The following is a 49,282-nucleotide window of genomic DNA, read 5'->3' as shown; positions in this document are numbered from 1 at the left end:
GGGTCAGTTCTCAGTGGCAATCAACAGTGCGCTCTATACGGCAGCCGATGGCCGAGCTGAACCGCAAAGGGCAGCACCCGCGATAGCGGAGGCTGCACGTGATCGCGGTGCCCACGTCATGACCGAATGCGCTGTGCGAGGCATCGACACCGCCGGTGGCAAAATCTGCGGCGCTGTTACTGAACGCGGCTACATCAAGTGTCAGGCCGTTGTTCTTGCCGGCGGCGCTTGGTCCAATCTTTTCCTTGGCAACAAAGGCATCAGCCTGCCGCAGCTCAAAGTCATGAATTCGGTCCTGCGCACCAAGCCGATCGAAGGTGGACCCGAGCAAGCCATCTGGTCCAGCCACTTTGCGTTACGCAAACGCCAGGACGGAGGCTACACCATTGCTTCGGGCCATGAAAACGTCGTTCCCATCGTGCCAAAATCCTTTCGATACGCTTTGGATTTTCTTCCGGCACTCAAGAAGGAATGGCGCTCGCTCAATCTTCGCCTCGGTTACCGGTTCCTCGACGAGGCGCGGCTCTCCAATAAATGGGCTTTGGATGAGCCAAGTCCGTTCGAATACAATCGCGTGCTCGATCCAAAACCCAATCAGCGCCTTTCAGACAATGCGCTGTCCCACGTCAACCCGGCCGACGCGGCGCCAAGCACTGATGATGCTGGGTGCAGCGGGACTGGCGACAGTTGCGACCCCCGGCCTCTTTGGTAGCAAAGCGCTGGCGCAAGAAGCCCGAAAAGGACAGGTAGTCGTCGGGTTTTCTCAAGAGCCAACGGTCTTCAATCCACATCTTCTTCATGTGGAAGTAGATGAAGGTTTGCATTTTGCAGTCTTTGACGCTCTTTTCGACGTAGACGCCGAGGGCAAATTTTACCCGCTTCTGGCGAAGGAAGTTCCGACCGTTGAAAACGGCGGCATTTCAGCTGATGGCCTGAACTGGAAAGTCACGCTTCGTGATGACGTCAAATGGCACGATGGCAAGCCATTTACAGCAGAAGATGTGAAGTTCACCCTCGAACTTTTGACGGATAAGGATTTCCGCAGCTGGCGCCGTACAGGACACGAACTGATCCGTGATCTTACCGTTGTATCGCCAACCGAAATTACCTGGCGCATGGAGAAGCCTCTCGCACCCTATGCAGCAATTCTGGCATCGACCTTCATCGTTCCCAAGCATGCGTTTGACGGGGTCGCGGATAAGAACACCGCTCCATTTAACAACGCTCCCATCGGCACGGGCGCATTCAAATGGAAAAACCGCGTTGCTGGCGACAATATCGAATTGGAAGCCAATGTCGACTATTTTGGTGATGGTCCATATTTGGAACGAGTCATCATCAAGTATATTCCCGACCTGACCGTTCTGTATACTCAGTTCAAGACCGGAGATATCGACGTTGCAGGACTACAGTGGATCACACCCGATCATTATGCAGAAGCAAAAGATCTGCCGGGTAAAAATGTCGAAATATTCGGAACAGCTGTCATCGAGTCGCTGACCCTCAACATGGATCGGCCATTCTTCAAAGATGCCGCCGTTCGCGAGGCCATGTATTTCGCGCTCGACAAGGCATCCATCATCGATGCGCTTTATTACGGTTTGCCGCAGGTCACCGAGTCCTACATGCCTAAGGAATCCTATTACTACAATAGCGATCTCCCGGCGCATGAATACAATGTAGACAAAGCCAAGGAATTGCTCGACCAGGCCGGTTGGAAGCCAGGTGCGGACGGTATCCGCGAAAAAGACGGAGTACGCTTGGCATTCAGCAATTCGACCACATCCGGCAATCATCTCCGTGAGCAGGCTCAGCAGTTTATTCAGCAATCGTTCCGGGAAATCGGCATTGATATGAGCATCAGCAATCTGCCCCCAGCTGTCATGTGGGGCGAATACTGGATGATGTCGAAATTCGATTCCGTGCTGGTGGGACTAACACCACTAACTGGGCCAGATCCGGACTGCTCCGACTTTTTCCGATCCACAGCCTCGCCAGCAAAAGGCGGTACGGGTCAGAACACCTGGGTCTATTCCAACAGCGAAGTTGACGCCTTGCTCGATAAAGGCGGGCAACTGTTTGTCCCTGAAGAGCGCCGTGCGGTCTATCTCAAGATCCAGGAACTGATCCGCAAGGACCTCCCGATGCTGCCGATGTTCCAATATGCAACCGTTCGCGGACGTAAAGCTGGCATGGAAGGTTTCCAGGGCAACATCAATAATCGCATCGACACCTGGAACATCCGCAGCTGGCGCTGGGCCTGATCCTTCTCACCGCGCCTTCATTGCTTCGGAGCATGAACACACCGTTTGTTCATGCTCCAGCAAGAGTAACACCAAGCGACCCGGCCCGCCCTCCGACCTATTAGTCGACGTGCCGGATAATTCGCCCGCTTCCGGCGGAGGTATCTATGTTTTTTTACACTCTACGACGACTCTGGCAGAGCTTGATACTGCTCGTCATCGTTTCTGTCATCGGCTTTATGGTGCTTAATCTCGCACCCGGTGGTCCCCTGTCACAATACACACTGACACCCGGCATGACCAAGGAGGCTCTAGACAGAATTGCAGAACAGATGGGGCTCAACCGCCCTCTTCCCGTTCAGTACCTGGACTGGCTGTGGAGACTTTTGCAGGGTGATTGGGGCAGTTCTTATCGCGATGGACGCCCCGTGCTTCAGATCATAACCGAACACCTTTGGGCAACTTTGCTGCTGATGGGTGGATCGACTCTCCTATCCATTCTGATAGGAACATGGCTGGGCGTTCACACGGCACTCAAACGCGGCTCGGTCTTTGACTACATCGCAACCATTGCGGCGATGATTGCCTTGTCGATTCCGACTTTCTGGTTCGGTCTTGTGGCGATTTATATTTTCTCGCTGAAATTGCAATGGCTGCCGGCCGGCAACATGTTCACTATCGGTGATGGATCGTTTCTTGACTACGTCAAGCATCTGATCTTGCCCAGTTTGGTATTGGCGCTCGTCAATGTGGCGATTTGGAGCCGCTATATGCGCAGCGCCACGCTGGATGTCATCCACCAGGACTTCATTCGTACCGCGAAAGCCAAGGGCCTGACGTCCCGACGCATCTTGATCAAACATGTACTCGGTAATGCCATGGTTCCCATGATCACCCTTGCTGGCGTTCAGTTACCGACCATTCTGGGCGGCGCACTGGTCACCGAAACCGTGTTCACATGGCCGGGTATGGGGCGTCTATTCCTCGATAGCCTTGGATACAACGACTACCCGGTCGTGATGGGCTTGCTGATGTCTTCAGCCGTTCTCGTTCTGATCGGCAACTTCGTCGCTGATCTGCTCGTGGCCTTTGTCGACCCGCGCGTCAGACTTGATTGAGGGAACACAATGAACACATCAGTACAAGCCATTCCCAACCTCGATCATCCTCGCTGGTGGAAAAGCCGCGTGGTTCGGCGCTTTATGAAGAACAGATTGGCACTCGTGGGCCTAGGCATGATCTTACTGCTCACGCTTGCCTGTATCATCGGGCCTTATCTGTTACCGTTCGACGAACTTTACATTGACTTGAGAGCGCGCTTCGCTCCTCCTGGTACAGGTGCGCATATTTTCGGAACAGACCCTCTGGGGCGAGATATAGCTGCACGACTATTCCAGGCGGGAAGAATATCATTGCTCGTCGGCTTTTCGGCAATGGTACTCTCAACCTGTATCGGAGCCGTGGTCGGGGTCGTTTCGGGCTATTATGGACGGTTTTTGGGAACGGCATTAATGCGCGTCGTCGATGCCTTCCTGTCCTTCCCTTCCATATTTCTACTGCTGGCTCTCGCTGCGTTCATCAAGCCGAGCCCACTGATGATTACCGTCATCATCGCAGTAACCAGCTGGATGGAAGTTGCACGTATTGTGGAAGCGGAAACGCGCTCCCTGCGTGATCGCGACTTCATCCTCGCGGCCAAAATGCTGGGGTTGCGTGGACGCTGGATCATGTTTCGGGAAATTCTGCCCAATATCGTCGGGCCGATCATCGTAGCCGCAACACTTACCATTGCGCGGGCCATCCTTCTGGAAGCTTATATCAGTTTCTTGGGTTATGGCATTCAGCCGCCCCTTCCAAGCTGGGGCAACATGCTCAATGGCGCACAGCAATACCTTACCTCGGCGCCATGGCTCGCAATCGTGCCGGGTGTAGCCATCACTGTCGCCGTTGCCGGTTTCAACTTTGTCGGCGACGGGCTGCGAGACGCATTGGATGCGCGTTCGGACCAAGGCTGAGACACTTTAAACCACCAATCAACCAAAGGACTGGATTCATGAGCCTTACAATCTACCACACCGCCGATGATATCGATTTCAAACCGAGCCGCCCTGCGGAAGGTCGCGATAGCGGTTCCGATGCGCGTATGATTTGGGAAGACGATATCGAAAACGGCGCCAAGGTCGCCGTATGGAAGGCCGAACCCGGCCTTTACGCCTATCCGGCTCGTGATCTTGATGAAACTTTCGTCATCATCGAAGGCGAAGCCATGTGCAGCCTCGACGGTTCTGAACCGGTCAAGGTTTCAAAAGGCTCAATCGTGCGTATCGCCAAAGGTGTGGCCATAACGCTCGACGTACTCACTCCTCTGCGCAAGGTGGCAACCGTTGTTCCCAAGCCCTGACCTGTGAGTTTTAAGTCCCGGCAGACATGCAAAGGTCTACCGGGACTTAAAGCAGTGTCGCTTAAAACGACCAGGCAGAAGACTAATTCTCTGGAGGAGTTCAATCATGGCATCCAAACGATCTGTTTCCGCAAATTTTTCCTCGCAGCCTCTCGATTATCAAAACTATGTCGATGGTGCCTTTACTGGCATCGCCGACAATTACGTCGATGTGTTCAATCCCGCGACGGGCGACCTGCTGGGGCGCGTTCCGGACGCATCGGAAGCTGATATCGATCACGCTGTCAAAGCGGCCCGAAAGGCGCTTTCCTCCTGGGAGAAACGTCCCGCTATCGAACGCGCTCAATACCTGCGCCAGATTTCGGCGAAGATTCGGGAACACCGCATTGAGCTTGCCGATGTCATCATCAAGGAACAAGGCAAGACGGCTGGCCTCGCCCAGGTTGAAGTTGACTTTACCGCCGACTATATCGACTATATGGCAGAATGGGCACGCCGTCTCGAAGGCGAAATCCTGACCAGTGATCGCCCGAACGAGACAATGCTATTGCTGCGCAAGCCAATCGGCGTGGTCGCGGGTATCTTGCCCTGGAACTTTCCGTTCTTCCTCATCGCGCGCAAACTGGCCCCTGCACTCATTACGGGAAATACAATTGTCATCAAGCCCAGTGAAGAAACGCCCATCAACGCCTTCATCTTTGCGCAGCTCGTGGCCGAAACCGATCTGCCCGCGGGTGTGTTCAACTTGGTGGGCGGTCGCGGCGCATCCTCGGGCGAAGCGCTCGTCAATCACCCGGACGTGGATCTAATCACCTTTACTGGCAGCGTTGCGACCGGTTCGCACATCATGCAGGCCGCAGGAAAAAATCTGACACGCGTTAATCTCGAACTGGGTGGCAAAGCACCGGCGATTGTTCTGGCCGACGCCGATCTCGATCTCGCAGCCAAAGCCATCTACGCTTCACGCGTCATCAATACCGGACAGGTTTGCAACTGTGCCGAGCGGGTCTATGTGGAGCGTCCGGTTCACGACGCGCTGGTGGAAAGGCTCAAAGCTCTCTTTGAAGCCACTCGATATGGCGACCCATCACAAGAAACCGACCTAGAGATGGGTCCACTGATCAATCAGGCCGGTCTCGACAAGGTTTCCCGGGCCGTTGAAAAAGCGGTAACTGATGGCGCAAAAATTGTCACTGGCGGCAAGGTTGCAGACCGCCCGTCGGGCTTCCACTACGAACCGACACTGATCGTCAACGCACAGTCCCACATGGACATCATGCGAAAAGAGACGTTTGGCCCCGTGTTGCCAATCCAGATCGTCGATAGTCTCAATGAAGCAATCGCGCTTGCCAATGACTCCGACTATGGCCTGACTTCGTCCATCTACACATCCAATCTCAATGCCGCGATGAAGGCCAGCCGTGAACTCAAATTCGGTGAAACTTATATCAATCGCGAAAACTTTGAAGCGATGCAGGGCTTTCACGCAGGTCGCCGCAAATCCGGCATTGGTGGCGCCGACGGCAAGCATGGGCTGTATGAATTCACCGAAACCCATGTGGTCTATATTCAGGGCTGATAGCATTCACAACGCGAGGGCCGCAGATTTTGCGGCTCTCTCCAGGATGCAAAGCATCCCAACAAAAAGAGGCTTCCAAGCCCCTCACACTACAATTGATTTTCGGGAACAACGATGATGCAGAGCACAGTTTCAGCTACGGACAACAGCAAGTCGGTCAATGCTATTTTATCAGTGCGTAATTTAAGCATTGGGCTGCCCAAGGGAATGGACAGGCAATTCGCTGTTCGCGATATTTCCTTCGAGCTCCGGGCTGGTGAAATCCTGTGCATCATCGGCGAATCCGGTTCTGGAAAATCAGTCACCGCAAATACGATCATGGGGCTGCTACCATCCACCATGCAAATATCAGGAGGCGAAATCGACTTCAGGGGGTCGGACCTCCTCAAAATGCCTGAGCGTCAGCGCAGGCTTTTGCGTGGAAGATCTGTATCGATCATATTTCAAGATCCTTTGTCGTCCCTCAACCCATTGATGACTATTCGCGACCAGATCGAGGAGGTTCTTGTCGCCCATGATTATGGTGACGCTGCGAAACGCAAGGCCAAAATTGTGGAACTTCTGACCGAAGTTGGACTGCCTGACCCGGAAGTCATTCAACACCAATATCCGTTCCGACTGTCAGGTGGACAGCGTCAGCGTGTCATGATCGCTATGGCTTTGGCGCTCGACCCCGATGTCCTGATCGCTGACGAACCCACGACAGCACTCGATGTTACGACGCAAGCGCAGATTTTGGACCTCATACGCAAGATTCAAAAACGTAAAGGCATGAGTGTCATGTTTATCACGCACGACTTCGGCGTGGTTTCTGAAATCGCCGACAGCGTGATCGTGATGGAAAAGGGCAATCTGGTTGAACAAGGTTCTGCCGCAGACGTGCTCGTGAACCCGAAGCACCCTTACACCCAGCGCCTCATCGCAGCCGTTCCTCATATGCGCGAGGACGATAGAACAGTCGCCGGACAATCAGATATTATACTTGAAGCATCCAAACTGACGAAGACCTATCACGTTGGTTCAGGCATGTTTGGCCGAAAGCGTGTCGTACCGGCACTTCAAGAAGTAAGTTTCACTTTAAAGCGGGGACAAACTCTGGGTGTCGTTGGCGAAAGCGGCTCAGGAAAAAGCTCTCTCGGACGGGTTCTCATGAAACTGACGGACCTCGATTCTGGAAACATTTTCTTCGAGGAGAAAGATATTGCTCCACTATCGGAAGCCGAGTTTCGTCCGCTTCGCCCCCGCATCCAAATGGTATTTCAAGACCCCTTCGCTTCCCTCAATCCGCGTCATACAATCGGTATGTCCCTGATGGTGGGTCCTAGCGCCCATGGGCAAGAACCCAAAGGGGTTCGCAAGCGTGCACTGGAAACACTCGAACTGGTCGGTCTTGATCGCGGCGCCATGGAAAGATTTCCGCACGAGTTCTCAGGCGGGCAGAGACAACGCGTCGGCATTGCACGCGCCCTTATGCTCGACCCCGAAATTCTGATTGCCGACGAAGCGGTTTCTGCCCTCGACGTCTCGATACAGGCCCAGATACTTGAATTATTGCAAAAAGTGCAGAAGGACCGTGACCTTGCGATTATCTTCATCACGCACGACTTGCGGGTTGCCAGCCAAATTTGCGATGATGTTTTAGTCATGCATCGCGGTACAGTCGTGGAATCTGGTCCGCCGAGCCGAATTTTCGGCAATCCGGCCAATACCTACACTCGCAGTCTGGTTGCTGCGATTCCAGGACTTCACTAAGTCAGATGCTAGCCTACCCTCTCCTGTCAAAACCGGCATTGTTAGCGATGGCGTTAACTCGTGCTGCCATGGTCGGAAGATTTTGCAGAAGGAAGCCGCGGTCAAAGTTTTCGGACACACCCTATCCGTCAATCGATGAAGCTATTTTCGGTTCGCGGGGCTTGACCTTTACCTTCTTTAGACATGGTCTCTCTTCGAGCGGTTGACCGTTAGCGTTTTGGTTAATGATTTACAAATATAACACTGATTTTATTTATTTTTTGCCTCGAACTATGTTCATCCCCCATTCAGTTCGCCCCCGATATGTTGCGGACAACAAAGGAGAGCATTCATGTTCAAAAAAGCAGTCTTAGCCGCAATCGCAATGACCTTCGTTACTGCTCCAATGGCGCAGGCCCGTGATTACCACCACAGCAACCCTGCCCCGCATCGCTACGAGCCGCAGCGCCCACATCATGGCAAGGATTTCTACCGCCATGATCGCCGCGACCACGGACGCCACCAGTGGTCGAAGGGTCAGCGTTACAGCGATTGGCGTCGCCATCAGGAAATCCGCGACTACAAGCGCTATGGCCTCCGCCGCCCACGTCCGGGGCAGCATTGGGTCAAGGTCGATAATCAGTACCTTCTCATTGCCGGCGCCACCGGATTGATCGCAGGCATTCTTGCTGCTCAATAGGACAAGCACTTGAGAGGCGGGCGTTTGCCCGCCTTTTCTCTTTATGTTGCCCCCCACCCAGATGGTTATAATTCGCCGCTAACAGTATGCGCTCTGTTGTATTACCACGGGGCTCGCGAGCACCTAAGCCAAGCCGCGGCGCTCTGCTTCATCAAGAAGAGCCGACGTGCCGTTGACCTGCGAAAGACGTTCATCAAACGGCGCGCGCCGCGGATAGGCCTGATCTCGTGCGTTGATCTGCAAACCACCAAGCAGAAGATCGACCATCTGATTTGCTTACCGCTTCCAGTTTTTACTGGGCCTGACGTGTGCCAGGCCAGAAAGCGCGCGAAGCAAATCGTGCGGCTTGATGTCGTCACGAAACACGCCGGTCTCCACCCCACGCAAGATCAATCGATTGATTCGTGGCAACCAAGGGCGAACCGGGATTTTCCAGGACATTGTGTCTCGGAAGGGGATCGCATATTTAATGTCAGACCCAATTTAATCGAACGATGCCGCAGGAACTTTAGGGAGTTTTGAGGAATAAAGCTCGCGCCGTCGCGCAACAGGTTTGTCCTAGCTACGGCAACACAGTTGCTAGGCTGTTGCTAGGCAAAAAATGCAAACAACCGCACAATCTATTCGGTCAAAATTTACAAGCAATTTCAAGGAGATAAGTGGTGGGCGATGAGAGACTCGAACTCCCGACATCTTCGGTGTAAACGAAGCGCTCTACCAACTGAGCTAATCGCCCGACTGTTTCGCCAAGTGTCTGGCCAGTCGCTGTGAGAGCCGTTTAGGCAATTCGCGCGACAAGCGCAAGTGCAAAAATCAGCCTTCGACGTCTTTCTTGTGTTTTTCTATAGTCCCTTCCATGCTTCCCTCGATAGAGAAGCCAAGGTGAAGCTCGGCCACCCGAAAGGCGCTACAATATCGGCAAAGCGTACAAGTTTGACGCCGACATTTGCCGGAGAAGCAAGTTGTGGGAGCGGCGAACATTCAGCCGCCGCCTTGGATATTATCCAGCCAGTCGTTCGGGCGAGCGCAGAATGGATGCACCGCCGGCTGCCTGCACGGCAAGGCTTCCATATTCGATCCCGGCAGCAAGTGCTCGGTGAGAATCCTGCCCTTCGAGCCACGCATCGATGAAGCCGGCATTAAAAGCATCGCCTGCCCCGGTCGTATCGATAACTGGCACGTCCTTTGCCGCCATATGAAGGTCCGCATCGGCGGTACGCAGCCACGCCCCTTCTCCACCGCCCTTGAGAGCCACGATTGGAAAGTGCTTCGCAAGCGCATTGAGCGCCTTTGCCGGATCGTCGTGGCCAGTGATGGCCTGCGCTTCCTCGCGGTTGGGAAGGAATATATCGACGCCCTCACAGGCCGCGAGCAAACCCGGATCGTAGATCAGCGTTTCATCCCAGCTTGGGTCGAGCGAGACTGAAAGGCCTGCCGCCTTTGCCTGCTGTACGAGCTCGGGGATTTCGTGCAGCGTTGCGAATTCAGCAATGTGCAGATGCCCCGCATCCTTCCATTGCAACGCGGCTTCGAGCGTCGAAGGCAGCGCCGAACCGGCACGGCGCGAGAGGAATGCGCGGTCGTTGCCGATCACGCTTGCCACCGTCACCTGCGGTCCGGCATCGTCGGCACGTTCCAGAAAGCGCAGATCGACACCGTCGATCTTCAGGTCCGGTTCAAGCCCGCGTGACAGGCCGTCAAAGCCGAGACGTGCGACCAGCGCCACCGCCCTGCCCGCATGGGCAAGATGGGCAGCCGAAATGAAGGCCCCTCCACCTGCCGCCATCTTCATGTTTTCGGCAAAAACCTCTCGTCCGGGCTGCGGCAGTGATTGCAGCCCGGTGAAGATAAGGTCGCAGTAAATCCGCCCGATACTGAGGACAGCCGGAGACTTGAAATGCCGTTTGAATTGTTGCGGCATCATAGGCGGCCCAGACTTTTCTCGGTCTTGGCATCGAAGAGATACAGGCTTCCGGCAGGCGCGGACACGGAAAGCGTGCCGCCTGTTGCGGGAATGATCTTCCCCGGAGCAGTTGCAATCACCGAGACGCCGTTAACGTCCAAATGAACCAGCGTTTCGGCGCCGAGAGGCTCAACGGCCGTCACAGTGCCCGTGAGCGAAAGGGCATCGGGTGTGCCTTCCTCAACTTTCAGATCATGCGGGCGGACGCCGACCAGAATGTCGCCATCAGGTGCAAGTTCCACGCCTGATCCATTGCGGCGACCCGCAATCAGGTTCATCGACGGGCTGCCGATGAAGCGCGCCGTAAAAACATCGGTCGGATTTTCATAAAGCTCGGTCGGCGTTCCGGTCTGGAGAATGCGACCGTCACGCATGACAACGATACGGTCGGCCATGGTCATGGCTTCAACCTGGTCATGTGTCACGTAAACGGTCGTCGTCTTGAGACGCTGATGCAAGCGTTTGATTTCGATGCGCATCTGCGCGCGAAGCTGAGCGTCGAGGTTTGACAGCGGCTCATCGAAAAGAAAAGCAGACGGATTGCGCACCATGGCGCGACCGATAGCGACGCGCTGGCGCTGACCACCGGACAATGCTGCCGGTCGACGGTCGAGATAGGGTTCCAGCCCAAGCGCCTTGCCGGTTTCCTCGATGCGCTTGTCCTTCTCGGCCTTGGACAGTTTCGACGTGTAAAGCCCAAAACCGATGTTCTGACGCACGGTCATATGCGGATAAATCGCATAATTCTGGAACACCATGGCGATGTTGCGTTGCTTTGGATCGCGTTCATTAACGACCTCGCCACCGATCTTCAGGTGGCCGCCGGAAATATCCTCAAGCCCTGCGATCATGCGCAAAGTCGTGGACTTGCCACAGCCGGAGGGGCCGACAAAAACGACGAACTCGCCGTCCTTGATCTGGAGATCGATTGCCCGGACCGCCTCGACCTTGCCATAACGCTTGACCAGCTTTTCAAGTTCGATGGTTGCCATCAGCGTGCCTCCACAAGTGCACTGAATTTTTCATTGAGTTCGCGGGCAGCCTTTGCTTCAGCGGCTGCATGGTCAAAAGCGACTGCCTTGAAGCGATCAGCTTCCGCCTTATGCCGCGCAAGTGCTGCATTCATCGCTGTCGGTGCCGGACCGCCGAGACGATCACGCACAGCCACGAAATGTTGCGGGGAGACCAGTTCCTCAAACTTTTCGCGCCCGAAGGATGGCTCGCGCCCGGCGGACTCGCGGAAAGCGTCAAGGAAGGGTTCAAACCCATCCTTCTCCAGACCTCCGCCCATGGCCACGACAGCGCGCGCAACCCTGGCTGCGATTTCATGCGCCTGCCGGAACGAAAGACCTTCAATGCGCACCAGTGAATCCGCCAGTTCGGTAATCGTGATGCAGGAGCGACGGATATTTTCTGCCACACGGGCCGGATCGATACGGATCGCGCCGATGAATGCGGCCAGAAGATCAAGCACGCGACCAGCGGAGGCGAATGCCTCGTAGCCCATCTGCTGCGTCTCGCCCTCACTGTCATTCATGTCGGTGAACGGCGTATTGTGCATGACGTCCAGAACGGTGCGGGCACGGCCCATGGTCTGGCTCGCCAGATGGCGCATATGTTCGATCGGAACCGGATTGCGCTTCTGCGGCATGATTGATGAAATCTGCACGAAGGCATTCGGCACGTAAATCTGGCCGACCTCGAAACTGGTCCAGAACTGGAAGTCCTGGATGAGGCGTCCCAGATGCACGAACATCAGCTCCAACGCCGAATAGGTCGAGGTGATGTAATCCACCGCTGCAATGCAGCTGTAAGAATTCGGCAAGGGGGCAGCAAAGCCCAACAGGCTCGCCACTCGTGCGCGATCGATCGGGAAGCCTGAGGTGGTGATGGCCGCCGCCCCCATGGGTGACAGGTTGACGATGGCGCGCGCGGCTTCCATCCGTTCCATATCCCGGATGAGAACCTCGACTGCCGCCGAAAGATAGTGACCGAAGGTCGATGGCTGCGCAGGCTGACCATGCGTATAGGCGACGATCAGTGTCTCCTTTTCACGCTCGGCAGCAGCAATCATCGCATCAAGCACATTGCGCGCCTGCGTCATCAGCGTATCGATACGATCCTTCAGACCAAGCTTGAACAGCGTGTGGTCAATATCATTGCGTGAGCGCGCCGTGTGAAGACGACCGGCGGTGTCGGCACCAATGCGCGCCTTCAGCTCCTTCTCGATGAGGAAGAAAAAGTCTTCCACCTCACCCGTATAAGTGAGCTTCGAAGGATCGATTTCCTTGTCGATAGCTTCCAGCGCACCCGCAATGGCCGCTGCCTGCGCACGGTCGAGAATGCCGGTTTCGGTCAGCATAACGAGATGGGCGCGGTCGATGCGGCGGAAGCCGTCGACATGATGGGTCTTGGCGCCGTCAAAAAGCGGGCGAAGCACGGTTTCCTTGTAAACCGGATCGGGGAAGACGCTTTTATCGGACAGCCGTGGATCGAGATCGGACATGGTTCAACCCTTGAGGCCAGCAAGCATGACACCGCGCACGATGTAACGCTGGAGAAGAAGAAAGACGACGAGCGTGGGAAGCGTGGCGATTGCCGCGCCGGTCATGATCATTTCCCACTGGATGGATTGCTCGACGGCGAAGCTCGAAAGCCCGACCGGCAGCGTGTAAAGCTCCGGGCTGGTCGCAACGATCAGCGGCCAGAAGAATGCGGTCCAGTTGCCGAGGAAGGTGAAGATGGCGAGCGCCGAGAGTGCTGGCGTCACCAGCGGCATGGCAACTTTCCACCAGATCTGGAATTCGTTGAGGCCGTCGACGCGGGCAGCTTCCAGAAAGTCGTTGGGAACGCCTTCGAAGAATTGCTTCATGAGGAACGTGCCGAAGGCCGTCATCATGCCGGGAAACATGATGCCCCAATAGCTGTCCAGCCAGCCGAGCTTGCTCGACATCAGATACCATGGGATCACCAGCATTTCGGTGGGGATCATCAGCGTGGACAGGATGGCGAGGAAGATGAAATAGCGACCGCGGAACTGGAATTTCGCCAGCGTATAGCCGACGAGACTGTCGAAGAAGACGTTCGACAGCGTGACCACGACCGCAACGATCATGGAATTCAGGAACCAGCGCAGGAAGCGCCCATCGGCAAGGATAGTGACATAGTTCTGCAATGTCGGCTCTGCCGGGATCAGGCGCAGGTCGTAGACCTGACCTGCCGTCTTGAGCGAGGTGGAGAACATGAAGGCCAGTGGTGTGACCATGATGAGGCCGCCGATGAGCAGCAGCGTCCATGTCAGGATGCGGCCGGGCCGCAGATTCTGGAATGGTAGCGGTTTGTTTTGAGCGGACGCTGTCATTTCTTTTCCCTCAGGATCCAGAGCTGCAACAGCGAGACGCAAAGCAGGATGGTGAACAGAACGACGGTTTGCGCGGCCGCATAACCCATCGCATAGGAGGAGAAGGCCGTCTGATAGATCATCAGCACCAGCGGCTTGGTGGAGCCGAGCGGTCCGCCGGGATCGTTCGTGGTCATGTTGTAGACCTGATCGAAGATGCGCAGGAAACCGATGGACGAGAAGACGACGAGGAACACCGTGGTGGGCTTCAGAAGCGGGATCGTGATCTTGCGCAGGATCGCCCATTCGCCGAGGCCATCAATGCGTGCGGCTTCATAGAAGGTGTTGGGAACAGCGCGCAGGCCAGCCATGAAGATAATGATCTGGAAGCCAAGACCCGCCCAGATGGACGTCGCCATGATGGCATAGAGACCCTGATCGACCGAGCGCAGGAACCCCTGCTGCGGGAGCCCCACTGCACTCAGAATATTGTTGATGAAGCCGATGGGTGCGGGCTGATAGAACCAGCGCCAGACCCATGCCATGGCCGCTGCCGTGGTGAGATAAGGCAGGAAATAGAGTGCACGGATAAAGCCGTGCATGATGCGCACGCGATCCAGAAAATAGGCGATTGTAAACGCCACCACGAGGCTTATCGGCGTGCCGACCAGCAGATAGGTGAAAGTGTTCTTGAACACTTTCCAGAATTCCGGATCAGCGAAGAGCTTCTGGTAATTGGCGAAGCCGATGAACTTCGGTGGGTTCATCAGGTCCCAGTCGGTGAGAGAGAGCCAGAAAGCCTCTATCGTAGGGTAAAAGCGGATGACCGAATAGAACAGTATCGGGAGAGCCAGAAAGCTCCACACCCAGATCAACCGTCTTGTGCGCATGGAAAGACGGTCCGTCAGGCGGTTGCCCGAAGGCCCCTTCCCCGAGCCGCCTGTTTCAGCCGTCCCGGCTTCTACAGTGATTGTCATGTTTTAGTATCCTTCGGCTACAGATTAGAGCGCGGTTCGATCTGAATGAAGCAGATCGGCGCTCTAACTGTTTATTTTGGCGCGCATCTTATCCGAAAACCGTTTCACACTTTTCGGGATGCGCTCTAGCCGTGCCGTCAACAGGCAAGAGAAGATGAAGCAGCGGGAGCCGCTTCATCTTTCGCGTTTGCCTTACTTGGCTGCGTCGAGCACATCCTGCTCGGCCTTGGCTGCCTGATCGAGGGATTCCTTGACCGGCTGCTTTTCGAGAATAACGCGATTGGCCATATCGACAGCGATCTGGCGCTGCTTCAGCTCGTCCACGAACATGGTCGTGTGTGCATATTCCAGACCCTTCAGGAACGGGCCGTAGATCGGATCGGCAAGGTTCGTTTCCGTCAAGGCTGCCGAACGGCGCGCAGGCAGTTCGCCAACATCCTTCAACCAGATTTCCATGGCTTCCGGCGAGGAGATGTAGTTCAGGAACTTCTTGGCAGCTTCAAGTTTCTCGCCGCTTGCCTTGGTGCTAATGCCGTTGGCGAAGTAGCTCGCATAGTTGGAACGCACGCCTTCGGCATTGGCCGGAAGCTCGGTCACGCCCCATTCGAAGTCCTTGATGGTGCGGAACGAACCGAGACGGAAGGTGCCGTCGATGGTCATGGCCGCCATGCCAGCGCGGAAAGCAGCCTGCCCTTCATCCATGAACTTGACTTCGCCGACCTTATGTTCGGTCTGGAGGCCAGTATAGAAGGCAAGCGCCTTTTCACCGGCGGCGTCGTTGTAAGCAACCTTGCGGTCATTGTCGGTATAAGGCTGGCCGCCGAACTGGCGCACCAGAACCTCACGCCACCAATGCTGGTCCTGTCCCGGCATATCGAGTGTGATGCCTTCGGCCAGAAGATTGCCGGAAGCGTCGCGCTTCGTCGTCTTCTTGGCAGCTTCGACCATTTCATCCAGCGTCTTGGGCGGATTGTTCGGGTCGAGGCCAGCGTCGGTGAAGAGCTTCTTGTTGTAGAACAGGGCCAGCGAGCGCACAGCAGTCGGCAGACCGTAATACTCATCGCCGCGCTTCATCGCCGAAACAATCGGGAAGAATTCGCTCTCAATCTTGTCATGCGGGAACGTGTCCTGCGGCAGCGGCTGCAGAATGCCGCCAGCCACGAACTTGTCCAGCCAGCCGTAGAAAAGCTGCATCACGTCCGGGCTCTTGCCCGCCATCTTCGCTGCGATTACGCGCGTCTGATAGTCGTCGTACGGGAACGTGACCTGCTTGACCTTGATGTCCGGATTGGCCTTCTCGAAATTCTCGATCAGCTTGTCCATCGCCTTGACGCGTGTCTCGAAGACATACTGCCAATATTCGATTTCGACAGCCTGAGCGGCATTGATCGCAAAGGTGCTGAGCCCCGCAACCAAACCTGCCAATAACAGCTTACGCATTTAAACCTCCCTAATGCCCCGCCCACCGGTTCGAATGCGGTCGCCAGGCACGGCCGCGGCAGTGCTTCGCACAATCCGCATATTCCACCACATGCCGCGCAGATGATGCGCAGCGCCCATTTTTCCTCATGCAGGAACCCACTTCCCCGACATGAGCCAAGGCGGTTCTTCACCACCCTGCCTTTACGGTTCAATGTTGCGAGCGTTTTGTCAATAAGATAATTTAGTTGAATTAATATATTGCTGTTAAAAGCGGCTCGCGTTATCTCTTTTGACGGGAGACAGGAGGGACCATGACATCGAAATCAGATGGGCAATCCGAAGACGGGCGGGCCAATACGCCTGCCGCCGTACAAGGCGGGTCGCTTGCGGTCACTCTCGGCAAGAATCCCGAGCGAATTCGTGACCATAACCGACGTGTAGTGCTTGATGTCGTGCGCCGCCACGGTCCTCTCGGCCGAATGCATATCGCCCGCCTTACGCATCTGACCGCACAGGCCATCGCCAATATCGTCGATGAGCTGGTTTCAGAGAATCTGCTCATGCAGCTGGGGCGACTGAAAACGGGGCGCGGCCAGCCGCCGATCCAGTTTGCCGTCAATCCCGAAGGCGCGATGACCATCGGTGTCGAAATGGGTTCGACGCATATGGTGACGACGGTGCTTGATCTTTCCGGCAAGCCGCGCACGCAGCATGTGCGCCCCATTCAGGATGTCAGCCCCGACAGGCTCTCCACACAATTGCGAAAAGAAGTCGATGCGGTGAAGACTTCGTTTCCCGCGCGCCTGCTCGGCATAGGCGTCGTGATGCCGGGTCCGTTCGACATTGAAGGCATGAGTTCTGTCGGCCCGACCACGCTGCCCGGCTGGTCCGGGATCGATGCAGCGGCGGTTCTGAGCGAAGCCTGCGGCGAATCCGTTCTGGTCGAAAACGACGCGAATGCCGCCGCCGTCGGCGAACGCCTGTTCGGCGCCGGACACGCGATTTCCAATTTCGCCATGATCTATTTCGGTGCCGGTATCGGGCTTGGCATGATTCAGGACGGCGCACCGTTTCGCGGCGCTTTCGGCAATGCCGGTGAAATCGGTCATATCGTCATCACGCCTAATGGGCGCAGCTGCGCCTGCGGCCAGAAGGGCTGCCTCGAAACCTATGCCTCCCTTCATACCTTGCGGGAAAAGCTTCACGCAGCAGGGATTGAGGACACCGATTTCGACGCGCTGGAAAAGCTGCATGGAAACCGCAACCCAGTTCTGATGGGCTGGGTACAGGAAGCTGCCGATCATCTGGCTCCAATGATTGCCATGATCGAAAACATTCTCGATCCCGAGACGATCATTCTGGGTGGCATGTTGCCCGATGCGATCATCGACGACCTGATCTGGCATATGGGTGGTCTGCCGATTTCGGTTGCCAGCCGCCGCGCCCGTGCGTTGCCACGAGTCATTCGAGGGCAGACGGGACAGTTCACCGCCGCCCTGGGCGCTGCATCACTGCCGATGTTCGAGGCCATGACGCCGAAGCTTGATACCAATTCGGAAATCTGACCATGCTCACCGCCCTTCAGCGCATCGAGCGCCAGAAGTCGTCTCCTGCCCTCGTCCGTCTGCATCGCGCTCTAAGCAGGCTGCGCTCGACCGTCACGCTGATGCATACGGGTGCGCACCCTGACGATGAGCAGAGCGGCCTGATGGCCTATTTGCGGTTCGGACTTGGTATACGGGTGGTGATCGCCTGTTCGACACGCGGCGAAGGCGGGCAAAATGCGCTTGGCCCGGAACGTGGTGGTGCGCTCGGCATGATCCGCAGCCGCGAGATGGAAGAAGCAGCGCGCATTCTCGATTGCGACGTGCATTGGCTCGGCCATGGTCCAGACGATTCCGTCCACGACTTCGGTTTCTCCAAGGATGGTGACGGTACCTTTGCCCACTGGGGTGAGAAGAAAACCGTCGAGCGGCTCGTACGCGCCTATCGCACCGAGCGTCCGGATATCGTGCTGCCGACCTTTCTCGATGTTCCCGGCCAGCATGGCCACCACCGCGCGATGACACGGGCTGCGGAAACGGCCATACGGCTCGCCGCCGATCCCGATGCCTTTCCCGAACATTTTGCCGAGGGATTGATGCCGTGGCAGGTGGCAAAATTCTATCTCCCTGCCTGGTCGGGCGGCGGCGACACTTATGATGACGAGCTTCCTCCACCCGACACCACATTGACCGTTCACGCGGCGGGTCGCGACGCTGCAACCGGTGCCGATTACGACCGTATCGGTGAATGGTCGCGTGCCTGTCACGCCACGCAGGGCATGGGGCGCTGGCCGGAAACGCCCAAGAGCAAATGGCCGCTGCATCTGAAACTGCCGGAAAGCTGCGCTGAAACAACAATTCTTGAAGGTATTCCGGAATCTCTCGCAACACTGGCTGAGGTCGATGGACTGACATTTGAAACCCGGAAGCAGCTTCTTGACGCTCATTTGTCTGTCGAGCGGACTATTGCGGCTTTTCCTGAGCGCGAAACCATTGGCAAAAATCTTCTCGGTGCTGCAAAAAGCCTGAAAACTGTACTGACCGGCGCACCGCAAGGTTTCCTCGTGCAGCACGGGCACAGGCTGGAACGCAAGCAGTGGGAAATCGACGCCGCCTTGATCGAAGCAGCGTCTTTGTTCGAGCGGGCTTATCTGGAAGAAGCCATATTGCCTACAGGTGGAGAAACCCGCCTTGTTGTCGAATACGGCCCCGGAGCGATGGCCGTCGCAATAACAGCCGACCCCATATTGCCAGAAAGCTGTTCGACCGCTTGCGAGTACGTGACGCCCGAGAGGGAAATTCTGGCTGTGTCACTGGCAAAGGAGGCAGCACTTTCCCCGCTTTTTGAACCGGCTTGGCGGTCACTTGGCGGCAACGGACAGGCCTATATCCGATTAAAGGCGCAGTTTGACGATCACCTGGCTGCGTGCAGCTTCGATCTCGAAGAGCCGCTTGCCATTGTTCCATCTGCCTCGTTAAGGATTGATCCGCCAGCAGTCATCATATCGGGCAAGCAGTATCCCTCGCCGATCCGGCTTGTGGTCGATGGCGAGACCGGCCAAGTCACATTCACAGCGCAAAACGGTTGGAGCGTCGGCGTAATCGGGCAGGATGCTGTTCTACACGGGCCTTTCGATCCAGAGCCCGGCTTGACTGCGCTACAGGCCACGATCAACGGACGTCTTGCATGGCAGACGCAGGTAGCCAGCTACCCGCATATCGGTAAAACCGTCTGGCGTGAGCCTGCCGTGCTGCCTGTATTGGCACTCGACGTGAAATTGCCTGATGCGCGTATCGGCTATATCGGCGCTGGGGCAGACAATGTTGGTCTTTGGCTGAAACGCATGGGATTTGATGTCACCGATGTCGAAGCACGCCATCTTTCCGGTGATCTTTCGCAATTCACCACCATCGTGGTCGGTATATTCGCCTTCGACCTGCACGCTGATCTCGCCGCAGCAACGGACAATCTGCATCGATTCGTCGAGAATGGCGGACATCTGGTGACGCTCTATCATCGTCCATCCGATGGTTGGCATCCGGATCGGACACCACCGCGAAAATTAGCCATCGGTTCCCCGTCATTGCGCTGGCGCGTTACGAATCCCCATGCCGCAGTTACAGTTCTCGATCCAGAGCATCCCTTGCTCGTCGGCCCCAATATTATCAGCGAACGTGATTGGAATGGATGGCACAAGGAACGTGGGCTTTATTTCGCTTCCGCATGGGATGACGACTATCAGCCGCTGCTTTCCATGCATGATGAGGGAGAACAGCCGCTCTTCGGCGCGCTTGTTTCAGCCAGTATCGGTAAAGGCCGCCATACGCATACGAGCCTCGTCCTGCATCATCAGCTCGACAAGCTTGTGCCCGGTGCATTCCGGCTCATCGCCAATCTGGTACAACCTGTGAGATAATTTCGTGCATATCGCTATATTGAAATATTTATGACATTTATGTCGCTCTGGACAGAAACTATTTTCGTTATATTTCATTTCACTAATTAATTTTTCTTGAGTTCCCTTCGCCGGAAAATTCGCTCTATCTCAGCGTGTATTTGACTCATGGAGATGAATTATCATGCGCAATCTGGTACGTGTTTCTTTGACCGGTCTTTTCCTCGGTGCAAATCTTACGATGGCTTTTGCACAGGCAACGCCTGAACAGATGGAGATGGCCTATAACGCAGCTCGCAACCAGCTTGGCGTACTCCAGTACTGCCAGGAAAAGGGTTATACCGATGGCGGCGCCATCGAAATCCAGACAAAAATGATTGCGCTGATCCCCGCCCCATCCGACACCACCAAGGCCGACGCTGCCGAAGCAACCGGTAAGCAGGGTAAGGTCTCTGCGATGGGCATGGAACAGGATATTGCCACCAGCGCAAAAGCACAGAATGTCTCCGAGGAGAAGCTCTGCCAGACCATGGCTGATGCCGTTAAGCAGGCTGGCGCCCAGCTGCCGCAGTAAGGCAGATCGCAGCTTCCAAGAAAAAGAGAGCCTCGCGTAAGCGGGGCTTTTCCTTGCCTGAAGATTTATATTCGATATCGCTTAAATACAACGTACGACGCTATTGCAGTTTTCGTTTTTAATTCAGCACTTTATTAATCATATGCGATACTCACCTTCCGTTTACCATGCAACTTAAGAGGGTGCACATATTTGCCGGGTAGTTTGCTCTCAGGTCACAGAGACCACTAAACAAGCAAGAATGATCTCAGGAGCAACACATGACCAAGCTTATTGCACGCTTTCGTAAAAGCGAATCCGGCGCTACCGCCATCGAATACGGCCTCATCGCGGCTTTGATTGCTGTCGTCATCATCGGCGCAACGACGTCTCTCGGCACCACTATCCGCACCCAGTTCACTGCCATTGCGACCGCTATTGGTGGTGCTGGCGGCAGCTAATAGGCTCTGCAAACGCGACAATAATGCCACCGCCCTTCGGGGCGGTTTTGCTTTTTGCGGAGACGTTCTGCCTTCTCAACAGCAACTTTTGAAATCCCCACGCGTTTACTAAGTATGTGTGGAACATATTTCACGGCCTTATGCGGAGGTTTGATCACAGCTAACCAAGCTAACGCTCTGCAATCTTTATTGATTATGGGCTTCAGATAGAAACGCGCATAATCCCTCTAAATAGTGGTTCGCCGCGTGGTTATTGCGTATTCCAGCGCTAGCCCCGGCTTTTCGGGAGTAGCGAACATGTCATTGAAATCCATTTTACTGGCGCTCGGCATCGGCGCTGCCAGTCTGACGCTCAGCGGTTGTGTCTCCGAGGGTTATTACGGCTCAGGTTATAATGATCCGTACTATGTTCGCGGTGGATATGTCGGCACGGGAGTCGTTTACAATAGTGGCGGCTATTATCGGAACTACCCACGTTATCCACGCTACTATAGAGATTCACGCTACTATCGTGACCGTGATTATTATCGTTATCGCGACCGGGACCGTCCACGTCGTCCTGACACCAACAGACCGGATCGTCCGCGTCCACCGCGGCCGGACCGTCCGCCATCAGGCAACGATGGTGCAGGTCGTCCGAATCCGGGCAATCTGCCAGTTATCCAGCCGATCAGGCGTGGTCCGCATAACTGAAACAAAAACACCCGCCGAAATCCGGCGGGTGTTTTGCATAGAAGGAACCAATGTCAGAGCTTGATGACATATTCCTTGCGGGTGGTCTCGATGACTTCCCAGCTTCCCTTGAAACCCGGTCGGATGACAAAACTGTCGCCTGCAACGACTTCGCGGCTTTCGCCGCCCTCTTCGCTGATGACCGACCGGCCGGACAGGATGTGACAGAACTCCCATTCATCATATTCGATGCGCCATTTTCCGGGCGTACTCTCCCATATGCCTGCAAAGAGTGTGCCCTCGGCATTCTCCTCCAAATTCCACGTGCGGAATTTCGGGGCACCGGAAATAATGCGCTCCGGTAGCGGCGCGCCTTCCTCCGGTTCGATGCCGGTCAGGTCGAAATCGAGAAACCGGCTCATGGATCAGACCTTTGCCAGCGCCTGCTCAATATCGGCAATGATATCGTCCGTATCCTCGATACCGATAGACAGGCGCACCACGTCCGGGCCAGCGCCAGCCGCCACCTTCTGCTCATCACTCAGCTGACGGTGGGTGGTGGATGCCGGGTGGATGACCAGCGAGCGCGTGTCGCCAATATTGGCCAGCAGCGAGAACAGGTCGAGGCTGTCTACGAACTTTACGCCCGCGTCGTAACCGCCCTTGAGACCGAAGGTAAACACCGAACCGGCACCCTTCGGCGCATATTTCTGCTGGAGCGCATGAAATTTATCATGCGGCAGCCCGGCATAGTTCACCCAAGACACTTTCTCGTGGCCATGCAGCCAGGATGCGACCTTCAGAGCATTGTCGCTGTGACGCTGCATGCGCAGCGGCAGGGTTTCCGCACCAGTGAGGATCTGGAACGCATTGAACGGCGAAATGGCCGGGCCGAAATCGCGCAGACCCAGCACTCGGGCCGCGATTGCAAAGGAAATATTGCCAAAGGTCTTGTGCAGTTCCAGACCCGCATAATCCGGGCGCGGTTCAGTCAGAAGCGGATAGTTGCCGGACTTCGCCCAGTCGAATGTACCGCCATCGACCAGAATACCACCCATGGAATTGCCGTGACCACCGATAAACTTGGTCAGCGAGTGAACGACGATATCCGCACCATGTTCGATCGGGCGCACCAGATAAGGCGATGCAAGCGTATTGTCCACGATCAGTGGCAGGCCGTTTCTGTGCGCAATTTCGGCGATAGCCTCGATGTCCACCACGATGCCGCCCGGATTGGCGAAGCTTTCGATAAAGATGGCACGTGTCTTGCTGTCGATCTGCTTTGCAAAATCGGTCGGGTTGGTGGCATCGGCCCAGCGGACCTGCCAGCCGAAGGACTTGAACGACTGACCGAACTGATTGATCGATCCGCCGTAAAGCTGGCGCGCGGCGACGAAATTGTCGCCCGGCTGAAGCAACGTATGGAAAACAAGCAACTGCGCTGCGTGACCGGATGCAGTCGCTACAGCCGCCGTACCGCCTTCGAGTGCGGCAATGCGCTCTTCCAGAACTGCGGTCGTCGGATTTGTGATGCGCGTATAGATATTGCCGAACGCCTGCAGGCCGAACAATGAAGCTGCGTGGTCCGCATCTTCAAACACGAACGAGGTCGTCTGATAGATCGGCGTTGCACGGGCACCTGTCGTCGGATCGGGCTTTGCCCCTGCGTGAACGGCAAGTGTTTCAATTCCGGGAGAGCGTTTCGACATCATATCCTCCTATGTCCCAAACCCCAAACAGGTCTGGAACCTAGGCTCTACAGCGAGGAAAGCAAAGGAGGATTTTCCGCCAAATACTGGATTCGCAGAAATTAAATCCGAAAGCTCTCATCAACCGATCAGGCGGGGATATTCGATTGCCGGACAGCGATCCATGATGACGGTCACACCGGCTTCTCTGGCCCGGTTTCCAGCTTCTTCATGCACCACGCCGAGCTGCGTCCAAAAGATCTTCGGGCGGTGCTTCATTGCAAGGACTTCGTCCACGATACCCGGCAGCGAATAAGGCTCACGGAAGACATCCACCATATCGACCGGCTCTTCGATATCAGCCAGACGCGCCACGACACGCTCGCCATGAATGTGTTTTCCCACCTGCCCCGGATTGACCGGAATCACGCGGTATCCCTTGGAAAGCAGGAATTCCATCACGCCATTGCTCGGGCGCTCCGGCTTCGGTGATGCGCCAAGAAGCGCAATCGTTTTGACGGAACGGAGGATCTCGCGGATCTGATCGTCGGAAGGGTTTTGCATTTTATCCTCTTCGGTCGCTGGAGCCAGCGCTTGCATGAAGGGTGGCGCTTCCTCTATTGATAAATAGATTTGGGAGGAACGCATGAATATCAATACCGCGCAGGAGCGGAATGCCGCCATGGTGGCAAGCCGGTCGTTGAGCCCTGTCATGAACATTGAAGAGCTGCGGGCATTCATGAAGCGCGAGTTTCCGCAACTTGGCAACGCTTTCGAGATCACGGCAATTGGTGACGGTTCCGCAACCATGCAGCTTAATGCCGATGAACAACATCTACGCCCCGGCGGTACTGTTTCCGGCCCTTCGCTTTTTGCACTCGCCGATGTGACGGCCTATGCTGCCATACTGGCCCATATTGGCCCGGTGGCACTGGCCGTGACAACGAACCTGAACATCAACTTTCTGCGTAAACCCTCTCCCGGCACGGTCGAGGCCGTCGCACACCTCCTGAAACTCGGCAAACGCCTTGCTGTACTCGATATCAGCCTGACCGATGGTACAAGCGGCGAGCTGGTGGCGCATGCAACGGCAACTTACTCGATCCCGCCGCGATAAAGCATCCAAAAAAGATAAGGTATTATAATACCAAACATTTAACACATTGATTTTACTGTATTTTTAAAACAAAGCTCTGAATATAGGACTTGACGCCCACTCGGACATTGTGTATCGACCCGCCAGTGAGTTGAGCAGAAGTTATCTTTTGCCCGCTCGTTCGGGTTGGACACGATCCAACACAAGCAACAAAAAAAGCCCTGATTTTCAAGATCGGGGATTAAGTCAAGGAAGACTTCAATGGCAACTTTCTCTCAGAAGCCGGCTGAAGTGGTGAAGAAGTGGGTGCTGATCGACGCCGAAGGCCTCGTGCTCGGCCGTCTCGCCACCATCGTCGCCAATCGCCTGCGCGGCAAGCACAAAGCAACCTTCACCCCGCACGTTGACGATGGCGACAATGTCGTAATCATCAATGCCGACAAGGTTGTTCTGACCGGCAAGAAGTACACCGACAAGGTCTATTACTGGCACACCGGTCATCCGGGCGGCATCAAGGAGCGCACTGCTCGCCAGATTCTCGAAGGCCGTTTCCCGGAACGCGTCGTCGAAAAGGCCATTGAGCGTATGATCCCGCGCGGTCCGCTCGGCCGTCGCCAGATGAAGAACCTGCGCGTCTATGCAGGCCCGAACCATCAGCAGGAAGCTCAGCAGCCGGAAGTCCTCGACGTCGCCGCGCTGAACCGCAAGAACAAAGGGAATGCATAATCATGGCTGAGCAGCTCAACTCGCTCGAAGAACTCGGCACTGTTGCCAAGACCGAAGCTGCCGCTCCGGTTCACGTCCAGAAGCTGGACGCACAGGGCCGCGCTTATGCCACCGGCAAGCGTAAGGACGCCGTTGCACGCGTATGGGTCAAGCCGGGCACCGGCAAGATCACCGTCAACGACAAGGAATTCGAAAAGTATTTCGCACGTCCGGTCCTGCAGATGATCCTGCAGCAGCCGATCGTTGCTTCGAATCGCGCTGGTCAGTTCGACATCGTTGCCACCGTTGCCGGTGGCGGTCTCTCCGGTCAGGCCGGTGCTGTTCGTCACGGCATCTCCAAGGCCCTCACCTACTACGAACCGGGCCTGCGCACGGTTCTCAAGAAGGGTGGCTTCCTGACTCGCGATAGCCGCGTTGTTGAACGTAAGAAGTACGGTAAGGCCAAGGCTCGCCGTTCGTTCCAGTTCTCCAAGCGCTAACGCGCTTAGGGCCAGTTCTCCAAGCGCTAGTATCTATCGCTTCAGAGCTTACGGAAAAGCGGACCTTCGGGTCCGCTTTTTTGTTTCATTCAATGCCGGATTTCAGCCGCCCCAACTGCGGATGGACTTGCGGTTGATCTCGAGCTGTTTTTCAGGCGATTGTTTGTAATAATCGGATGCCATCCCGGAAACCCAGTCGCCATAGCTCGGATTGGGTAGCATGAAGAACTTCGTCCCGAAGGCTTCGCGATTGGCTTCTACGAATGTGCGTCGCTGCTGATTGTTCTTGTGATAGGTCGCAGCTCCAAAGTCGTTGAGATTGTCACCGACGTAAACGACAACATCAAAGCCATCTGCTTTGACGGCATCGAAACGGCTCTGCTTGTTGGACTGACCGTTATTCAACAAAAGTGTTTTCGCAGATACGCCGGGGAACCCCAGTTTTCTTATGTTTGCTGCCGTTGACTCAAATGACTTTGCATCGCGGTTCGTGACATAGAACATCGTGCCGCCATTCGCGTTGACATGTCTGGCAAACTCTACGGCACCGGCAATGGGACGTGCTTGCTTTGCTGCCATCCAGCGCCCCCAAGTCCTCTCGGTATATGGCGCGCTTTGCTTGACGCGCCATCCCGCATAGGCGGTATTATCGATCATGGTCTCATCGAGATCGACGATCACAGCCTTCCGCCTTCCCTTTGTCGGTTTTGCTGCATCGAAAGCCTGACGCGCACCGTTGAACGTCTGATAGGCCAGCGCATCATACTCGCCTGACTGCTGCATCCAGTTGATTGCGCTTACATTCTGCTGCTCCAGCTGAAATCTGGCCGTACGCTGATCCGTTGCACAACCCGCAAGGGAAGCAGAACAAGCAACAATGACCGAAATAGTAAGTAAAGTTCTTCGCATAATGTCCCTCTTTGAAAGAGGGCTATTAGCGCCGATGAATTCCCGCGCCTCAATCGCCGATATGTGCCCTCAACATTGTGGGCGGCAATGCGGCTTCATCACAGTTGCAAGCCGGTTCGATAGTCGTCATGAGTATAAAAAAGCTGAAGCCTCTCCGACCACTTTCACGAACGGATAAGCCCATGTCCTCGTCTGCAGCACCAAGCCGCTTTGCGGTCACACCGGAGCCTCCTTATCTGATCGTCACCTTCGCTTCGCAGCGTATCATCGGCGAGGATGATGGCTATGGCGAGATGGCGGTTCAGATGGGAGAACTTGCAGCGAAGCAGCCGGGCTATCTCGGAATTGAAAGCGCGCGCGATGCGGAAGGCTTCGGCATCACCAATTCTTTTTGGGCAGACGAAGCCAGCATCCATGCATGGAAGCGCGAAGTGGACCATCTGGTGGCGCAGAAGCTCGGGCGCCAGAAGTGGTATGAAACCTATCGCGTGCGTATCGGTCGCGTAGAGCGTGCTTATGGATTTGATGCCACAAGCGAATGAAACCGCTATAGAAATCTAACCTTATCCAGGTAACAGCTATGCCTTCAAAGACTATCGACCACGCGATTACTGCCCGCAGCCTGACAAGCGCAGCAACGGACCCGACCCACGCCGGTGTATTGTCGTTCATGCGGCGTATGTACACGAAGTCGCTGAACGGCGCAGACGCCGTTGTCTGGGGTATTCCGTTCGATGCAGCCGTATCCAATCGGCCCGGCGCACGTTTCGGTCCGCAGGCGATCCGGCGGGCGTCGGCGATCTTCGACAATGATCCGCAATACCCGTTCGAGCGCGACCTTTTCGAGAATCTCTCCGTCATCGACTATGGCGACTGCCTGCTCGACTATGGCAATCACACCAAGACCCCTGCCACTATTGAACGCGAAGCGACAAAAATCCTGAAATCGGATGCGTTTCTGCTAACGCTTGGCGGCGATCATTTCATCACATGGCCGCTGCTCAAGGCCCATGCCGCGAAATATGGTCCGCTGGCACTCGTTCAGTTCGACGCGCATCAGGATACGTGGTTCGATGATGGCAAGCGCATCGATCACGGCTCTTTCGTGGCCCGCGCGGTGCGCGATGGCATTATCGATCCCGCTCAATCGATCCAGATCGGTATCCGTACGCACGCGCCGGAAGATTGCGGCATCAAGATCATTTATGGCCATGAGGTCGAGGACATGTCGGCGGCGGTGATTGCCGATGAAATCCTGAAACGCACCGATGGCAGGAAGACCTATCTAACATTCGACATCGACTGCCTTGATCCGGCCTTTGCGCCGGGAACCGGTACACCGGTCGCAGGTGGACCGTCGTCTGCAAAGATGCTGTCCATCCTGCGCAAGCTGACGGCTCTTGACTTTGTGGGCGCAGATGTGGTCGAGGTTGCACCGGCCTATGACCATGCCGATATAACAGCAATCGCGGGAGCGACGATCGCAATGTACTATCTGGGCCTTCTGGCTGAGAAGAAAGAACGACGATGAGCCGCTTGTTCATAAATTGATTCAAGCAGCTCGAAAACTGATTCCGAATATTGTCGTAACTTTCTGAATTCAAAGGCAAAATGCATGAAACCGAAAATCTTCATCGATGGCGAACACGGCACCACCGGCTTGCAGATCCGCACCCGTTTGGCCGAACGCGACGATCTTGAAGTGATCTCCATTCCGGAAGCCGAGCGGCGCAACAAGGACTTGCGCGCCGACTATCTGCGCGCAGCCGATATTGCGATCCTGTGCCTGCCGGATGATGCTTCCAAGGAAGCGGTTTCCCTGCTCGAAGACCATAACTCGACCCGTATCATTGATACTTCGACTGCTCATCGCGTGCACCCGGACTGGGCCTATGGTTTCGCCGAACTGGCCAAGGGCCAGCGTGAACGTATCGCCGACGCCCGCCTGGTCGCCAATCCGGGTTGCTATCCGACGGGTGCAATTGCGCTTGTCCGCCCGCTGCGCGATGCGGGCCTGTTGCCTGCCGGCTATACGGTCAGCGTCAACGCCGTTTCGGGCTATACGGGCGGCGGCAAACAGATGATCGCGCAGATGGAAGACAAGAACCATCCAGAGCATCTTGCTGCAAACAATTTCCTCTACGGCCTGCCGCTCAAGCACAAGCACGTGCCGGAACTGCAATTGCACGGTCGTCTGGATCGCCGCCCGATCTTCAGCCCCAGCGTCGGACGCTTCCCGCAAGGCATGATCGTGCAGGTTCCTCTGTTCCTGACCGGACTAGAGGGAACGCCGTCGCTTGCAAAGGTTCATGCCGCACTGACAGAGCATTATGCCGGTCAGGACATCGTCGAAGTCGTGCCACTTGAAGAAAGCACCAGTCTGGCGCGTGTCGATGCGGAAGAGCTTGCCGGCAAGGACGGTATGAAGCTTTTCGTCTTCGGCACTGAAGGCGATGGAGAGGTCAATCTGGTGGCGCTGCTCGACAATCTCGGCAAGGGCGCATCGGGCGCAGCCGTTCAGAACATGAATCTCATGCTCGGCAAAGTCTGAAGCATGTCTCCCAAAAGTGGGAACCGGTTTTGGGATAAAGACATGCTTGAAAACGAAGACTTAAAGCCGGTATTTCCCATCGAATGGAATATCGGCTCATTCGAGCCTCTGGCGGATACGCATTCAAGCCTCGTCTGGAAGGTCAAACGCACCGATCATCCTGGCGAGATTTTTGTCGTCAAGCAATTGAAACCGGCCGGAATGGAAGAGCTGCGCGGCGCGCATTATCTCGACTGGCAGGACGGCCATGGTGCGGCGCGATTATACGACCTCAATGGTACATCGATGTTGCTCGAACATGCGGGCGACTATCACCTTGATGAGCACCTGAAACGCGGCAAGGATGCCGAATGTCTGCAGATATTCGGCGAGGTTCTGAACGCGCTGCATACGCCCTCTCCTGCTCCGATACCGGCTGACTTACAACCATTGGACAGGCATTTTTCCGGTCTCTTCGCCGTAACGAATGAAAGTCCGATCTATGCGGAAGGCACGGCGGTCGCGAAACACCTGCTGGCAACGCCGCACGAGGCCATTCCGCTACATGGCGATATTCACCATGAGAACATCATCAGGGGACCACGCGGCTGGCTCGCCATCGACCCGCACGGACTTGTCGGCGACGCAGCGTTCGACGCGGCCAATATCTTCTACAATCCGCTCGACCGGGACGATCTCTGCCTCGACCTTGAGCGCGCCCGGCTCATGGCAGAGCATTTCGCACCGATCATCGGGCGCGAACCGGCTTACATTCTGGATTATGCCTTTGCCTATGGCTGTCTCTCAGCCGCGTGGCATCGTGAAGACGGCAACGACGCGGACGAAGCGCGGGAACTGAAGATCGCTTCTGCGCTCAGGCACCTGCGCCAGACGGTTTATCCTTCATAGGCACCTTTGGTTGCACGCCAGTGCGCAACCGCGAAAGCCAGCACGATCAGCGCAAAGAACTGGTGCGTCAAGCCCAGATGCAGTGGAACGCTCATCAGAAGCGTGGCAATGCCGATGACAGCCTGTATGAGAACCAGTCCGACGAGAACGATAGTGCGGCGCGCATGGGTCGTACCTGGGGCCTGCTTCCAGACCTGCAAGGAATGCAGGACCGTCAGAACCAGAACCGTATAGGCGAACATGCGGTGCACGAACTGCACCGTCTTCGGGTTTTCGAACAGGTTGCGCCACCATGGCGACTGGATGAACAGGTCGGACGGGATGACGGTGCCATCCATCAGCGGCCAGGTATTATAGGTCAGACCGGCATGAAGCCCGGCCACCAGACCACCCAGATAAATCTGCACTAGTACGGCAAACACGATCCATCCGGCAAAGCGCTGGATCGACCTTTCTGCCGGTCGCTCACTGTAGGTGACAAGCCCGCGCGCAATATAGAACACCGCTGTGATGATGATACAGGCTGTCGTCAGATGGATCGCCAGACGGTACTGGCTGACGCTTGTCAGCTCACTGAGACCGGAAGCGACCATCCACCAGCCGATAGCGCCTTGCAGACCGCCGAGTACAAGCAGGCCCAGCATGCGGTATTTGAGACCGCCCTTGAGACGCCCTGTCACCCAGAAGAAAGCCAGCGGAACAGCAACCAGAAAGCCGACAAAGCGCGCCAGCAGGCGGTGCGCCCACTCCCACCAGAAGATCGACTGAAAAGCTTCAAGGGACATGCCCTTGTTGATCTGCTGATATTGCGGAATCTGGCGGTACTTGTCGAACTCCTCCAGCCATTCGGCATGGTTCAGCGGCGGGATGACACCATGGATGGGCTTCCATTCTGTGATGGAGAGGCCTGAACCCGTCATGCGGGTGGCACCGCCGACCATCACGATGGCAATCAGCACGACGAAAACCGCATAAAGCCAATAACGCACAAGGCGACGGTCGCGGTCCTCTTTCGATGACCTGGAACCCTGCCCTATACGCTGCGCCGTTGCTGCCGTCATGCCATTCACCCTTCGATATTGAGCCGAAGGATACATGCCGCATAGGCGAACCCGTTACAAGTTGCCACCACGCGACATGCCGCCGCGTTTTTGCCCTTTCGCTACCCCTTCTCACGCGCTAGTGATGTGCCGAGAAAAGGAGAACTGCGCCATGCCCGTTCGGCTGAAGAAACTGATCGGTACTTTTTTGTTGGTTTCACTGGTCATCATCTATGCGGTGTTCGCGACCATTATTGCCGTGGCGCATCTCGCTGAATCGAGCGCATGGGTGCACCTCCTTTATTTCTTCGTCACCGGCATTCTCTGGGTTCTGCCAGCCATGGGCATCATCTGGTGGATGGCGCAACCGCCACGCAAGAAGCAACATTAATCCCATTTGAGGATGCTGCAGACTATGGCGGGTGAAGTTGCAGCGTACATTCTTACAGATTTCAGCGATAATAGTCGGCTCTGGAGCGATCCGGCGGCTATTCACGGTGCGCCACAATCGTTTGCATGGATCGATAGTTGGCGCGCAATCGTCAATGCCGACAGTTTCGTCGTCGGTCTTTTTGACAACGACGATCCAATCCTGCTCCTGCCGCTGGAAGTCGTAAGCCGGAGCGGCGCGAAAATTGCGCGCTATCCCGGCGGGAGCCACGCCAATTGCAATTTTCCGTGGCTGCGAAAGGAATATAGTGTCCTCGGACGCGAAACGGTCCAGCGGTTGATTGAGGTAATCCGCAAGGCACGGCCTGACATCGATGCGCTGTCACTGACACGCCAGTTATCAGAACTGCAAGGCGTGACCAACCCACTGCTCACTCTTAGAAAAGCGCCCAACCCAAATCCAGTTCTTGCCGCCTCGCTCCGTGGTGGCTTCGATGCCGTGCTTGATCGCGCCAATCGCAAGCGAAAGCTGAAAAAGCATCGCCAGCACAGTCGTCGCTACGAAGAAGGCGGTGGCTGGAGAATTGCTGGGCCTCAAAACCAAGCGGAATCAGACACGGTTCTCGATCTTTATTTTGCGATGAAGGCCCAGCGCTTCCAGAAGATGGGAATCCGTGATCCTTTCGCCGATGAGAATGTGCGCAATTTCTTCAAGGCTTTCTTCGGCGAAGGATCGGCGAAGGGGCAGAATCTAAATGAGCTGCGCTTTCTTGAAGTTGGCGGAACCGTGCGTTCGATCATCGGAAAGCTGCTTGGCGATACAGACCCTACCGTCGAGTTCGCCGCGATCGCAGAAGACGAACTGACTTCCGCCAGTCCGGGTGAATTTCTCTTCTTCGAGGATATCAGCCGCAGTTGCGACGAAGGTTGCTCGACCTACAGTTTCGGTATCGGTGATGAGCCATACAAGCGCGAATGGTGCGATATCGAGCTCACGATCTATGACACGCTGGTACCGCTTTCCACCAAAGGAAAGCTTTTCACGGCGCTGCAATCAGTCCGCAATGCCATTGCCGGAAGTCTCAAGCGCAATCCGCGTCTTTGGGGCCTTGCCAAGAAACTGCGCAGCAGGTTCGCAAGAAGGTAGAGGTGCTTAGCAATCTGATTCAGAAACAAGGTCTAAGACGCTGTTCCGGAATCGTATTTGGCAATCAGACGGTTTCGTCCATCAGAATGACGACGTCTTCATAACCACCCTGATCGAGATCGAGAGCAGCTAGGGCAACGCCCTTGTCATCCGGATCGACGATACTCATCACGACGGAGGCAGGTCCATCGGCAATGCGTCGAATCTGCTCCGAAGATGACGGGCCGCATTCCACCACAACGAAATCATAGACCGTTTCCAGCGCATCCAAAATGAGCGGTAACCGGTCGGCGGAACGCATGGCGGTTTCAGGATCGGCCTCGCCCAGCGGAACGACATGAGCCTGCGAGAACCGGTCACTGTGGATGACCTCGTTGAAGCGGCGCTCGCCGGACAGAAGCTCGGTAATACCAGGCAGATGCGTACCGTCCAGCATGGCAAGCCCAACAGTCCCTTGCGCGGTCATATCCACGAGAATTGCACGTTTGCCACGGTCGGCAAATTCACGCAGCAGACGCACCGCTCCCGCTGATGCTTTATCGCCTTCTGGAGACACGACCACGATACGTTTCAGCTTTCCGCCGGACAGCAGATCGGCAACAGCCTCCACACCATTGGGATTGCGTGGTCTCATCTCGCGTTGCTTGGTCTCACCTTGCTTTATCATGGGAAACTCCTCCACGGATTTCCTCGTTTCGGAAACCGGCGGCTTCGCCGCAAACGGCATAGTCCATGAACGGCGTCGCGCCAGAATTGTTTCCTCGGAAACGCTATCAGGCCGTTCGAATCTCGACGGCGGCACGGCAGCGGCTTCAGCAGCGGCAGCAATAACCGGCATTTCGATTTCCTCGACCGCTGCAACCCTTTGGCCATCCGTCGTTACGAACGCACGTCCGCTGAACAATTCACGCAAGAGAACGAAAATCGACAGCAAAAGCAGGCCAGCCGCAAAGGTTGAACCGACAATCGGCAATATCATTGGATAATAGGGAACTGCTGGCGCTTCGGCGGAAGAGAAAACCCGAGCATCAACCGGCACATAATTGCGGTCAGTACGCGACGCAGCTTCGCGATAGCGCGTCAGATAGGTTTCGAGAAGCTGGCGCTGTGCCGTCGCCTCGCGCTCCAATGCGCGCAACTCAACTTCCTGATCGCCCGCTTGCGCCGCCTGTGCCTTCACGCGGTTGAGTTCACGATTGAGTTCTTCTTCGCGCAGCTTTGCCGTTGAGACTTCATTATCAAGACTCGCAACGAGCTTGCGGCCTTCAATCCTGATCTGCTGGTCGAGATCGGCAAGCTGCGAGCGTAGTGCCTTGATGCGGGGATGCCCCTCCAGAAGTGTCGTCGAAAGGTCGGCGATCTGGGCGTTGAGCTGAATGCGTCTTTCCGCAAGGCGCTGCATCATACCGGAAGCAACTACATCCGGCAGCGTATCGATGGGAGCACCGGAGGCCAGCGATTTACGAATGCTTTCCGCCTTTGCTTCTGCGGAAGCGCGGCTGGTGCGGACCCGTGTCAGTTCGGTCGAGACTTCCGAGAGCTGTTGTGTCGCAATCGTACTGTTGCTCTGCCCAGTCAAAAGCCCGCGCGAAGCACGATAATCCGCAACCTTCTTTTCCGCATCGCGGACGCGGTTGCGCAGATCGTCAATCTCGGGTGCGAGCCAGCCGGTGGCATCGTCATTCGACTCCAGCTTCGCGGCCTGCTGAAACAGAATGAATTGATTGGCAAGCGCATTGGCGATGGTCTTCGCCATCTCAGGACTTGCCGAATTATATTGCACCACGATGACGCGCGAGGCGGTCACAGCAAAAACCTGCATGTTCTTGCGAAGCTTCTGTAGAACGCGCTCTTCCGGGGTCAGCCGTGCGGGATCGGTCCGCATGCCGAGCATGATGAGAACGCGGGTCCACGGCTTCACTTCCGTCGTCGTGAAGGCTTCGTTGCTGGTCAGCTTGAGTTCGTCGGAAACTTTCTTGAGAAGATCGCCGGAGGAGAATACCTCGACCTGGCTCTTCACGCCTTCGGCGTCGAAGACAGGCCGCTCAGCTGCTGTTTCGCCATTGGGACGGGTATAGATGGATTCGCGAGCCTCGATCATGATGCGCGCTTCAGCGCGATAGTCCGGCGTCAGAAGAAGGCAGATGGCCCACGCTGCTGCCGCCATGAGAAGCGCACCAACGACAATGAACAGCCAGTGACGGCGCAAGCTGGAGAACAGCGCGCCGATATCAATATCTGCGTCCCTTGATAACGGATCGACTTCTGCCATTCCCCATTCTCCATGGACTTCGCGAGTGCGCTTGCGCGCGTGATCGCTCTCGCCCGCGTGGGGTAATGCACCCCCGAATCTGGCCGGAAGGTAAAGGAACAAGGTAACCAGAGGGTTAAACAGGATAAGTTCCCAACAGTTGGCGAGCTACAAAGTTTTTGCGCCAAGCCCTGTCTTCTTTACCAGCCATTAACCCTAATCAATCGATAACGCTTGCAACCGATATTCGTAATCGCGCTGTCAGTACCGCGTCGATTGCGTTCGTAAGAAATATTGCTTTTCGGAAGAACCGAGGCGGAAGATGACGGCGAAGACAATTCATAACAAGCGCAAAGGCCACGCTCTGCTCGTGGCGCTCGGCCTTGCCGCCATGACGCTTTCCGCCTGCTCCAGCTATCGCCCTGCCCCGCCTGCGTTCCACGAGGCGCTGAACCAGCCTTACATGCTGGATGCTGGTGATCGCATACGTATTACGGTGTTCGAGCAGCCGAGCCTCACAAATACCTATAGCGTCGATCAGGCTGGCTATATCGCCTTCCCGCTCGTCGGCAGCATTCCGGCACGCGGCAAGACGTCCAAGCAGCTCGAAGGCATCATCGCATCGAAGTTGCGTGGCGGTTATCTGCGCGACCCCGACGTCAGCGCGGAAATCGACCGCTATCGCCCGATATTTGTGATGGGTGAAGTCGGCGCCGCTGGCCAGTATTACTATGTTCCGGGCATGACCGCGCAGAAGGCAATCGCCGCTGCAGGTGGTTTCAGCCCACGCGCCAATCAGGAGAATGTCGACATCACGCGCCAGTTCAACGGCAAGGTTCTGACTGGTCGCGTGCTGATTTCCGATCCAATCCTGCCGGGCGACACGATCTATGTGCGCGAACGTCTGTTTTGATGGCGATTGATGGCTGATGACACCAATGCCTCCCCACTGCGTATCATCCACTGTTTCCGCGAACCGACCGGCGGGCTCTTCCGTCATGTTCGCGATCTCGTGGGCCTGCAGGCGGAAAAAGGCCACGCGGTCGGCATCGTCTGCGATGCCACGACAGGCGGCCCGCGCGAAGACGCGCTTCTGGAAGAATTACGGCCAAAGCTCATGCTCGGCCTTCATCGCATTGCCATGCAGCGCCATGTCGGACTGGGCGACGCAGCGGCAGCGTACAAAGCATATCGCATCATCAAGAAATTGCAGCCGGACATATTGCACGGACATGGCGCCAAAGGTGGCGTCTATGCACGTTTGTTCGGCTCAGTCTTACGGGTTTTTAGGTCTCGCGTAGCCCGTATCTATTCACCGCATGGCGGTAGTCTGCATTTCGACCGGAAGACGCGCCGCGGCGGCGCTGTCTTTCTGGTTGAGAGAATGCTGGCTCCCATGACCGATGCAGTGATGTTCGTTTCCAACTTCGAAAAGCGTATCTACGAAGAAAAGGTGGGGCGGCCCTATGGCCTCCACGCCGTCGTTTATAACGGACTGGCCGAGGACGAGTTCATCCCGGTTGCCGATGCGCCCGATGCCAGCGATTTTCTCTTTGTCGGCACGATGCGTGAACTGAAGGGACCAGACCTTCTGATCCGTGCCCTTGCACGCCTGCGCGACCAGCACCAGCGCATTTTCACGGCGACGATGGTGGGAGATGGTGCGGAAAAGCCCGATTTCATCAACCTGACCGACGAACTGGGAATTTCCGGACAAATTCGCTTTCTGCCCGGAATGGCTGCGCGAGAATCTTTTGCTTTGGGGCGAATAATGGTGGTTCCATCGCGTGCCGAAGCATTTCCCTATATCGTGCTGGAAGCGCTCGCCGCCGGAAAGCCTGTCATCGCCAGCAATGTCGGCGGCATTCCCGAGGTGTTCGGACCTCGTTCCTCGGCGCTGGTGGAGCCCGAGGAGGAGGCACTTGCGAACAGGATGCTGGACGCTGCAGATGATCTCACAACGTTTCGAGCCGCGATGCCGGATGTGACCCGGCTGCACGAGCGCTTCAGCCAGCAATCCATGGCGCACTCGATCGAGACAATCTATTACGAGGCGCATCCGGATCGAGCCATCCCGGAAGACTGACGGATACTTCCCTCAGCCCACCATCGCAGCGAAGGGTTCGGACGCAGATACCGACCGCTCGAACTGTGACCGAAACCCACCATGAGCCGCAAAATAGATATAGTGGAATGCGTCGGCACGCCCGCCGATGAGCGAAATATCCTCGCGTTGCCATTCCCAGGGTAGCATGTCGAGCTTGTCTTCGAATGGGTCTGATATGGTTGCCGACCAGAAAGCAGCAATGCCATTAGGCTTCAGTGCCCTTTTCACCAGCCTCAGACCGTCATCTTCATAGATTGCGCCATTGGCATCGCGGACGGTAAAATCCGGTCCATTATCCGTGTCCATCAATATGGCATCATATCGACCAGGCTCTGCGCGAAGAACATCCATCACGTCGGCGACCCGAACATCGACACGCGGATCGTTCAATGGATGGTTGGCCAGATGACCGATATGGGTCCGGTTCCACTCCACGATCTCGGGGACGAGCTCGCAAACTGTTACCCTCGTATCGGGGCCGAGCAAATCAAGTGCCGCCCGAAGCGTGAAGCCCATGCCAAGTCCGCCAATAAGCATATGCGACACTTTCCGTCCGTGCAGGCGAAGCGACCTTTCAGCCAGCACGGTCTCGGACTGGAAATTGACGTTGGACATCAATTCCAGGCCATTATAGCGAATTTCATAGATGTGATCGCGTTTTCGCAACAAAATTTCATCGCCGGCATGATTGCCCGCTCTAGCCAGTTCGGCCCAGATAGTCATGATCAACCCTAGAGCGCCCTCCAAAACACTAGAACGGTTTAGATAAAGCGCCTTAAAACAAACAGTTAATGCGACCTTGAAAGATCGCAGCGTGAATTGCTGTCATCAGGATTTTTTGGGTCGCTGAGCGGTCAGGCGCGCAGCAACCCCATGACATCGTCTGATCTGGTGCCGATCAGGAGCGGAAACAAAGCTGGTCTGTTGGCGGCAACATGTGCCGAACAGTTTGACGGCAAAATGCCGCCCGCAGCTTTATCTTCCAACGGTTTCATATCACCGTCCTAGGCAATATAATGAGACAAGGCAAGCCTTGCACTGGCTTGGCTTGCGACAACTGGCGCGTATCGGCTCCTGCAGCCAATGCTGTATCAATACGGACGGAGATCATGCTATTTTAGCCGTTACTAACAGTAACAGCTTTCAACCGAGTATTTAATTGAGTGTTTACCTAAGTCCAAAGCTTGTCACGCGACATTTATATTCTGCTTAGGATTCTCGGTCTAATTACTACGCTGTCATTTTACGATCAGGGGCAATGTTGTGCGAGATAATGATGCGCTTTCTCCTTTTGGCCGCAAAGCCATAGAAGCCAGCAGCAAGCAGGAGTCCGGACAAGATTCCAAGCCGAAAGGCCCGGTGAAGCTTAGCCCACTGGCGCGCCAGATGGCTGAACAATATCAGCACGATACGTTTTCGCCGCTGATGCTGAGCGGCGTCATGCGCATGGTAGAGTTCGGGCTTGTGTTTTGCTCCGGCATTCTGAGCTTTCTGCTTTATGTCGGCATCCGCACACATCTGGTTTTCTACTATCCCCTTATCATGGTTGTGGGCGGTGCGCTTTTTGTCCTGCTGATGGAAATAAACGACGGTTACCAGATCAATATATTGCGTAGTCCCGGTCGCTATCTGCGGCGGCTTTTCATTAGTTGGGCAGCCGTGCTTGGCACCCTTGCCATTGCCGGTTTTCTGCTGAAAGCTTCGTCCGATTTCTCGCGCGGCTGGTTCCTTTATTGGGCGCTCAGCGCCTGCCTCCTGCTTTTAATTGCCCGTATCTTCGTCGCCTGGAAAATCAAGCGCTGGGCACGCAATGGCACAATGGAGCGCCGCGCTGTCATCGTCGGCGGTGGCCCCAATGCAGAAGCGCTTATCCGCTCGCTCGAACAGCAGCCTGACAACGATATCCGTATCTGCGGCATCTTCGATGACCGTGATGACAAGCGCTCACCACCCATCGTTGCTGGCTATCCCAAGCTCGGCAATATCAACGAACTGATCGAATTTGCCCGTATCGCCCACATCGACATGCTGATCGTATCGCTGCCGATCAGCGCCGAAGCCCGCGTGCTGGCACTACTCAAGAAGCTATGGGTTCTCCCGGTCGATATCCGGCTGTCAGCGCTCAACAACCACCTGCGCTTCCGCCCGCGCTCCTATTCCTACGTTGGCGCAGTGCCGATGCTGGATATTTTCGACAAGCCCATCAACGATTGGGATTCTGTTGCCAAGCGCATCTTCGACGTTGCCTTCAGTATTGTTGGCATCGTTCTTCTGTCGCCGATCATGATCGGCACGGCGATTGCCATCAAGCTGGACAGCAAGGGCCCTGTGATCTTCAAACAGAAGCGGCATGGCTTCAATAATGAAGTTATCAATGTCTGGAAGTTCCGGTCCATGTACACCGAGATGTGCGACCCTACCGCCAAGCAGGCAGTTACCAAGAACGACCCTTGCGTCACCCGCGTCGGACGCTTCATTCGCAAAGCCTCGATTGATGAGCTGCCGCAGTTCTTCAATGTTCTCGCCGGTTCCCTGTCGCTCGTCGGCCCGCGCCCGCATGCAGTCGCCGCCCATTCGCACAATGTGCTCTATAATGAGGTGGTCGATGGCTATTTCGCGCGTCACCGCGTGAAGCCGGGGGTCACCGGCTGGGCGCAGATCAATGGCTGGCGCGGCGAAATCGACAATGAGAACAAGATCCGCATGCGCACAGAGTTCGACCTTTACTATATCGAAAACTGGTCGCTCTGGCTCGATCTGAAAATCCTGTTCCTGACACCGATGCGACTTCTCAATACGGAAAACGCCTATTGACCAGCGTGGCGCAACGGTTTGACGGCAGTTCGCGTCCAGCCCTGATGCTGTCGGCAGATTTGGCGCGCAAGCGCGCGCTCAACCGCCTCATCGCCAATATCGCAATCGGCTTCGGCGTTTTTCTGCTCGGCTTCGTGATGAGCGAGCCCGCGCCTTATGAACTCTATATGGTCGGCCTGATTGCGCTGGCACTATTGTTCCGATTGCGGCTGACCCGCACAAGTCTTGTGCTGCTCGCCCTGCTTGCTGTCTTCAATTTCGGCGGCATGATTTCGGTCATGCAGATGGCTGACGTCAAGAAAGCACCGCTTTATATCGCCGTCTCGCTGTTTCTGGCTTTCACATCGGTATTCTTCGCCGCTGTCATCGAAGGTGACCACCGGCGTCTGAAGACCATCTTCAACGCCTATCTTCTTGTCGGCGTGCTTTCTGCCGTCCTAGGCATTGCCGGTTATCTCAGCCTCTTTCCGGGCGCAGAAATCTTCACGCGCTACGGACGTGCGCAGGGCGCATTTCAGGACCCTAATGTCTACGGACCTTTCCTTATATTGCCGCTGACCTGGACGCTTTACCGCATCATGCGCGGGGGCTTTCGCGATATGGCCGTCTATCTGCCTTTCTGCTGCCTGCTGACGCTCGGCGTTCTGGTATCCTTCTCGCGCGCGGCCTGGGCGATGGTTCCCCTCTCCTTTGCCATTCTGTTTGGCGTGCTCTTCCTGCAAAGCAACAGCAATCGTTTTCGGTTACGCCTGATAGTGATTGGTCTGCTTGCAGTTGTAACAATTACTCTCGCGATCCTGATTATTCTGCAAATCCCCGGCGTCGGCGATTTCTTCCGTGAGCGCGCGCGTCTCGAACAGAGCTATGACAGTGCAAGGCTTGGGCGCTTTGCGCGGCACTGGCTTGGAATGATCCTTGCAACACAGCATCCGCTTGGCATCGGGCCGCTCGAGTTCGGGCCGATGTTCGGTGAGGATACACACAATGTCTGGCTCAAAGCCGTCCTCGACTATGGCTGGATCGGCTTCATCGCCTTTCTGACGCTGACATTCCTGACACTCGGGATCGGTTTCAAGCTTCTGTTTCGCAATCGCCCCTGGCAGCCTTATCTTCTGGTCGCTTACGCAACCTATCTCGGGCATGTCCTGATCGGCAATGTCATCGACACCGATCACTGGCGCCACTTTTATCTGCTCTTCGGGATCATCTGGGGTTGCGCAGGGCTGGAATACAAGTATCAGCTTTCGCTCAAACTCAGAGAACGCTCAGGAGAGCAGAAACTTGCAATTCGCGATATACGCCGCAGCAGCCCTCTTTGAAATTGCCGGATGCTTCGCCTTCTGGGCATGGCTGAAGCTCGACAAGTCACCGCTTTGGCTGGCACCCGGCATGGTGTGCCTCGCATTGTTCGCCTATCTGCTCACCCTGATTGAAAGCAACGTGGCCGGTCGCGCTTACGCAGCCTATGGTGGCATCTATATCATCGCGTCGATTTTGTGGATCTGGTTTGCCGAAGGAGCGCGCCCCGATCGCTGGGATGTGGTCGGCGCATGCACGGCTTTCGCAGGCACATGCATCATCCTTTTCGCACCGCGATCCTGATGCTCAGAACCATGCATGAATGTTATGTGCAATTTGCCAGTTTCGAGAAATTATCCCTTGCGTGCCAAGTCGTTATAATCTACGGCTTTCCCCGGCTCGGAGCGTAGCGCAGCCCGGTAGCGCACTTGACTGGGGGTCAAGGGGTCGTGGGTTCGAATCCCGCCGCTCCGACCATTTTTCTTCCCCAAACCTGTATTTTCATACGATCTTTCCTTTGCACACAACGTGCAAATCGGATTAGCTCTGCCATGATTGCATGGAGGAGAGCTTGAAGAACGCCCTGATCACTGGTGGCAGTCGCGGCATTGGTCGCGCTACCGTTCTGCGCAGCGCAGCGCAAGGCTGGTCTGTGGCTCTGAACTATGCGGGGAACGAACAGGCTGCGCAGCAAACGGTGGCCGAAGCAGCGAAGCTTGGTGCGAAGGCGCTTGCGATCCGGGGCGACATATCCAGAGAACAGGACGTAATCACCATGTTTGACAAGGCGGAGGCCGATCTTGGTCCGCTGAAAGGCGTCGTCCTGAATGCCGGTATCGTTGCTCAGACCATGCCGCTTGCGGATATGAGTGCTGATCGTCTGAAAATGATGTTCGACGTGAATGTTTACGGCACCTATCTATGCGCCCGCGAGGCAGCCCGGCGCTTGCAGCCTGACAGTGCCATAATCATCGTGTCATCGATGGCATCGCGACTTGGATCGCCGTTTGAGTATGTGGATTATGCCGGAGCGAAAGGTGCACTTGATACGCTGACCACTGGCCTGTCGAAAGAGCTGGCGCCGAAAGGCATTCGCGTCAATGCCGTGCGTCCAGGCCTGATCGATACCGATATCCATGCCAGCGGCGGCAATCCGGATCGCGCGGCGAGGTTGGGCGCCGGTACGCCTGTCGGACGCGCCGGCAAGGCAGAGGAAGTCGCGGAAGCCATTTTCTGGCTGCTCAACGACGCCCCCACCTATGTAACCGGAACATTCATCGACGTTGCCGGTGGGCGTTAGTACTAAACCGCCTCGACCTATTTCTCGCGCAGCTGATAGGTTTCCGCAACGTAGCGATAGCCCTCGCCTTCCCGCTTGAGATAGGCCAGTGCCGGAAATGGCATATGATAACCGATGAAAGGAAGCCTGTCGGTGGCGATCATGTCAAACATGCGCTTGCGGGTCTGGACGGCAGCATCCTTATCGATATCGAAGGATACGTGCCATTCGGGCCCCTGCAACGTAATGACGAAATGGTTGGCCGTATCCGAGACCAACATCAACGACTTGCCGCCCGTTTCGACCCTGAAAGCCAGATGACCCGGCGTGTGGCCATAAGCTGCCACCGAATGAATACCGGAAATGACTTCGCTATCATCGCCCAGGAACGTCATCTTCTCCGCGAGAGGCTTGACGTTTTTGGCCACCATTTCGGCAACGGTCTTGGCGGGGCTGTCGAGCCGCGCGGGATCGGTCCAGAAGTCGAATTCCTTCTGTCCGGCGGCGTAGCGCGCATTGGCGAAGGCTGGCTTGCCGTCTTCCATCAGTCCACCAATATGATCAGGGTGGAAATGGCTCAATACGACCAGAGACACATCGTCCGTCTTGTAGCCCGAAGCTTCAAGCGCACTGGCCAGCTTGCCCAATCCCGCTCCGCGGGCACCTGCTCCCATGCCGGTGTCAAACAGAACAAGCTCCTTGCCTGTATTGATGAGCACTGGCGTGAAGCTATTGACGAAGCGGTCGGCGGGCAGAAGATTTTCCTCAAGAAGTGCGGCAACCACTTTCGGGTCCTGATCGACCGCATATGTCTTTTCGGGCGCTTCGCCTGCTCGGCGCCCATCGGAAAGCGTGGTGATCTCAAAATCACCAAACTGAAAGCGATGGAAGCCCGGATTTTCTACCTGTGAAGGGGTTAGCACTTTAGGACTGCCTGTTTCGGCTGCGGCCTTGGTGAGCTCCAAAGGCGATAAAGCCAATCCGGCCCCGGCAGCAGATGCTGTAACAATGAAATTACGTCTTGAGATGGTCATCAATCGATCTCCCGGCATAATCTATGGATAAGAACGACAGGATACCCGAAAAAGCTCCCTGATCCATGGGATACGCGATCAAGTTTCTGTTGGCGCGATATGGGCGACACCCTCTTGCCTCTCCGTTCAAGAATCACTATTTACAGGGCCGCGCGGGACGACCCGCGCCAGTGTTCGCATCGGGGACGGCCCCATAGGAGGGTGTCCTATGGCAGGGCCGATCGAACAATTCGCAATCAAGCCCATCGTTGAACTTGGCGAAATCGGCGGCCAGCCGGTTGCTTTCACCAATTCGGCACTCTTCATGGTGCTGACGGTGCTGGGCGCGGCTGCGTTCATGTTCCTGTCGTCCCGCAGGGGCACCGTTGTGCCGGGGCGCTGGCAGTCCTCAGCCGAGATCCTCTACGAATTCGTGTCGAAGACATTGCGCGAGAACGCCGGGGAAAAGGGTATGGCTTTCTTCCCCCTCGTCTTCTCGTTGTTTCTGTTCATCCTGTTTGCCAATTTGATCGGCATGTTCCCCTATGCCTTCACCGTGACAAGCCACATCATCGTAACGTTCGCGCTTGCGATGCTGGTCTTCCTGACGGTCACGATCTACGGTCTCGTTCGACACGGGTTCAGGTTCTTCCGACTGTTCATGCCTGCGGGCGTACCGGCTGTGCTGGCGCCGATCATCGTGCCGATCGAGATCATGTCCTATATCTCGCGTCCGGTCAGTCATTCGGTTCGTCTGTTCGCCGTCATGCTTGCAGGGCACATTACGCTGAAAGTCTTTGCGGGGTTTGTTATCGGGCTGGGCAGTCTCGGAACGCTTGGCATGCTAACCGCTGTACTGCCGCTTGCAATGACCGTCGCGCTGACCGCACTCGAATTGCTGATGGCAGTTATTCAGGCTTACGTATTTACTATGCTGACCTGCATGTATCTCAATGATGCACTGCATCCATCACACTGATTAGAGCGCCGTGCGCAGTGACTTCGCGGGAAGGACGGCCTTCCCGCTTCTTCAACGAACGGGACGGCCCGTTCAGAACCCTTGTGAGGGAGCATTAGAATGGCATGGATTTATCTGGGACTGGCCGGAATTCTTGAGGTCATCTGGGCATATTTCATGAAAAAGTCGGAAGGCTTTTCCCTTCTGACACCGAGCGCCATCACCATCGTGACGATGATCGGCAGTTTCATTCTGCTTTCCATCGCCATGCGCAGCCTGCCGCTTGGAACAGCCTATGCAATCTGGACCGGCATCGGGGCAGTTGGTGCGTTTCTGGTGGGCATATTCATTCTCGGTGAAGCTGCAACCTTCTTCCGCGTTGCAAGCGTGACACTGATCCTCGCCGGCATCATCGGATTGAAACTCTCGTCCAGCTGATTCAATCCGCGTACAAAAGCAAAGGGAGGCGAAAGCCTCCCTTTTTCATGCGGTCCGAAATCGATCAGCGCACCTGATCGAGAAGACGCTTGCATTCGAGAAGATCGAACAACGCCTCCTGCAGAAGCGAGCGGTTGTCCTTTGAAGGCCGCTTTCCATCAGCTCCGATGGGGCCATCCTCCTCGCCCTTCAAGAGACCAAAGAGCTTGCGCGCCGGTTGCGGCGCCTTGATGCCGCTCGGCAGAGCCATTTCATTGTCAGCCGCCTCTTCGGCAGCGCGCTTATCGGCGGCAGCCTGCTTCTGGCGCGTAATCGCCTCAATCGCCTGAACGTCGCCATTGCCAAGCGCGATGATAAACTGTGCATTGTTTTCGCGAAGAAGACGCTGCACACCCTTGATCGTATAGCCCTGATCATAGAGCAGATGGCGAATGCCCTTGAGCAATTCGACATCGAGCGGCCGGTAATATCGGCGACCGCCGCCCCGCTTCATAGGCTTGATCTGGGTAAAGCGCGTTTCCCAGAAACGCAGCACATGCTGCGGAAGATCAAGATCATCCGCTACTTCACTGATCGTCCTGAATGCATCAGGGCTCTTGTCCATCCACTTGCCCTTTCCAGTGGTTCAGGTTTCGCCGTTGCGGCGCAACCTCGCCGATCCAGATAGTTCAACTCGCTGCCAACGCGAACGCGTCTGTAACACGAAAGGCGCTTGTTACCATCGGAATTTAGAAGACGGGAGTTAACAAACTCCAGCGTGCGGAAAGACACGGCGCAAACGTCATTCAAAACCGGACGGTGTGCAACACGAACTCTCTCTGAAAAGCCAGCCGCTTTCCAGATTTCAATATCAGCGAAGCGATTCGCTCCACTGAATCCATTATATAATATCAGAGCTTTATAAGCATCCCTTCATGCGAAGCCGAAAGCAGCATGGCCAGTTCGTGGCAAAGGACTATTATGACGGTTGCAACCAACAAAAAAAACAGCCGTCCTGCACGCGGCCATAAGTCGGGCGCAAAAGCGATGTCAGTTTTACAAGGATGGTGCCGAAACAAAATGCTGCCCGATGGGCAGCATGCTAATGGTCTGATTCCGACATTTGCATCCCTCGGATATGAGCACTGAGCAAATGTCGAGATCAAAAAGACCACTGGTAACTTTATGAATCTAGTAGATTTTTCGAGTTTGACGTTTGAAACGTGATCTATATCGGACGAGTATCAAACGTCAAATTCAATCCACTAGCAATTACTTCTGGCTTTTGGTTTCACGCTTCTGATGTTCCTGCAGAATACGCTGCTTGAGAACGTTGGAAGCTTTGAAAGTCATCACACGACGGGGAAGAATTGGAACCTCCTCGCCTGTTTTCGGATTACGGCCAATGCGCTCGTTCTTGTCGCGAACCTGAAATGTCGCGAAAGACGACAACTTCACGGTTTCACCGTTGACGATAGCGTCACAGACTTCATCGAGAATCATCTCGACAAGAGCCGCCGACTCCGTTCTGGAAAGGCCTACCTTCCGGTAAACAGCCTCTGCCAGATCAGCTCGCGTGACCGTCTTACCTCCCATGACCGAACCTGCCTGGTTAGCGTTTGAACAGATAATATCCTTACGTGACAGGACGTTACACAAATAAAAGCGCAACGGTCAAGCCGCGAGTTTCCTCACGGCAGATCAAATTTTTCGCTTACCAGCGCAACAGAACCGCGCCCCACGTGAATCCGCCACCCATTGCCTCCAGAAGAACGAGGTCACCTTTCTTGATGCGGCCGTCCGCAACGGCGGTCGCGAGCGCCAGTGGAACCGACGCCGCAGACGTGTTGCCGTGGCGATCCACTGTGATGACAACCTTGCCTTCAGCGATATTCAGCTTCTTGGCGGAAGCATCGATAATGCGCTTGTTGGCCTGATGCGGGACGAACCAGTCGATATCCTCGGCTGTAAGGCCGGTTTCCTCGAAAGATGCCTCGATAACGTCCGTAATCATGCCGACTGCATGTTTGAAGACTTCGCGGCCTTCCATGCGCAGGTGACCAACAGTCTGGGTCGTTGACGGGCCGCCATCCACAAAAAGTTTTTCCTTGTGGTTGCCGTCCGAGCGCAGATTGGCGGCGAGAACGCCACGATCCGAGGTCAGCCCGTTGCCTTCGGCAGCTTCGAGAACCAATGCGCCGGCACCATCGCCAAACAGAACGCAGGTCGTGCGGTCATTCCAGTCGAGGATACGCGAGAAGGTTTCCGCGCCGATGACCAGAACGCGCTTCGCCATGCCGCCGCGAATATAGAGATCAGCCGTCGTGATGGCATAGATGAAGCCGCTGCACACGGCCTGCATATCGAAGGCAAAACCCTTGGTGATTCCCAGTTCGCGCTGAATTTCCACGGCACTTGCCGGAAAGGTATGGTTAGGCGTCGAGGTTGCCAGCAGAACAAGATCGATATCAGTCGGCTGCAAGCCGGCATTCTCGATTGCTGCGCGGGCCGCAGCCGTGCCAAGCGAAACCGTGGTTTCGTCATCGCCTGCAATGTGGCGCTCACGGATACCCGTGCGCTGCACGATCCACTCGTCGGAGGTTTCGATAATACCTTCGAAATCGGTATTCTTCATGACCCGCTTCGGCAAAGCCGAACCGATACCCCGCACGACAGACCTTATCATCTCTTATTTCCTGTCCTTACATGCGACCGGCGCGACGAACATTCACGCGCGCAGTCGAAAATTCTGGCCCTACACATACTCGGTAAAAGTTACTTCACCGCTTCGGCGCCGAAAAATAATCGGCAACCGCAAATCTTATCCAATTCCGTCTTCCGGATGGCTTTGCCGGAATTATGCCTTTGCAGCCTCGCCACCATCATTCGATACATGCGGATGACTGTGGTGGAAATGCGCCAGATCAGCCTCGATCTTTTCCAGAAGACGATTTCTCACCATGTCATAGCCGACTTCCACTGCCGAGCAGAAGCCTTCTGCATTGGCGCTGCCATGGCTTTTGATGACGATTCCACTGAGACCGAGGAAGACGCCACCATTGACCTTGTTCGGATCCATCTTTTCGCGCAGGCGATCAAACGCACCCTTGGCGAAAACATAACCGATTTTGGCAAGTAGCGTCCGGCGCATGGCCTGACGCAGCAGTTCACCCATCTGGCGGGCCGTACCTTCCGCAGCCTTGAGCGCGATATTGCCGGTAAAGCCTTCGGTCACGACCACGTCCACCGTGCCCTTGCCGATATCATTGCCTTCAACAAAACCGGAATAGGCAAGTCCGTCGAGCGGTGTGTCGCGCAGAATCTGACCTGCTTCCTTGATCTCGTCGAGACCCTTTACCTCTTCCGTGCCGACATTCAGGAGCCCGACGGTCGGTTTGCGCACCTCGAACAGGGCCCGCGCCATACCAGCCCCCATAACTGCGTAATCGACGAGCTGGCGCGCATCGGCGCCAATGGTGGCTCCAACGTCAAGCACGATGCTTTCACCGCGCAGCGTCGGCCAGATGCCAGCAATCGCCGGGCGCTCGACGTCCGACATCATACGCAGGCAAAATTTGGACATGGCCATCAATGCACCGGTATTACCGGCGGAAATACACGCCTGGGCGTCGCCGGTCTTCACTGCCTCGATGGCCTGCCACATGGAAGATTTACCGCGACCGGCCCGCAGCGCCTGGCTCGGCTTGTCATCCATGCTGATGGCAACCTGGCTCGCGCGGAACTCGGATGCGGCTTTCAGCTTCGGATAACGTGCCAGCACGGGCTCCACCTGTGCGGGGAGACCGAAGAATATGAAACGGATGTCAGGATGGCGCTCAAGCGCCTTCGCTGCGCCGGGGATGACCACTTCAGGGCCAAAATCACCGCCCATCGCGTCAATCGAAATTTTGATCACTCTTGATTGTTCCTGTGCGATCCCTGCCCCTGCTCTGCTTTTTGCAGCAGACAGGTTTTCGGCGAAAATAGTGTTTTTGCGTTTCCGCACAACCAAATTCTGTCAAACCACTCTGAATTACGGCTTCTTTTGCCATTCTGAAAGCTTCGCAAACGGCGAAACGGGCTTCTCTTCACCGTCGTCGTCCCCGAAAACCTTAGGCTCACTCTCGTCCGGCAAACCCGGCTTGCGAGGATAAGGATCGATGGCGAGATCGAAGAATTCCTCGGCAATTGCGCCGACATCGATCCTGTCACCAGCAAAAACTTCCGGAATGTCCGCGCCTTCGGCAT

52 protein-coding genes and 2 tRNA genes (1 of these 54 only partly in view) are annotated in these 49,282 nt (G+C 55.8%); 31 read left to right on the top strand and 23 right to left on the bottom strand.

Annotated elements, in window-relative coordinates:
* The 8 genes from CES86_RS16895 to CES86_RS16860 all read left to right on the top strand — a co-directional run.
* A partial coding sequence (locus CES86_RS16895) for an NAD(P)/FAD-dependent oxidoreductase (protein WP_143851085.1) occupies positions 1-712 on the top strand: 712 nt, incomplete at its 5' end.
* Positions 612-2,264, top strand: a complete 1,653-nt coding sequence (locus tag CES86_RS16890; RefSeq protein ID WP_094514951.1) for a peptide ABC transporter substrate-binding protein — start codon at positions 612-614, stop codon at positions 2,262-2,264. The genes CES86_RS16895 and CES86_RS16890, both read left to right, overlap by 101 nt.
* A 146-nt stretch (positions 2,265-2,410) precedes the next feature.
* A complete protein-coding gene (locus tag CES86_RS16885) occupies positions 2,411-3,361 on the top strand; it encodes an ABC transporter permease (protein WP_094514950.1) in 951 nt (316 codons plus the stop codon).
* Between the two features lie 9 nt (positions 3,362-3,370).
* On the top strand, positions 3,371-4,258 hold the full coding sequence (locus CES86_RS16880; protein WP_094514948.1) for an ABC transporter permease: 888 nt from the start codon (positions 3,371-3,373) through the stop codon (positions 4,256-4,258).
* A gap of 38 nt (positions 4,259-4,296) precedes the next feature.
* The gene (locus CES86_RS16875; RefSeq protein ID WP_094514947.1) at positions 4,297-4,644 is read left to right on the top strand and encodes a cupin domain-containing protein; all 348 of its coding nucleotides are present in this window, start codon (positions 4,297-4,299) and stop codon (positions 4,642-4,644) included.
* A 106-nt stretch (positions 4,645-4,750) separates the two neighbouring features.
* The gene (aldA, locus tag CES86_RS16870; RefSeq protein ID WP_094514946.1) at positions 4,751-6,223 is read left to right on the top strand and encodes an aldehyde dehydrogenase; all 1,473 of its coding nucleotides are present in this window, start codon (positions 4,751-4,753) and stop codon (positions 6,221-6,223) included.
* Between the two features lie 114 nt (positions 6,224-6,337).
* Positions 6,338-7,975 (top strand): ABC transporter ATP-binding protein, encoded by a 1,638-nt coding sequence (locus CES86_RS16865; RefSeq protein WP_235819932.1) that lies wholly within the window; start codon positions 6,338-6,340, stop codon positions 7,973-7,975.
* A 331-nt stretch (positions 7,976-8,306) separates the two neighbouring features.
* Positions 8,307-8,654 carry an RcnB family protein gene (locus CES86_RS16860; RefSeq protein WP_094514945.1) on the top strand — a complete coding sequence of 116 codons (348 nt, stop codon included), beginning with the start codon at positions 8,307-8,309 and terminating at the stop codon, positions 8,652-8,654.
* A 123-nt stretch (positions 8,655-8,777) separates the two neighbouring features.
* Here CES86_RS16860 and CES86_RS27550 read toward each other — a convergent pair whose 3' ends face one another.
* The 9 genes from CES86_RS27550 to CES86_RS16825 all read right to left on the bottom strand — a co-directional run bounded on the left by CES86_RS27550 (position 8,778) and on the right by CES86_RS16825 (position 16,374).
* Positions 8,778-8,921, bottom strand: coding sequence for a hypothetical protein (locus CES86_RS27550; protein ID WP_157808475.1), 144 nt, complete (start codon positions 8,919-8,921; stop codon positions 8,778-8,780).
* Between the two features lie 9 nt (positions 8,922-8,930).
* On the bottom strand, positions 8,931-9,095 hold the full coding sequence (locus CES86_RS28300; RefSeq protein ID WP_162994692.1) for a hypothetical protein: 165 nt from the start codon (positions 9,093-9,095) through the stop codon (positions 8,931-8,933).
* 219 nt (positions 9,096-9,314) lie between these two features.
* A tRNA-Val gene (locus CES86_RS16855) sits at positions 9,315-9,390 on the bottom strand.
* A gap of 264 nt (positions 9,391-9,654) precedes the next feature.
* Complete coding sequence (locus tag CES86_RS16850; protein WP_029925052.1) at positions 9,655-10,578, bottom strand: carbohydrate kinase family protein; 924 nt, start codon at positions 10,576-10,578, stop codon at positions 9,655-9,657.
* A complete protein-coding gene (locus CES86_RS16845; RefSeq protein ID WP_010661136.1) occupies positions 10,575-11,609 on the bottom strand; it encodes an ABC transporter ATP-binding protein in 1,035 nt (344 codons plus the stop codon). The genes CES86_RS16850 and CES86_RS16845 overlap by 4 nt, the downstream gene beginning before the upstream one ends.
* Positions 11,609-13,123: an argininosuccinate lyase gene (argH, locus tag CES86_RS16840; protein ID WP_029925056.1), complete on the bottom strand. Its 1,515-nt coding sequence runs from the start codon at positions 13,121-13,123 to the stop codon at positions 11,609-11,611. Before argH ends, CES86_RS16845 begins: the two co-directional genes overlap by 1 nt.
* A gap of 3 nt (positions 13,124-13,126) precedes the next feature.
* A complete protein-coding gene (locus tag CES86_RS16835; protein WP_010661134.1) occupies positions 13,127-13,978 on the bottom strand; it encodes a carbohydrate ABC transporter permease in 852 nt (283 codons plus the stop codon).
* Complete coding sequence (locus tag CES86_RS16830) at positions 13,975-14,847, bottom strand: carbohydrate ABC transporter permease (protein WP_036564035.1); 873 nt, start codon at positions 14,845-14,847, stop codon at positions 13,975-13,977. Before CES86_RS16830 ends, CES86_RS16835 begins: the two co-directional genes overlap by 4 nt.
* 279 nt (positions 14,848-15,126) lie before the next feature.
* A complete protein-coding gene (locus tag CES86_RS16825) occupies positions 15,127-16,374 on the bottom strand; it encodes an extracellular solute-binding protein (RefSeq protein ID WP_094514943.1) in 1,248 nt (415 codons plus the stop codon).
* A 293-nt stretch (positions 16,375-16,667) separates the two neighbouring features.
* On the opposite strand from CES86_RS16825, the gene CES86_RS16820 reads away from it, so the two are divergent.
* From CES86_RS16820 to CES86_RS16800, 5 genes are all read left to right on the top strand, one after another.
* The gene (locus tag CES86_RS16820) at positions 16,668-17,921 is read left to right on the top strand and encodes an ROK family protein (protein WP_029925059.1); all 1,254 of its coding nucleotides are present in this window, start codon (positions 16,668-16,670) and stop codon (positions 17,919-17,921) included.
* Between the two features lie 2 nt (positions 17,922-17,923).
* Positions 17,924-20,317, top strand: coding sequence for a PIG-L family deacetylase (locus tag CES86_RS16815; protein ID WP_094514942.1), 2,394 nt, complete (start codon positions 17,924-17,926; stop codon positions 20,315-20,317).
* Positions 20,318-20,480: 163 nt separating this feature from the next.
* The gene (locus CES86_RS16810; protein ID WP_010661129.1) at positions 20,481-20,870 is read left to right on the top strand and encodes a pore-forming ESAT-6 family protein; all 390 of its coding nucleotides are present in this window, start codon (positions 20,481-20,483) and stop codon (positions 20,868-20,870) included.
* 260 nt (positions 20,871-21,130) lie between these two features.
* Positions 21,131-21,310, top strand: a complete 180-nt coding sequence (locus CES86_RS16805; protein WP_029925062.1) for a Flp family type IVb pilin — start codon at positions 21,131-21,133, stop codon at positions 21,308-21,310.
* Between the two features lie 297 nt (positions 21,311-21,607).
* Positions 21,608-22,003 (top strand): hypothetical protein, encoded by a 396-nt coding sequence (locus tag CES86_RS16800; RefSeq protein WP_012092315.1) that lies wholly within the window; start codon positions 21,608-21,610, stop codon positions 22,001-22,003.
* 53 nt (positions 22,004-22,056) lie between these two features.
* On the opposite strand, the gene CES86_RS16795 is transcribed toward CES86_RS16800, so the two are convergent.
* From CES86_RS16795 to CES86_RS16785, 3 genes are all read right to left on the bottom strand, one after another.
* A complete protein-coding gene (locus CES86_RS16795; protein WP_029925064.1) occupies positions 22,057-22,404 on the bottom strand; it encodes a cupin domain-containing protein in 348 nt (115 codons plus the stop codon).
* A 3-nt stretch (positions 22,405-22,407) separates the two neighbouring features.
* On the bottom strand, positions 22,408-23,691 hold the full coding sequence (locus CES86_RS16790) for an O-acetylhomoserine aminocarboxypropyltransferase (RefSeq protein ID WP_094514941.1): 1,284 nt from the start codon (positions 23,689-23,691) through the stop codon (positions 22,408-22,410).
* A gap of 120 nt (positions 23,692-23,811) precedes the next feature.
* A complete protein-coding gene (locus tag CES86_RS16785; RefSeq protein ID WP_094514940.1) occupies positions 23,812-24,270 on the bottom strand; it encodes a CoA-binding protein in 459 nt (152 codons plus the stop codon).
* 46 nt (positions 24,271-24,316) lie between these two features.
* Between CES86_RS16785 and CES86_RS16780 the strand changes: the two genes are divergently transcribed.
* The 3 genes from CES86_RS16780 (at position 24,317) to rpsI (ending at position 25,971) form a co-directional block, all read left to right on the top strand.
* A complete protein-coding gene (locus CES86_RS16780) occupies positions 24,317-24,787 on the top strand; it encodes a PaaI family thioesterase (protein WP_012092319.1) in 471 nt (156 codons plus the stop codon).
* Positions 24,788-25,027: 240 nt separating this feature from the next.
* Positions 25,028-25,492: a 50S ribosomal protein L13 gene (gene rplM, locus CES86_RS16775; RefSeq protein WP_010661122.1), complete on the top strand. Its 465-nt coding sequence runs from the start codon at positions 25,028-25,030 to the stop codon at positions 25,490-25,492.
* Positions 25,493-25,494: 2 nt separating this feature from the next.
* Positions 25,495-25,971: a 30S ribosomal protein S9 gene (gene rpsI / locus CES86_RS16770; protein ID WP_006466519.1), complete on the top strand. Its 477-nt coding sequence runs from the start codon at positions 25,495-25,497 to the stop codon at positions 25,969-25,971.
* 102 nt (positions 25,972-26,073) lie between these two features.
* Here rpsI and CES86_RS16765 read toward each other — a convergent pair whose 3' ends face one another.
* On the bottom strand, positions 26,074-26,880 hold the full coding sequence (locus CES86_RS16765) for a 5'-nucleotidase, lipoprotein e(P4) family (RefSeq protein WP_094514938.1): 807 nt from the start codon (positions 26,878-26,880) through the stop codon (positions 26,074-26,076).
* 182 nt (positions 26,881-27,062) lie between these two features.
* On the opposite strand from CES86_RS16765, the gene CES86_RS16760 reads away from it, so the two are divergent.
* The 4 genes from CES86_RS16760 (at position 27,063) to CES86_RS16745 (ending at position 30,319) form a co-directional block, all read left to right on the top strand.
* Positions 27,063-27,422: an antibiotic biosynthesis monooxygenase family protein gene (locus CES86_RS16760; RefSeq protein WP_094514937.1), complete on the top strand. Its 360-nt coding sequence runs from the start codon at positions 27,063-27,065 to the stop codon at positions 27,420-27,422.
* 38 nt (positions 27,423-27,460) lie between these two features.
* On the top strand, positions 27,461-28,411 hold the full coding sequence (gene speB / locus CES86_RS16755) for an agmatinase (RefSeq protein WP_094514936.1): 951 nt from the start codon (positions 27,461-27,463) through the stop codon (positions 28,409-28,411).
* 84 nt (positions 28,412-28,495) lie between these two features.
* Positions 28,496-29,431, top strand: a complete 936-nt coding sequence (gene argC, locus CES86_RS16750; protein ID WP_094514935.1) for an N-acetyl-gamma-glutamyl-phosphate reductase — start codon at positions 28,496-28,498, stop codon at positions 29,429-29,431.
* A 42-nt stretch (positions 29,432-29,473) separates the two neighbouring features.
* Positions 29,474-30,319 (top strand): aminoglycoside phosphotransferase family protein, encoded by an 846-nt coding sequence (locus CES86_RS16745; protein ID WP_094514933.1) that lies wholly within the window; start codon positions 29,474-29,476, stop codon positions 30,317-30,319.
* On the opposite strand, the gene CES86_RS16740 is transcribed toward CES86_RS16745, so the two are convergent.
* The gene (locus CES86_RS16740) at positions 30,307-31,380 is read right to left on the bottom strand and encodes a COX15/CtaA family protein (RefSeq protein WP_094514932.1); all 1,074 of its coding nucleotides are present in this window, start codon (positions 31,378-31,380) and stop codon (positions 30,307-30,309) included. The genes CES86_RS16745 and CES86_RS16740 overlap by 13 nt on opposite strands.
* Before the next feature lie 151 nt (positions 31,381-31,531).
* Here CES86_RS16740 and CES86_RS16735 point away from each other — a divergent pair, with 151 nt between their 5' ends.
* On the top strand, positions 31,532-31,750 hold the full coding sequence (locus tag CES86_RS16735) for a DUF2842 domain-containing protein (protein WP_010661115.1): 219 nt from the start codon (positions 31,532-31,534) through the stop codon (positions 31,748-31,750).
* A 24-nt stretch (positions 31,751-31,774) separates the two neighbouring features.
* Positions 31,775-32,896 (top strand): GNAT family N-acetyltransferase, encoded by a 1,122-nt coding sequence (locus CES86_RS16730; protein ID WP_094514931.1) that lies wholly within the window; start codon positions 31,775-31,777, stop codon positions 32,894-32,896.
* A 64-nt stretch (positions 32,897-32,960) separates the two neighbouring features.
* Here the strand turns inward: CES86_RS16730 and CES86_RS16725 are convergent, their stop codons facing one another.
* A complete protein-coding gene (locus CES86_RS16725; protein ID WP_094514930.1) occupies positions 32,961-35,168 on the bottom strand; it encodes a GumC family protein in 2,208 nt (735 codons plus the stop codon).
* Between the two features lie 301 nt (positions 35,169-35,469).
* On the opposite strand from CES86_RS16725, the gene CES86_RS16720 reads away from it, so the two are divergent.
* Complete coding sequence (locus CES86_RS16720; RefSeq protein ID WP_094514928.1) at positions 35,470-36,060, top strand: polysaccharide biosynthesis/export family protein; 591 nt, start codon at positions 35,470-35,472, stop codon at positions 36,058-36,060.
* Positions 36,061-36,069: 9 nt separating this feature from the next.
* Positions 36,070-37,233: a glycosyltransferase family 4 protein gene (locus tag CES86_RS16715; RefSeq protein WP_029925107.1), complete on the top strand. Its 1,164-nt coding sequence runs from the start codon at positions 36,070-36,072 to the stop codon at positions 37,231-37,233.
* A gap of 12 nt (positions 37,234-37,245) precedes the next feature.
* On the opposite strand, the gene CES86_RS16710 is transcribed toward CES86_RS16715, so the two are convergent.
* Positions 37,246-37,977 carry a spermidine synthase gene (locus CES86_RS16710; protein ID WP_029925109.1) on the bottom strand — a complete coding sequence of 244 codons (732 nt, stop codon included), beginning with the start codon at positions 37,975-37,977 and terminating at the stop codon, positions 37,246-37,248.
* Positions 37,978-38,108: 131 nt separating this feature from the next.
* A complete protein-coding gene (locus CES86_RS27540; protein ID WP_155243290.1) occupies positions 38,109-38,249 on the bottom strand; it encodes a hypothetical protein in 141 nt (46 codons plus the stop codon).
* Positions 38,250-38,517: 268 nt separating this feature from the next.
* Here CES86_RS27540 and CES86_RS16705 point away from each other — a divergent pair, with 268 nt between their 5' ends.
* From CES86_RS16705 to CES86_RS16685, 5 genes are all read left to right on the top strand, one after another.
* Positions 38,518-40,068 carry an undecaprenyl-phosphate glucose phosphotransferase gene (locus CES86_RS16705; protein ID WP_094514927.1) on the top strand — a complete coding sequence of 517 codons (1,551 nt, stop codon included), beginning with the start codon at positions 38,518-38,520 and terminating at the stop codon, positions 40,066-40,068.
* Entirely contained in the window at positions 40,065-41,387 is a 1,323-nt protein-coding gene (locus tag CES86_RS16700; protein WP_029925113.1) for an O-antigen ligase family protein, read from the top strand. The genes CES86_RS16705 and CES86_RS16700 overlap by 4 nt, the downstream gene beginning before the upstream one ends.
* On the top strand, positions 41,350-41,670 hold the full coding sequence (locus tag CES86_RS16695) for a YnfA family protein (protein WP_006466505.1): 321 nt from the start codon (positions 41,350-41,352) through the stop codon (positions 41,668-41,670). The genes CES86_RS16700 and CES86_RS16695 overlap by 38 nt, the downstream gene beginning before the upstream one ends.
* 97 nt (positions 41,671-41,767) lie before the next feature.
* Positions 41,768-41,844: transfer RNA gene (locus CES86_RS16690), tRNA-Pro, on the top strand.
* 94 nt (positions 41,845-41,938) lie between these two features.
* Positions 41,939-42,667, top strand: a complete 729-nt coding sequence (locus CES86_RS16685) for an SDR family oxidoreductase (RefSeq protein WP_029925117.1) — start codon at positions 41,939-41,941, stop codon at positions 42,665-42,667.
* 17 nt (positions 42,668-42,684) lie between these two features.
* Here CES86_RS16685 and CES86_RS16680 read toward each other — a convergent pair whose 3' ends face one another.
* A complete protein-coding gene (locus CES86_RS16680) occupies positions 42,685-43,680 on the bottom strand; it encodes an MBL fold metallo-hydrolase (RefSeq protein WP_094514925.1) in 996 nt (331 codons plus the stop codon).
* A gap of 208 nt (positions 43,681-43,888) precedes the next feature.
* Here CES86_RS16680 and CES86_RS16675 point away from each other — a divergent pair, with 208 nt between their 5' ends.
* Together CES86_RS16675 and sugE are read left to right on the top strand one after the other, a co-directional pair.
* Entirely contained in the window at positions 43,889-44,638 is a 750-nt protein-coding gene (locus tag CES86_RS16675; RefSeq protein ID WP_029925121.1) for a F0F1 ATP synthase subunit A, read from the top strand.
* Between the two features lie 99 nt (positions 44,639-44,737).
* Positions 44,738-45,055 (top strand): quaternary ammonium compound efflux SMR transporter SugE, encoded by a 318-nt coding sequence (sugE, locus tag CES86_RS16670; RefSeq protein WP_010661104.1) that lies wholly within the window; start codon positions 44,738-44,740, stop codon positions 45,053-45,055.
* A 64-nt stretch (positions 45,056-45,119) separates the two neighbouring features.
* On the opposite strand, the gene CES86_RS16665 is transcribed toward sugE, so the two are convergent.
* From CES86_RS16665 to CES86_RS16645, 5 genes are all read right to left on the bottom strand, one after another.
* Positions 45,120-45,659, bottom strand: coding sequence for a MerR family transcriptional regulator (locus CES86_RS16665; RefSeq protein WP_010661103.1), 540 nt, complete (start codon positions 45,657-45,659; stop codon positions 45,120-45,122).
* A gap of 647 nt (positions 45,660-46,306) precedes the next feature.
* Positions 46,307-46,630, bottom strand: coding sequence for an integration host factor subunit alpha (locus tag CES86_RS16660; protein ID WP_010661102.1), 324 nt, complete (start codon positions 46,628-46,630; stop codon positions 46,307-46,309).
* Positions 46,631-46,748: 118 nt separating this feature from the next.
* Positions 46,749-47,720: a beta-ketoacyl-ACP synthase III gene (locus tag CES86_RS16655; RefSeq protein WP_010661101.1), complete on the bottom strand. Its 972-nt coding sequence runs from the start codon at positions 47,718-47,720 to the stop codon at positions 46,749-46,751.
* A 171-nt stretch (positions 47,721-47,891) separates the two neighbouring features.
* Positions 47,892-48,950 (bottom strand): phosphate acyltransferase PlsX, encoded by a 1,059-nt coding sequence (gene plsX / locus CES86_RS16650; protein WP_010661100.1) that lies wholly within the window; start codon positions 48,948-48,950, stop codon positions 47,892-47,894.
* Positions 48,951-49,067: 117 nt separating this feature from the next.
* Positions 49,068-49,282, bottom strand: partial view of a YceD family protein gene (locus CES86_RS16645; protein WP_029925123.1) — the 3' end only. Its footprint extends 343 nt past the window's final position; the window shows 215 of its 558 coding nt (coding positions 344-558); its start codon lies off the right edge, out of view; its stop codon occupies positions 49,068-49,070.

This window comes from Brucella lupini (assembly GCF_002252535.1).
GTDB lineage: Bacteria > Pseudomonadota > Alphaproteobacteria > Rhizobiales > Rhizobiaceae > Brucella > Brucella anthropi.
Note: the sequence above shows the minus strand (reverse complement) of the source record. Positions and strands in the feature narration are given on the sequence as shown.

What these genes read in the sequence shown, in the direction of transcription:
- CES86_RS16890 (WP_094514951.1), top strand. Translation starts at nt 612, where the DNA reads ATGCGCTGTCCCACGTCAACCCGGCCGACGCGGCGCCAAGCACTGATG.
- CES86_RS16885 (WP_094514950.1), top strand. Translation starts at nt 2,411, where the DNA reads ATGTTTTTTTACACTCTACGACGACTCTGGCAGAGCTTGATACTGCTC.
- CES86_RS16880 (WP_094514948.1), top strand. Translation starts at nt 3,371, where the DNA reads ATGAACACATCAGTACAAGCCATTCCCAACCTCGATCATCCTCGCTGG.
- CES86_RS16875 (WP_094514947.1), top strand. Translation starts at nt 4,297, where the DNA reads ATGAGCCTTACAATCTACCACACCGCCGATGATATCGATTTCAAACCG.
- aldA (WP_094514946.1), top strand. Translation starts at nt 4,751, where the DNA reads ATGGCATCCAAACGATCTGTTTCCGCAAATTTTTCCTCGCAGCCTCTC.
- CES86_RS16865 (WP_235819932.1), top strand. Translation starts at nt 6,338, where the DNA reads ATGATGCAGAGCACAGTTTCAGCTACGGACAACAGCAAGTCGGTCAAT.
- CES86_RS16860 (WP_094514945.1), top strand. Translation starts at nt 8,307, where the DNA reads ATGTTCAAAAAAGCAGTCTTAGCCGCAATCGCAATGACCTTCGTTACT.
- CES86_RS27550 (WP_157808475.1), bottom strand. Translation starts at nt 8,921, where the DNA reads ATGGTCGATCTTCTGCTTGGTGGTTTGCAGATCAACGCACGAGATCAG.
- CES86_RS28300 (WP_162994692.1), bottom strand. Translation starts at nt 9,095, where the DNA reads ATGTCCTGGAAAATCCCGGTTCGCCCTTGGTTGCCACGAATCAATCGA.
- CES86_RS16850 (WP_029925052.1), bottom strand. Translation starts at nt 10,578, where the DNA reads ATGATGCCGCAACAATTCAAACGGCATTTCAAGTCTCCGGCTGTCCTC.
- CES86_RS16845 (WP_010661136.1), bottom strand. Translation starts at nt 11,609, where the DNA reads ATGGCAACCATCGAACTTGAAAAGCTGGTCAAGCGTTATGGCAAGGTC.
- argH (WP_029925056.1), bottom strand. Translation starts at nt 13,123, where the DNA reads ATGTCCGATCTCGATCCACGGCTGTCCGATAAAAGCGTCTTCCCCGAT.
- CES86_RS16835 (WP_010661134.1), bottom strand. Translation starts at nt 13,978, where the DNA reads ATGACAGCGTCCGCTCAAAACAAACCGCTACCATTCCAGAATCTGCGG.
- CES86_RS16830 (WP_036564035.1), bottom strand. Translation starts at nt 14,847, where the DNA reads ATGCGCACAAGACGGTTGATCTGGGTGTGGAGCTTTCTGGCTCTCCCG.
- CES86_RS16825 (WP_094514943.1), bottom strand. Translation starts at nt 16,374, where the DNA reads ATGCGTAAGCTGTTATTGGCAGGTTTGGTTGCGGGGCTCAGCACCTTT.
- CES86_RS16820 (WP_029925059.1), top strand. Translation starts at nt 16,668, where the DNA reads ATGACATCGAAATCAGATGGGCAATCCGAAGACGGGCGGGCCAATACG.
- CES86_RS16815 (WP_094514942.1), top strand. Translation starts at nt 17,924, where the DNA reads ATGCTCACCGCCCTTCAGCGCATCGAGCGCCAGAAGTCGTCTCCTGCC.
- CES86_RS16810 (WP_010661129.1), top strand. Translation starts at nt 20,481, where the DNA reads ATGCGCAATCTGGTACGTGTTTCTTTGACCGGTCTTTTCCTCGGTGCA.
- CES86_RS16805 (WP_029925062.1), top strand. Translation starts at nt 21,131, where the DNA reads ATGACCAAGCTTATTGCACGCTTTCGTAAAAGCGAATCCGGCGCTACC.
- CES86_RS16800 (WP_012092315.1), top strand. Translation starts at nt 21,608, where the DNA reads ATGTCATTGAAATCCATTTTACTGGCGCTCGGCATCGGCGCTGCCAGT.
- CES86_RS16795 (WP_029925064.1), bottom strand. Translation starts at nt 22,404, where the DNA reads ATGAGCCGGTTTCTCGATTTCGACCTGACCGGCATCGAACCGGAGGAA.
- CES86_RS16790 (WP_094514941.1), bottom strand. Translation starts at nt 23,691, where the DNA reads ATGTCGAAACGCTCTCCCGGAATTGAAACACTTGCCGTTCACGCAGGG.
- CES86_RS16785 (WP_094514940.1), bottom strand. Translation starts at nt 24,270, where the DNA reads ATGCAAGCGCTGGCTCCAGCGACCGAAGAGGATAAAATGCAAAACCCT.
- CES86_RS16780 (WP_012092319.1), top strand. Translation starts at nt 24,317, where the DNA reads ATGAATATCAATACCGCGCAGGAGCGGAATGCCGCCATGGTGGCAAGC.
- rplM (WP_010661122.1), top strand. Translation starts at nt 25,028, where the DNA reads ATGGCAACTTTCTCTCAGAAGCCGGCTGAAGTGGTGAAGAAGTGGGTG.
- rpsI (WP_006466519.1), top strand. Translation starts at nt 25,495, where the DNA reads ATGGCTGAGCAGCTCAACTCGCTCGAAGAACTCGGCACTGTTGCCAAG.
- CES86_RS16765 (WP_094514938.1), bottom strand. Translation starts at nt 26,880, where the DNA reads ATGCGAAGAACTTTACTTACTATTTCGGTCATTGTTGCTTGTTCTGCT.
- CES86_RS16760 (WP_094514937.1), top strand. Translation starts at nt 27,063, where the DNA reads ATGTCCTCGTCTGCAGCACCAAGCCGCTTTGCGGTCACACCGGAGCCT.
- speB (WP_094514936.1), top strand. Translation starts at nt 27,461, where the DNA reads ATGCCTTCAAAGACTATCGACCACGCGATTACTGCCCGCAGCCTGACA.
- argC (WP_094514935.1), top strand. Translation starts at nt 28,496, where the DNA reads ATGAAACCGAAAATCTTCATCGATGGCGAACACGGCACCACCGGCTTG.
- CES86_RS16745 (WP_094514933.1), top strand. Translation starts at nt 29,474, where the DNA reads ATGCTTGAAAACGAAGACTTAAAGCCGGTATTTCCCATCGAATGGAAT.
- CES86_RS16740 (WP_094514932.1), bottom strand. Translation starts at nt 31,380, where the DNA reads ATGACGGCAGCAACGGCGCAGCGTATAGGGCAGGGTTCCAGGTCATCG.
- CES86_RS16735 (WP_010661115.1), top strand. Translation starts at nt 31,532, where the DNA reads ATGCCCGTTCGGCTGAAGAAACTGATCGGTACTTTTTTGTTGGTTTCA.
- CES86_RS16730 (WP_094514931.1), top strand. Translation starts at nt 31,775, where the DNA reads ATGGCGGGTGAAGTTGCAGCGTACATTCTTACAGATTTCAGCGATAAT.
- CES86_RS16725 (WP_094514930.1), bottom strand. Translation starts at nt 35,168, where the DNA reads ATGGCAGAAGTCGATCCGTTATCAAGGGACGCAGATATTGATATCGGC.
- CES86_RS16720 (WP_094514928.1), top strand. Translation starts at nt 35,470, where the DNA reads ATGACGGCGAAGACAATTCATAACAAGCGCAAAGGCCACGCTCTGCTC.
- CES86_RS16715 (WP_029925107.1), top strand. Translation starts at nt 36,070, where the DNA reads ATGGCTGATGACACCAATGCCTCCCCACTGCGTATCATCCACTGTTTC.
- CES86_RS16710 (WP_029925109.1), bottom strand. Translation starts at nt 37,977, where the DNA reads ATGACTATCTGGGCCGAACTGGCTAGAGCGGGCAATCATGCCGGCGAT.
- CES86_RS27540 (WP_155243290.1), bottom strand. Translation starts at nt 38,249, where the DNA reads ATGAAACCGTTGGAAGATAAAGCTGCGGGCGGCATTTTGCCGTCAAAC.
- CES86_RS16680 (WP_094514925.1), bottom strand. Translation starts at nt 43,680, where the DNA reads ATGACCATCTCAAGACGTAATTTCATTGTTACAGCATCTGCTGCCGGG.
- CES86_RS16675 (WP_029925121.1), top strand. Translation starts at nt 43,889, where the DNA reads ATGGCAGGGCCGATCGAACAATTCGCAATCAAGCCCATCGTTGAACTT.
- sugE (WP_010661104.1), top strand. Translation starts at nt 44,738, where the DNA reads ATGGCATGGATTTATCTGGGACTGGCCGGAATTCTTGAGGTCATCTGG.
- CES86_RS16665 (WP_010661103.1), bottom strand. Translation starts at nt 45,659, where the DNA reads ATGGACAAGAGCCCTGATGCATTCAGGACGATCAGTGAAGTAGCGGAT.
- CES86_RS16660 (WP_010661102.1), bottom strand. Translation starts at nt 46,630, where the DNA reads ATGGGAGGTAAGACGGTCACGCGAGCTGATCTGGCAGAGGCTGTTTAC.
- CES86_RS16655 (WP_010661101.1), bottom strand. Translation starts at nt 47,720, where the DNA reads ATGATAAGGTCTGTCGTGCGGGGTATCGGTTCGGCTTTGCCGAAGCGG.